49 protein-coding genes, 1 other RNA gene, 1 pseudogene and 1 riboswitch (1 of these 52 cut by a window edge) are annotated in these 57671 nt (G+C 52.4%); of the genes and pseudogenes, 32 read left to right on the top strand and 19 right to left on the bottom strand.

From position 1 onward, the window contains the following. Positions 1–259: 259 nt before the first annotated feature. Entirely contained in the window at positions 260–817 is a 558-nt protein-coding gene (locus tag G5168_RS17090; RefSeq protein WP_319908522.1) for a recombinase family protein, read from the bottom strand. 241 nt (positions 818–1058) lie between these two features. On the opposite strand from G5168_RS17090, the gene G5168_RS17085 reads away from it, so the two are divergent. Continuing rightward, positions 1059–1274, top strand: coding sequence for a hypothetical protein (locus G5168_RS17085; protein ID WP_421252498.1), 216 nt, complete (start codon positions 1059–1061; stop codon positions 1272–1274). A 62-nt stretch (positions 1275–1336) separates the two neighbouring features. On the opposite strand, the gene G5168_RS17080 is transcribed toward G5168_RS17085, so the two are convergent. The 7 genes from G5168_RS17080 to G5168_RS17050 form a co-directional block, all read right to left on the bottom strand. After that, on the bottom strand, positions 1337–3490 hold the full coding sequence (locus G5168_RS17080; protein WP_421252497.1) for a nuclease-related domain-containing protein: 2154 nt from the start codon (positions 3488–3490) through the stop codon (positions 1337–1339). A gap of 353 nt (positions 3491–3843) precedes the next feature. Next, entirely contained in the window at positions 3844–4359 is a 516-nt protein-coding gene (locus tag G5168_RS17075) for a terminase (protein WP_421252496.1), read from the bottom strand. A 764-nt stretch (positions 4360–5123) separates the two neighbouring features. Next, on the bottom strand, positions 5124–6644 hold the full coding sequence (locus G5168_RS17070) for a helicase RepA family protein (protein ID WP_421252495.1): 1521 nt from the start codon (positions 6642–6644) through the stop codon (positions 5124–5126). 63 nt (positions 6645–6707) lie between these two features. Then, positions 6708–6980, bottom strand: coding sequence for a helix-turn-helix domain-containing protein (locus G5168_RS17065; RefSeq protein WP_270656090.1), 273 nt, complete (start codon positions 6978–6980; stop codon positions 6708–6710). 499 nt (positions 6981–7479) lie between these two features. Then, positions 7480–7734 carry a hypothetical protein gene (locus G5168_RS17060; RefSeq protein WP_421252494.1) on the bottom strand — a complete coding sequence of 85 codons (255 nt, stop codon included), beginning with the start codon at positions 7732–7734 and terminating at the stop codon, positions 7480–7482. Positions 7735–7768: 34 nt separating this feature from the next. Beyond that, positions 7769–8296, bottom strand: a complete 528-nt coding sequence (locus tag G5168_RS17055) for a hypothetical protein (RefSeq protein ID WP_421252493.1) — start codon at positions 8294–8296, stop codon at positions 7769–7771. Positions 8297–8302: 6 nt separating this feature from the next. Further along, on the bottom strand, positions 8303–9676 hold the full coding sequence (locus G5168_RS17050) for a tyrosine-type recombinase/integrase (RefSeq protein WP_421252492.1): 1374 nt from the start codon (positions 9674–9676) through the stop codon (positions 8303–8305). A 730-nt stretch (positions 9677–10406) separates the two neighbouring features. On the opposite strand from G5168_RS17050, the pseudogene G5168_RS17045 reads away from it, so the two are divergent. Next, positions 10407–11558 (top strand): annotated as a pseudogene (locus tag G5168_RS17045) (IS3 family transposase). Between the two features lie 191 nt (positions 11559–11749). Here G5168_RS17045 and G5168_RS17040 read toward each other — a convergent pair. Beyond that, entirely contained in the window at positions 11750–12556 is an 807-nt protein-coding gene (locus G5168_RS17040; protein ID WP_421230738.1) for a DeoR family transcriptional regulator, read from the bottom strand. A gap of 284 nt (positions 12557–12840) precedes the next feature. Between G5168_RS17040 and kbaZ the strand changes: the two genes are divergently transcribed. The 19 genes from kbaZ (at position 12841) to G5168_RS16945 (ending at position 34046) form a co-directional block, all read left to right on the top strand. Next, on the top strand, positions 12841–14136 hold the full coding sequence (gene kbaZ, locus G5168_RS17035) for a tagatose-bisphosphate aldolase subunit KbaZ (RefSeq protein WP_421230737.1): 1296 nt from the start codon (positions 12841–12843) through the stop codon (positions 14134–14136). Between the two features lie 12 nt (positions 14137–14148). Next, positions 14149–15342, top strand: coding sequence for an SIS domain-containing protein (locus tag G5168_RS17030; RefSeq protein ID WP_216951767.1), 1194 nt, complete (start codon positions 14149–14151; stop codon positions 15340–15342). Between the two features lie 136 nt (positions 15343–15478). Continuing rightward, positions 15479–16678, top strand: coding sequence for an N-acetylglucosamine-6-phosphate deacetylase (gene nagA / locus G5168_RS17025; RefSeq protein ID WP_421230735.1), 1200 nt, complete (start codon positions 15479–15481; stop codon positions 16676–16678). Next, entirely contained in the window at positions 16669–17523 is an 855-nt protein-coding gene (locus tag G5168_RS17020; protein WP_421230734.1) for a tagatose bisphosphate family class II aldolase, read from the top strand. Before nagA ends, G5168_RS17020 begins: the two co-directional genes overlap by 10 nt. Positions 17524–17914: 391 nt before the next feature. After that, positions 17915–18415 carry a PTS N-acetylgalactosamine transporter subunit IIB gene (gene agaV, locus G5168_RS17015; RefSeq protein WP_216951764.1) on the top strand — a complete coding sequence of 167 codons (501 nt, stop codon included), beginning with the start codon at positions 17915–17917 and terminating at the stop codon, positions 18413–18415. A 49-nt stretch (positions 18416–18464) separates the two neighbouring features. Beyond that, positions 18465–19229 (top strand): PTS N-acetylgalactosamine transporter subunit IIC, encoded by a 765-nt coding sequence (gene agaW, locus G5168_RS17010; protein ID WP_421230733.1) that lies wholly within the window; start codon positions 18465–18467, stop codon positions 19227–19229. Further along, complete coding sequence (locus G5168_RS17005; protein ID WP_216951762.1) at positions 19219–20121, top strand: PTS system mannose/fructose/sorbose family transporter subunit IID; 903 nt, start codon at positions 19219–19221, stop codon at positions 20119–20121. Before agaW ends, G5168_RS17005 begins: the two co-directional genes overlap by 11 nt. A gap of 61 nt (positions 20122–20182) precedes the next feature. Continuing rightward, on the top strand, positions 20183–20623 hold the full coding sequence (agaF, locus tag G5168_RS17000) for a PTS galactosamine/N-acetylgalactosamine transporter subunit IIA (RefSeq protein WP_421252491.1): 441 nt from the start codon (positions 20183–20185) through the stop codon (positions 20621–20623). 169 nt (positions 20624–20792) lie between these two features. After that, positions 20793–21623: a 5-dehydro-4-deoxy-D-glucuronate isomerase gene (gene kduI, locus G5168_RS16995; RefSeq protein ID WP_421230732.1), complete on the top strand. Its 831-nt coding sequence runs from the start codon at positions 20793–20795 to the stop codon at positions 21621–21623. Between the two features lie 65 nt (positions 21624–21688). Next, positions 21689–22444: a 2-dehydro-3-deoxy-D-gluconate 5-dehydrogenase KduD gene (gene kduD, locus G5168_RS16990; RefSeq protein ID WP_213393752.1), complete on the top strand. Its 756-nt coding sequence runs from the start codon at positions 21689–21691 to the stop codon at positions 22442–22444. Between the two features lie 15 nt (positions 22445–22459). Beyond that, positions 22460–23506 carry a glycoside hydrolase family 88/105 protein gene (locus G5168_RS16985; RefSeq protein WP_421230731.1) on the top strand — a complete coding sequence of 349 codons (1047 nt, stop codon included), beginning with the start codon at positions 22460–22462 and terminating at the stop codon, positions 23504–23506. 180 nt (positions 23507–23686) lie between these two features. After that, positions 23687–24922 carry an anaerobic sulfatase maturase gene (locus G5168_RS16980; protein WP_421252490.1) on the top strand — a complete coding sequence of 412 codons (1236 nt, stop codon included), beginning with the start codon at positions 23687–23689 and terminating at the stop codon, positions 24920–24922. Positions 24923–25019: 97 nt separating this feature from the next. Next, complete coding sequence (locus tag G5168_RS16975; RefSeq protein WP_421230729.1) at positions 25020–26492, top strand: DUF2264 domain-containing protein; 1473 nt, start codon at positions 25020–25022, stop codon at positions 26490–26492. 254 nt (positions 26493–26746) lie between these two features. After that, complete coding sequence (locus G5168_RS16970) at positions 26747–27700, top strand: sugar kinase (protein ID WP_421252489.1); 954 nt, start codon at positions 26747–26749, stop codon at positions 27698–27700. Next, complete coding sequence (locus G5168_RS16965; RefSeq protein ID WP_421252488.1) at positions 27697–28338, top strand: bifunctional 4-hydroxy-2-oxoglutarate aldolase/2-dehydro-3-deoxy-phosphogluconate aldolase; 642 nt, start codon at positions 27697–27699, stop codon at positions 28336–28338. The genes G5168_RS16970 and G5168_RS16965 overlap by 4 nt, the downstream gene beginning before the upstream one ends. Continuing rightward, on the top strand, positions 28335–28931 hold the full coding sequence (locus G5168_RS16960; protein ID WP_216951756.1) for a DJ-1/PfpI family protein: 597 nt from the start codon (positions 28335–28337) through the stop codon (positions 28929–28931). The genes G5168_RS16965 and G5168_RS16960 overlap by 4 nt, the downstream gene beginning before the upstream one ends. Positions 28932–29205: 274 nt before the next feature. Further along, on the top strand, positions 29206–30759 hold the full coding sequence (locus G5168_RS16955; protein ID WP_216954427.1) for a sulfatase-like hydrolase/transferase: 1554 nt from the start codon (positions 29206–29208) through the stop codon (positions 30757–30759). Between the two features lie 40 nt (positions 30760–30799). Next, positions 30800–31519 carry an oligogalacturonate-specific porin KdgM family protein gene (locus G5168_RS16950; RefSeq protein WP_101150273.1) on the top strand — a complete coding sequence of 240 codons (720 nt, stop codon included), beginning with the start codon at positions 30800–30802 and terminating at the stop codon, positions 31517–31519. A 70-nt stretch (positions 31520–31589) separates the two neighbouring features. After that, on the top strand, positions 31590–34046 hold the full coding sequence (locus tag G5168_RS16945) for a polysaccharide lyase 8 family protein (RefSeq protein ID WP_421252487.1): 2457 nt from the start codon (positions 31590–31592) through the stop codon (positions 34044–34046). A 145-nt stretch (positions 34047–34191) separates the two neighbouring features. Here G5168_RS16945 and fdhF read toward each other — a convergent pair whose 3' ends face one another. After that, complete coding sequence (fdhF, locus tag G5168_RS16940) at positions 34192–38358, bottom strand: formate dehydrogenase subunit alpha (protein WP_421252486.1); 4167 nt, start codon at positions 38356–38358, stop codon at positions 34192–34194. 481 nt (positions 38359–38839) lie between these two features. Further along, positions 38840–39274: a hypothetical protein gene (locus G5168_RS16935; protein WP_227341017.1), complete on the bottom strand. Its 435-nt coding sequence runs from the start codon at positions 39272–39274 to the stop codon at positions 38840–38842. 361 nt (positions 39275–39635) lie between these two features. On the opposite strand from G5168_RS16935, the gene G5168_RS16930 reads away from it, so the two are divergent. The 3 genes from G5168_RS16930 to G5168_RS16920 all read left to right on the top strand — a co-directional run bounded on the left by G5168_RS16930 (position 39636) and on the right by G5168_RS16920 (position 41271). Continuing rightward, a complete protein-coding gene (locus G5168_RS16930; protein ID WP_421252485.1) occupies positions 39636–40226 on the top strand; it encodes a class I SAM-dependent methyltransferase in 591 nt (196 codons plus the stop codon). Continuing rightward, positions 40210–40653: a hypothetical protein gene (locus G5168_RS16925; protein WP_227341015.1), complete on the top strand. Its 444-nt coding sequence runs from the start codon at positions 40210–40212 to the stop codon at positions 40651–40653. The genes G5168_RS16930 and G5168_RS16925 overlap by 17 nt, the downstream gene beginning before the upstream one ends. A gap of 225 nt (positions 40654–40878) precedes the next feature. After that, positions 40879–41271: an HNH endonuclease gene (locus G5168_RS16920; protein WP_227341014.1), complete on the top strand. Its 393-nt coding sequence runs from the start codon at positions 40879–40881 to the stop codon at positions 41269–41271. A 75-nt stretch (positions 41272–41346) separates the two neighbouring features. On the opposite strand, the gene ssrA is transcribed toward G5168_RS16920, so the two are convergent. Continuing rightward, positions 41347–41706, bottom strand: a transfer-messenger RNA (tmRNA) gene (gene ssrA, locus G5168_RS16915). A 166-nt stretch (positions 41707–41872) separates the two neighbouring features. Beyond that, positions 41873–42361, bottom strand: a complete 489-nt coding sequence (gene smpB, locus G5168_RS16910) for an SsrA-binding protein SmpB (protein WP_005334498.1) — start codon at positions 42359–42361, stop codon at positions 41873–41875. A gap of 169 nt (positions 42362–42530) precedes the next feature. Between smpB and G5168_RS16905 the strand changes: the two genes are divergently transcribed. Together G5168_RS16905 and G5168_RS16900 are read left to right on the top strand one after the other, a co-directional pair. Next, positions 42531–42965, top strand: a complete 435-nt coding sequence (locus G5168_RS16905; RefSeq protein ID WP_005334496.1) for an SRPBCC family protein — start codon at positions 42531–42533, stop codon at positions 42963–42965. After that, positions 42958–43305: an RnfH family protein gene (locus G5168_RS16900; RefSeq protein WP_058059898.1), complete on the top strand. Its 348-nt coding sequence runs from the start codon at positions 42958–42960 to the stop codon at positions 43303–43305. The genes G5168_RS16905 and G5168_RS16900 overlap by 8 nt, the downstream gene beginning before the upstream one ends. An 80-nt stretch (positions 43306–43385) precedes the next feature. On the opposite strand, the gene G5168_RS16895 is transcribed toward G5168_RS16900, so the two are convergent. Both G5168_RS16895 and fadE read right to left on the bottom strand, forming a co-directional pair. Further along, on the bottom strand, positions 43386–44660 hold the full coding sequence (locus G5168_RS16895) for an amidohydrolase (protein ID WP_227340993.1): 1275 nt from the start codon (positions 44658–44660) through the stop codon (positions 43386–43388). A gap of 179 nt (positions 44661–44839) precedes the next feature. After that, positions 44840–47296 carry an acyl-CoA dehydrogenase FadE gene (fadE, locus tag G5168_RS16890; RefSeq protein ID WP_421252484.1) on the bottom strand — a complete coding sequence of 819 codons (2457 nt, stop codon included), beginning with the start codon at positions 47294–47296 and terminating at the stop codon, positions 44840–44842. 254 nt (positions 47297–47550) lie between these two features. On the opposite strand from fadE, the gene lpcA reads away from it, so the two are divergent. The 3 genes from lpcA to G5168_RS16875 all read left to right on the top strand — a co-directional run bounded on the left by lpcA (position 47551) and on the right by G5168_RS16875 (position 49724). Next, positions 47551–48129: a D-sedoheptulose 7-phosphate isomerase gene (gene lpcA, locus G5168_RS16885; protein WP_005334485.1), complete on the top strand. Its 579-nt coding sequence runs from the start codon at positions 47551–47553 to the stop codon at positions 48127–48129. Positions 48130–48287: 158 nt separating this feature from the next. Next, complete coding sequence (locus G5168_RS16880) at positions 48288–49097, top strand: class II glutamine amidotransferase (RefSeq protein ID WP_421252483.1); 810 nt, start codon at positions 48288–48290, stop codon at positions 49095–49097. 291 nt (positions 49098–49388) lie between these two features. Next, positions 49389–49724 (top strand): Hpt domain-containing protein, encoded by a 336-nt coding sequence (locus G5168_RS16875; protein ID WP_005353511.1) that lies wholly within the window; start codon positions 49389–49391, stop codon positions 49722–49724. Between the two features lie 39 nt (positions 49725–49763). Here G5168_RS16875 and G5168_RS16870 read toward each other — a convergent pair whose 3' ends face one another. After that, positions 49764–50678, bottom strand: coding sequence for a gluconeogenesis factor YvcK family protein (locus tag G5168_RS16870; protein ID WP_216951738.1), 915 nt, complete (start codon positions 50676–50678; stop codon positions 49764–49766). A gap of 113 nt (positions 50679–50791) precedes the next feature. On the opposite strand from G5168_RS16870, the gene G5168_RS16865 reads away from it, so the two are divergent. Both G5168_RS16865 and G5168_RS16860 read left to right on the top strand, forming a co-directional pair. Continuing rightward, the gene (locus tag G5168_RS16865) at positions 50792–51976 is read left to right on the top strand and encodes an FIST signal transduction protein (RefSeq protein ID WP_421172030.1); all 1185 of its coding nucleotides are present in this window, start codon (positions 50792–50794) and stop codon (positions 51974–51976) included. A gap of 17 nt (positions 51977–51993) precedes the next feature. After that, entirely contained in the window at positions 51994–54090 is a 2097-nt protein-coding gene (locus tag G5168_RS16860; RefSeq protein WP_201937093.1) for an ATP-binding protein, read from the top strand. Positions 54091–54339: 249 nt separating this feature from the next. Here the strand turns inward: G5168_RS16860 and G5168_RS16855 are convergent, their stop codons facing one another. The 3 genes from G5168_RS16855 to narQ all read right to left on the bottom strand — a co-directional run bounded on the left by G5168_RS16855 (position 54340) and on the right by narQ (position 57369). After that, positions 54340–54915 carry an LON peptidase substrate-binding domain-containing protein gene (locus G5168_RS16855; RefSeq protein WP_005334473.1) on the bottom strand — a complete coding sequence of 192 codons (576 nt, stop codon included), beginning with the start codon at positions 54913–54915 and terminating at the stop codon, positions 54340–54342. A gap of 103 nt (positions 54916–55018) precedes the next feature. Then, positions 55019–55657, bottom strand: a complete 639-nt coding sequence (gene narL, locus G5168_RS16850) for a two-component system response regulator NarL (RefSeq protein WP_204420481.1) — start codon at positions 55655–55657, stop codon at positions 55019–55021. Continuing rightward, the gene (gene narQ / locus G5168_RS16845) at positions 55657–57369 is read right to left on the bottom strand and encodes a nitrate/nitrite two-component system sensor histidine kinase NarQ (protein ID WP_201937096.1); all 1713 of its coding nucleotides are present in this window, start codon (positions 57367–57369) and stop codon (positions 55657–55659) included. The genes narL and narQ overlap by 1 nt, the downstream gene beginning before the upstream one ends. Before the next feature lie 78 nt (positions 57370–57447). Continuing rightward, a riboswitch (molybdenum cofactor riboswitch) is annotated at positions 57448–57588 on the top strand. Here narQ and moaA point away from each other — a divergent pair. Next, positions 57576–57671, top strand: partial view of a GTP 3',8-cyclase MoaA gene (gene moaA, locus G5168_RS16840; RefSeq protein ID WP_421230720.1) — the 5' end (the start) only. Its footprint extends 900 nt past the window's final position; 96 of the gene's 996 nt are visible here — the first part of the coding sequence; it begins with the start codon at positions 57576–57578; its stop codon lies off the right edge, out of view. Its footprint overlaps the riboswitch before it by 13 nt.

Here is a 57671-nt window from a genome sequence, read left to right as displayed (position 1 = left end):
AGAGTCACCGCCCCAAAATACGATTGACCGCCAGCAGAACGAGCGCTAAATCAGAACCGTACCATCGCTGTCCTCGACAGCACCCAGCCAGAACCGTTGGTGTACAGCGCGTCGTGGGCCGAGGCTGCTCAATTCGGGTGAGCGCATCAGCGAGGCGCTCTAAGGCGCCGCTGAGCTAGTTTAAGTTGATGGTCGCCTTGCCCTGCCGGAGTTGTTCAAGCGTCTTGAGGTTCACCTTCGTGGGCATAGTGGTTGCCTCCTACGCTGCACGACAGGCGCGTTTCACGCTGGCGGGAGAGATCCCGAAGTGAGTTGCGGTTTCTTGGATGCTCGCTGCGTTTTCCTTTCGCCAGACTGCAACGGCGGTATCGTCGATGGTCTTCTCGCGGCCTAAGGCCTTGCCCTCTGCCTTCGCCTTGGCGATCCCGGCCATCTGACGGGTTTTGATGTTCGAGCGCTCCAGCTCTGCAACAGCCGCCAACATGGTGAGCATGGCTTTGCCAATGGGCGTGGATAGATCGAACCCCTCCCGCAGACTGATGATTGAAACGCCCTTGCCTTGCAGTGCCTCAACCGTGTTCAGCACATCGATGGTATTGCGCCCAAGGCGGTCGACAGCGGGCACGATCAGCGTATCTCCCTTGCGTATGAACTTGAACAACTCGGCAAAGCCAGGGCGCTGTAGTGCCTTCACTCCTCCCGATACCCCCTCGTCCGTAAACCAAGTTTCGACATTGTGCGTTTGTTCAATGCTGTGCCGTTGAGCACCAACGCTCTGTTCGCCCGTGCTAACCCTGAGATACCCGATGACTGCCACGATATGCCCCTATGCTTGGCTCATTATCTATGGCTCTAAATGTAGGTGTGGCTCACAATAAAAACAACAGCTTTGAGCCATATATTTGAAGAGCTGATTATATGGCTCAAAAGGTACACGCTGTGAGCCACCATAAAGATAGTTAGTCTGAGTCCCGTGCTTCCTCAACACACTAAAATATTCAATGTTAGCTGTAGTATTATGAATGCACTCTGCATTGTACCTACTGGGAGAGAACACAATGGGCAATGACAATGATGACCTTATCGACGATTTCGGCGACGAGGACGAGATAGAAGAAACTCTTGAGGAAGAGGCCGAGCGGGAGTATTGGGAAAACCACGATAGTCTCGACAGTGAGTACGACCGCCCAGACCCAAAAGAGGAGCAGTGCAGAGAAGAATATCGCCGCGAACATGGTGGCGGCTTTATGAATGAACGCTGGAACCCATACTAGTTCCGATCAACATATGGTGACGTCGCCAATGACTGGCAAGCATATTTGAGTGATCTTGATATCTAAAGCAAGTCACTCCAGACCCCATCGGACTCAATCAACCTAACAAGAGCTTGCGCACTGAATCCCTCGGCATACAGAGTCTCTACCTCATTCCCAGCCTCAGCCTCATCCATCTCTTCAAACTCCCGCAGATAATGCGGTTCATCGCGCAAAGCGATCTCCATGATCTCGCGGGAGACGACGTGGAACCCATCGACAACCTCACCATCAAATTCAATCGACGTATCCACAACCCAGGCATGCAGGGCTGGCAGAGGATTAACATCACTCAGCAATAGAGCTGAACGCAACCCTTGGTCATTTTGCAGTGCTTGAAGCACAACCGGTTGCTTGCGCTTTAACTGCCTCGCCGCCTTGCGCAGGGTATTGGTTCGATGCAGCCAGACTTCATGGCGAGTTGAACGAATGAAGCCAGACTTGACCTCCAGCAGCAACGCAACCCCATCCAAGTGACAGATCAGGTCCACTTCGCCCGCATCACGCTCATTATCTAATGGGGGTTGATAACCCACGACAACGCGGAACCCCCTCTGCCTTAGCGCTTCGGCAAGAGTATGTTCAATACGCTCCGTTTCGCTGCGCAAAGCTGGCCTGCGTTGCTCAACACGTCGCAGGTTATTCACCGCAGCGGTCAGATTGTTCTGTTGACCTGCAACCCAGGGGAACTGAAAACTGTAGCGGCCAATCTTGTAAAACGGCCGCTCGTACAGTCGTGGTGACGGTATGCTTGGCGCTTGCCTTATCTGCGCGGATAGAGCCTGCAGGTCACTGGTCCAGAACTTCAGGATGGCCTCGGCCGCCTCGGGGTCGCCCTTGGGATGCTCAGGGCTGACGGTCCAACCACAGATACGACGGATCTTATCTTTCGGTTCCGACCAGGTGATGGGAAAGCGGTTCTCGCCATGCACAAGTCCTTCCAAAGCTAATTGACCAAGTGCTTTCGCTGCTACACCGGAGTCACCCATATAGCGAAGAAAAGGCTGAAGAAACGCCTGCTCAAAAAACACTGTCGTCAGCTCACTGGCTAATATCGCGTGGTGCAGGGCTACCTCAGCTCCATCGTTCAGTCTGACCCGCTCACCCAGGCCGAAAATCGTCTGCAGGTAGAGCTGACTGCGGATGGCTTTTATGTAAGCAAGCTGATTCGCTTCGTGGTTTTCCGGCCTCCCTATGATTTTGCCAGCCATATCCGAAGCTGCGAATTGGTCAATCGCGCGGTACATCCAGTAGTGCCAAAGCAACTTGCTTTTGCGCCCGGTACGCTGCCAGCGCTGTGAGCCCAAATCTGTTTTATTGAAGATGACCGGTTGTCCCGGCTTGAGCTGGTAACCGCAATCGCTGTCAAAACAGAACCAATTGATAGAATTCTCGTAATCGATTCGCTCGCGCATGGCGGCAATAAGCAGGGAAACCGATTCGAGGTTGGCAACACACTCTCGCCCCACACCTGACTGTGGAAAAAGGAGTGGCGACAAATGACTCTTGAGAGATCGACCGAGAACCTCCTCTGTCAGTTGAAAATCACGCTCGGAACAATTCAACAGTTTGCGCGCGATAATCCGATCATAGACATCCCAATCTTCCGCACTGCTGTCTCTATCCTTAGCGGCACCAAGTTGCCCATAAGCGGTCACGCTCAAATAGGAAAGCAGCTCTAATAGCGAAAGCGACTTCAGGTGGAACTCAGCCAGTGCGATGGCTTCATCGAATGGTTCGAGTTGCTCAAGCAAGCGATCACAGACGCCGAAAAATTCGCACCAATCCTTGCTGACGAGATTGTCCCGAAGATGCCGCCAGAGCGGTGAATCGCTGCGTGTAAACAGCGTCGAGTAACGAATCGCCCAACGCAATACATCTGGATGACGAGCGGCCAGATGATCCAGCAGCGCAGTGCTAATAGCATCCTCAAAATGCAAAATACGTCCCAGTGCCAAGCTTGCCAGTTGAGCACCGTCCAAGTTAGCTGGCCCCCACCAGAAGGTCGCGGCAGCCAGTCCGGCAGCACGATTGCGAGTTGTGTATTTGCCGCTCGGACGTTGATCCAGAAAGTCGTGAAGGCACTCATCAAGTGCGGCGAATGGGGCAAGCTGCTGTGCATATCCAGCAAAACGAGTCTGGTAAAACTCCTGGCATTGCCGCTCCTGGCCTTGCATATCTGGTCATCCTTTTCCTGCCGTCGAACCTTGATAATCAAAGAGATTGAAATCAGCCGCTCATTTGAGGCCCGCAACGAGTCGGGCAATCTGTATGGAAGGAAATAGTTAACACGTTTCCAAGAAGGGGGAAACAACGGATGAGGAGTCAATAGGTATAGATTGCAGATGTGGTAAACAGGACAGAAAATCAAAATGCCCCACAGAACTGGAGGGCCGGAAATGCACAAGGGCCTAGCCGAAGCTAAGCCCTTGTTGAATTTGGTCGGTGTGAGAGGATTCGAACCTCCGACCCCTTCGTCCCGAACGAGATTGCCACGATGGCTTTGGGACTTTCATTCAATGTTACAAAATCAGTCATCCTTATAAACCTCGCTATTTTCGTCCCAGTTCGATGGATGCACAAACGTGACTGTCGATTTCACCTGCATGCTCCCGTGGCTAACGCCCGAATTTTCTCGCTGACCCCTATCGCCGTACTTCTTGGGAGCTAGCTTCGAGGCCAGCCATTTACGAGCATCGATCTGCAGGCGGGCACGAGCAATCACATCATGGTTAACTTTTACGTTCCCGTTGGCGTCGAGGAAGGTGTCATTACTGCCATCATCGGCAATCTGGAGGATCTCGTCGGCCAGTTTGTCGGCCAGATCCTCGCGCGCACACGCGTACTGGTCCCTAAATTCTATATAGCGTTCATCAGCCAACCAGCGCATCACCATGGATTTGGACGGCATGCCTGGACGCGCAAGCACTGCGCGTAGACTCACTCCATCAGCAATGGCGCTGCATATAGCCTCACCCAACTCGTTTGTGAATGCACTTCGACGACCTCTTGTTACCGTCTTGGGATTCGACGTATTGGTTTCCACAGTGGAAACCTGAGGAGTAAAAACTGGGATCATAACTTGAGTTGTAGAATCCACGTGTTCAGAGCCCCTGATAGGGGCCGTAGGCATGCCTGAAGATGAGGTAGCGTTAACGGGTGTTATGACTCTTGACCATTTGTGCGTCTTGGCCCGCTTGTTAATGGCGGTATGTGAAATGCCGTGCTCTATCGCTATTTGGCGCACACTTTGGCGGCCAGCACAGTATGCGAGTTCGATACTGTGCCAGTTTGGGGAATCTGTTGTATGCATAGAGGAAGAGGTCATAGGCGACCAGTATTTACGATGGGGAGAGACCGGTTCCAGCCCTACAGGGGGAGGACGATCATCGTTGCCAGGATGTGCGGAAATAAATCAGCCAGTCCTCCTTTGCTAGAACAGTGGATTACGCATCTGGTGCGAGGCTACTCAGAGCAAGGCATTGCGGCCAGCAGCGGGGAAAACCGTGTGCAAAGACGAAAAGGGCCTTATACCTTGAACCGCTTTGCCAGCTTCCGACTCTCCTTCTTGATTTTTTCCTGGGACAGCGCCTTGTCGCGCAGTAGCGGCCACTTCGCCATCACTAGGCCATCACTTTTACTCGCCATCACTACCCCCTGAAAAAACAGACCAAGTGATGGCCACCATATCCCAGTAACCGTGCGGGTTTCAGGTCAATTTATCCCCTTCACCATCACTTTTTTCGTATAAGCAAGAAAAGTGATGGTGTCCGGTTGTTTTCGGTGATGGCCATCACCTCACCATCACTTTTAGTCCTCGGCGCCCCTCATCACCCAGACTGTCTTTTCATCGGAGTCGAAACCGATAACCCCATCATCGACCAGCTTCTTGAACCAGCGCCAGCCGTTACCTTCGTGCCAAGTGCCCGCCGCCCTCATCTGCTTGATGATGGTTAACCGCTTGACTGGCTCCCCCTGCTTTTCGCAAGCCTCACGGATGACTTGAAACAGCGCCTTGTGGTTCACGGTTACGTTGCCAGCGTCCTCCAGTTCGTCAGGGTTTGCCGGGTCGCGACTATCGGCGATAACCACCAAGCTCGTTACCTCGTCGTTGTCATCGTCATAACAAACAACACGGGTACGCAGGTCGTATGCGCGGCGGCCGGGCTCGTCGCCATCCTTCATTTTGGTGCAGAGCAAGGTGAACGCCTGGGCGTCTGTCACTTCGCGCTTGAGAAGAAATTCAGCATCCAGGGCAGCACGAAACGCGCTGGATCCGCGAGCACCGTTGTCCTCGTTCTTACCTGTGTGGTGAACCAGAAGAATAACGGCCTTGGTCAGCGCCTTGATTGTGTCGCAACCGTTGATGAAGGCCCCCATATCCGCAGCCCTGTTCTCGTCGGCGCCACCAAAGCAGCGAGCCACTGTATCAACCACAATGAGCCGCACGGGCTGACCAGTAGCCTCCTTCACCTGATTAACGGCAGCATTCAGGCGGGCGATCTGGGCGCCATCAGCCATGAATACCGGCATATCAATGCGGTAGAAATTGAACACATCCTGACCACGGTTGTACTGGTCGCACCAAGCACGGATGCGCCGTGACACCCCAGGGCCACCCTCGCCAGCGATATAGAGCACAGCGCCTTCCTCCACACGGCGGCCATCCCACTCCTTGCCGGTCGCAACATGGCAAGCCAGCGATACGGCCGCAAACGACTTGTACGAGCCGGACGGGCCGTAGATGGAACACATGCTCTCGGCAGGCAGCAGCCCTTTGATCAGATACGCCGATTGCCGATCAAACCCGGCATAACCAGCAACCAACGGGAATGACTCGGGTTGGTGGACCTCGTCATTGGCAGCCAGCACGGCATTCACCATGTTGTCCCAAGGGGTGGCGGTGTCACCATCGTTCCCACGATAGATGGCTGCATGGGGTGCCTGCTTACGCAACTCGGAGGCCAGCCGTTGCAGCTTCTGGACTGGGAGGAAGCCGCGAACATGAATGATTACCTTGGTAGTCATGTCGCCATCGGCCATCAGAAACAGCTTGCCGCCTTCCTCCAGTTGCTTGTTGCTCACGTAGAGGCTCTGGACTGGCTCCAGCTCTCCGGTGATAGGGTCGGCGGCATGAATAGATACGTTGTTGGTGCGCTGCCAGATTTCGCGGCGCTCGGTGTTGGGGTCTGCTTGGTGCCCGGTATGGATAACGATTGTGCCTAGATTCTCTAGGTCTGAAAATTTGGTGAAGGGTGCCATTTGCACGAGGTTTTGCACGTCATTAGCACGGGGGCCGCATTGTGCTTGGGTTTCAGTGGGATTGTTCATACGCCATTACCCCTTCTGCTGCTCGGGCAGGACTCCATTTCGCCACAGTAGTTGACCAGCATTTTAGATTCCTTCACCGGTGTGGAGTGCCGTGCGGCGCGCCAGGAACTCAGCGAGATCGCTGATGCGGTACTTCACCAAGCGCCCGACCTTGATATAGGGCAAGTTGTAGCGACCCGTAGAGCGCCAGACGGCCAGCGTCGTCGGCTTCACTTCCAGGACCTCTGCGGCCAGTTTGTCGCCAACGTTAACGGGAGGGTTTTTGGGATCAAAACCGAGCTGCGCGGCAATCTCAGCCTTGAGCGCGGAAATATCGGTGGAATACTTGGTAGGCATACAGCTTGTTCCTTCGTGTGTGGTTTAACAAGGTGCCTAGTCTCGGAGAAAGCTAGTGCGCTGTAATTGTGCAAACCGCAGCGGATTACATATTTACAAGTATTTGATTTAATGCATCGAGGGGTAGGCGATAGTTAAGTATTGTTCTAACTGACAGCAAACTAACCAGCTGAAAGGCTAAACCAGAAATCCCTGAGCATTAGGAATACGCCGGTGAGCATGGCACTCACCCGTCCCTATGCTTCACTGAGGGCCCCTAGTTGAAATTCAGTCCGAAGTGCTGGTTGAGCTGCAGTTGGATATGACTGATACGCTGTTGGAATTGGCCACTCAGTAACACGATGTCGCTCAGCAGATTGGGGCCCATCTGGCCGGAGCTAACTGTATCGGGCTGTTCAGGGATGATGCAATACGGGCAGGTCTAGTGATACAGTCGGTGGTCGATGAAGAGATAGTTTACCTCGAGCAACTCAAACATCTGATGAATCAGGTAGGTTGATCATGGGTAAGCATGGCCCCCGGCAGCTAGGAGAATCGGCGGCAGGATTATGTGGGACCTTAGTCGGCCTGGCGTTGTGTGGGTGCAGCTCGCGGCGCAGCCCTTTTGACTGTGCTGTACGCCTTGCGGCCTGTCGGAAGCTGGCCGCTTGCAGGCTCTGGGGCCATCGCTAGAGGACGGCTTGGAGGAGTTGCCACTGTGTAGATTGAGGCAATCCTGCTGTTCGGCGATATGGTCGAGAAGGAGTGCGCACATTGCTAACACAATACTGCCCGTAGGCAGCCATATTTCATACCGTCTCAACATCCCTGCCAGGGCGCCGACCATAATCAGGTACCCAGTGTGCAATCCACCGCTTTACTGTCCCTACCGTAGGTGCCACTTTTCCTCGTTCATTTGCCCTGAAATACCCCTCTCGGCACATAATTTCATGGACTAACTTGGCCACTTCCCCGACCCTGAATTCCCGGTCTGAATCCGCATCCCAGAACTTTTGTGCCTTGGCACGGGCGACATCTGCGTACAGTCCCGATACCGTATTGGCGATTCGGCGATCCTCTCCTGCCTTCTCCTTCCGGTTGAGCATAATTGTCGTGTAATAGCTACTCACACAGGTAACTAAACTAGCAAACGAAAGTGCTAGGGATTCCACTTGCTCATACGCTTGGGGATGTTCATTCTGCAGCTCAGATAACTCGCGCCTAGCCTTAGAAAAAAAATGCTCGCACAGCTCTTTAGCCGACTCATTGTCAGGCATTGATTCAATTGTACTTTGCAGACCTCTAATCTGATCGAGAAGCAGATTGGCATTAGTCATCACTTTTTATTCTCCAGTCCTTATCTCTGAGTGCTTCGCGGGCAACTTCTCTACTTCGGGTGCAAGTTTGACGCCAGCCGCCTCCATCATGGCGTTTGTTGCCGTCTCAACAGACTGGCGCACAGGGTCAAGATCTAGGCGGGCATAGATGGCCGTAGCCTGATGTGTTTTGTGGTTTAGCGACTTGCCGATGATCGCCAGCGAAGCGCCGCTCTTGGCCTGCCAGCTCCCCAGGGTACGGCGTAGATCATGTATACGCAGGTCAGTCATGTCATAGGTTGCAGGGTCTATTCCCACCTCATCGGCCAACGCGCGATAACGCTTCTCCGTAACAACTGGCGCTTGGGCAATTTGCATTTCGGCCTGTTGGCGCTCCTCACTGGTGAGCTTGCCCAACTCCTCCAAATGGTCAAGTAGACGACTTAGGCTGGCGCGAATCAAAATTGTCTTCCATGACTTTTTCGGTTCGACCAAATGCCCTGTTTTGCCCTCGCCGGGAAACACGAAAGAGGCATGATCAGTTGTATGCTTGCGGTCAGCGAGAACAGCCACTGCCTCTGGTGATAGAGTGACGTTTTGTGGGGTGCCGTTCTTGGTCATACCGATCCGCCAGATGCGGGCATCAAGGTCGATATCGCGCCAAGCCATCTCTTGTACGTTGGAGCGTCTGGCGCCTGTCAGTAGCGACAACCAAAAGAAGTCGGCAAGACTCGACTTGTCGATGGCTGCAAACAGATATGGTAGTTCTGACGCTTGAACAAAACGATCGCGTGAAGGTGACGGATTTTTTTGAATGCGGCTCGCTGGATTGGTACCGCTGAATATCTCCAGGTCGGCGGCGAAGTTGAACACCGATGAAACGATGGCGAGCGCCCGGTCGGCTTGGGCTGCACTTTTCTTCGTGGTTTTGGTGTGGATAGATTTGATATCTGCGCGAGTAATCTGTGACAACTTTTTAGACTTAATCGGCTCCAGATACATGCGCAAGTTGTCGCGATAGTCACGCTTAGTACGCTCCCCGATGGGAGTACCATCGCGCTTGCGCTTCTCGACCAAGAACTGCTCGAACAATTCAGTAAAACTGGGCTCTTCTCTGATTGCCCGACGAGCAGCGGCGGGGTTAGCGCCGGCTGCAAACTCGCCAAGAATCTTCTGCGCCTCGTTACGGGCTTGCTCGATAGTCATTTCAGGGAAAGAACCGAGCTTGATCCAAGCAATCGATGCACCAGAACGCTTTACAACGTAGAAGGAACGAGCGCCTGCTGCGGTGATCCGCATAGCCAGCTTTGGCACTTCGGTATCGTATACCGCTAAGCGCTTTCCCTGCTCAGGTGGCGTGATTGACGATAGTTCCGTTTTGGTGAATCTGAACCTTTCCATAATTCTGCCAATCTCCTTCAGGCTAACGCTGGGCTAACATGGGATAACAAATTTGGTCGATTTTCATGTTAGCCCGTAAAGGCAAGGTTAGACTTAAGGCATTGTTTTGTATAGTGTGAAATGGGTTAATAAATGTGAGGGTATCCACGCGCCCTCTCATTCGTAATGCGAAGGTCAGGAGTTCGATTCCCCTTATCGGCACCATATAAAACAAAGGGTTGGCTTCTTGGTAAAGCTAGCTCTTTAGCGCATTTGCCCAACACCATGCCCAACACTTCACAGTGTATAGGCTGCCCATGACGGGCGGCTAACTTGTCTTGTACGCAAGAGAGAACACCAGAGGAAAATAAAAGAATCGAGGGGGGATAGGATAGGTCTGTTCGATTATGGGGGAAAATTGCATGGAGGGGAGCAGGGGGTAATGGAGGTCTTCTTATATATGCAATGAGGCTTGAAAAAATCTCACAGAAAATATGACAAATGGCCCCCTCTGCAAGAGTCAATACAACCCCATGAGCATACTGGCTATAGGGGATAGTAATCAGATGGGGGCTGCATGTCTTGAGAGGCGTGAGGGGTAAAGTACCTCTTCTCTATCACCGGATTACTTCATCTTTCACGGCTTCATAGTAGGAATAGTGGGAGTATCGAGCGCATAAGGGTGTAGTGGTCTAATCATCCCGGACACCATTTTAGGTGGTACAGTCGCCACCATGACCTGAGGTGTTCAATGACAAGATTACGTCGCTCATTTACTGCCGCATTCAAACTCGAAGCCGCATCCCTGGTGCTCGACCAGGGATATTCAGTCCCCGAAGCCAGCCGTTCACTGGACGTCGGTGAAACCGTGCTCCGTCGCTGGGTTCAGCAGCTTCAATCCGAACGCAGTGGCACAACCCCAATCAGCAAAGCGCTAACTCCTGAGCAGCAGAAAATCCAGGAGCTGGAAGCCCGTATCAACCGACTCGAACGTGAAAAGGTCATTCTAAAAAAGGCTACTGCTCTCTTGATGTCGGACGACTTCACACGTACGCGCTGATAGACCGATTAAGGGAGCAAGCCCCCATCACCCTGGTCTGCTGCGCTTTCGATGTTCCAACATCCTGTTTTTACGACTATCTGGCTCGCAGGCGGACGATTAACCGTGAGCGCATGCAGCATCGCTGTGAGTTGCGCCGTTTGTTCAAAGTGAGCCGGAACTCGGCAGGCAGCCGTGCCTTGATGTCGATGATGCGGGAGTTGGGGTATCAGATTGGTCGATTCAAAGTACGTAACCTGATGAAGGAAGCCGGTCTGGTATCCAAGCAACCGGGCACTCATCGCTATCAGGTCGCTCGGTCTGAACGACCGGACATTCCCAATCTGCTGGCCCGCGAATTTGAGGTCCATCAACCCAATCAGGTGTGTCACCTACGTCTTGGCAGGTGGCCGTTGGTATTACCTGGCAGCGGTTCTTGATCTGCATACCCGGCGAGTCGTGGGATGGGCGATGTCTGATAAACCTGATGCAGAATTGGCAATAAAAGCACTGGAGATGGCCTATCAGTAGCGGGGTTGCCCATCTGGCGTGCTGTTTCACTCCGACCAGGGCAGCCAATATGGCAGTCGGTCATTTCGGCAACGACTGTGGCGCTATCGCATGACCCAGAGCATGAGTCGGCGTGGAAACTGCTGGGATAACGCCCCGATGGAGCGATTGTTCAGAAGCCTGAAGTCAGAGTGGCTCCCGGCTATGGGATACATGAGCGTGCGGGAGGCAAAGCGGGATATCAGTTATTACCTGATGGATTACTACAACTGGCGGCGTCCACATCACCACAATAATGGGATACCGCCAGCAAAAGCCGAAGAACGGCCTAACCAAGTGTCCGGATTTAGTTGACCACTACATCCTGATGCTTTACCAGCCCGATGAGGGGAGTTGCTTCGTCTGTCTGAAGCCCCAGAGCCAAGTCGCAAATGGCCATCACCTAGCCGGCTATCCCGGTTTACGGTTACTCGCCAGAGGTGACCGTATGAGTATCGGTATGACCCTGACCGTGGTGTTTGGAGGCTAAAGTAATGCTGCTTTGATCAGTGGGGATCCGCCGGTACCAGCAGAACCTCGATCCCGGCATCATGCAAACCTGTTAGTAGTTCTGGTGGCAGGGCATCATCGGTGATTAGAGTATGAATTCGCTGAATATTAATGATCCTGTGTAGGCTGGAGCGGAAAAATTTGCTGGAGTCGGTGACTACAATGATTTTTTTTGCAACCTGGCACATGCAACGGTTAAGGCGCGCCTCATCCTCGTGATGGGTACTAACACCGCGTTCTAGGTCGATGCCATCCACCCCGAGAAACAGCAGGTCAAAATGATAGTTTTGCAGGGATTGCTCGGCCTGTGCCCCATAGAACGAGAGTGATTTGCGGCGCAGGTGGCCGCCGGTCATCAGCAGCTCGATCCCATCCGCCTCTAGCAGTTCATTGGCCACGTTCATGCCGTTGGTCATCACCAGGATCTCCTGATGTTCGCGCAGATGACGAGCTACCTCCAGTGTCGTAGTGCCTGAGTCGAGTATAAGGCGACTCCCGGGTTGCACCAGTGTGGCTGCCAGCGCGCCGATCCGCTGTTTGACTGGCGTATTGAGCACACTTTTGTCGGCAATGGTTCGCTCGGGTGCGGCCTGATTGGGTTCACACAACAGAGCGCCCCCATAGGCGCGTACAGCTATCCCTTGTTTTTCCAAGAATGCCAGATCGTTGCGAATGGTGACAGTAGACACCTGAAACTGTGCTGATAAGTCATTGACTTGTACGCTGCCATGGCTACGCAGTTGTTGGATGATACGCTCACGGCGTTCACTGGTGCCGATAGTACTTTTCTCGGTAATTTGCATTATTCCGCTCTGTCCGCATTGTTTGTCCGGTTTGCACATGGACTTTCACTTTATTGCATTTTGTGTATTAACGCTTAGAGGAGAATGCAAATCAAGCCTTCACCTTATGCTTTGTGACAGAAAAGTCACTTTAGCCAAATGCCTTTCCTTTCCTTTCCTTTTGTTTTTCGTGATCTATCTCATAAAACACATGGTCTTTCGTTTCGTTTTGCATTCAATGGGTTTACCTTTCTGAAAAGAAATGAAATTTAGCTGCGGTTTTATTTGGTGGTATTGGAGGGTAAGTGAAAGGTATCGCTCAGATAATAGAAAGAAACAAGAATGGGGAAACAGCTGGCATCACCTCTGTGTGTTCTGCTCACCCGTTAGTGTTAGAAGCGGCACTAATGCTGGCCAAGAAAGAAGGAAGTGTCCTGCTTGTGGAGGCAACCTCTAATCAAGTGGATCAATTTGGTGGCTATACCGGCATGACGCCAGCTGATTTTTGCGAGCGTTTATATCTGCTGGCAGATCGCTGTGGTGTTGCTCGTGAGATGGTGGTCCTGGGTGGAGATCACTTGGGCCCAAACCGATGGCAAGAGCTTTCTGCTTCCGAAGCAATGGTACATGCAGAAACACTTATTGCCACGTATGTGGCAGCAGGGTTCAAAAAAATCCATTTGGACTGCAGTATGGCTTGCTCCGATGACCCTTTATCACTCAGTGATGAAGTAGTTGCCGAGCGTGCAGCCAGGCTTGCGGTAGTTGCTGAGCGTACTTGTTACGAGAAGTTTGGGCACTGCGACCTGGTTTATGTGATTGGCACCGAAGTTCCCATTCCTGGTGGGGCGCATGAAGATCTCTTTGAACTTGCGGTAACAACACCTCAGGCTGCGCGTTATACATTGGAAGCACATAGAGCGGCCTTTACTCGTCAAGGTTTGGGGGATGTATGGTCACGGGTCATTGCGTTGGTAGTACAGCCGGGCGTTGAATTTGATCATACGAGAGTGGTTGATTACCAAAGTGGCAAGGCTATTGGCTTGAGTCTGATGATCAAGGAATACCCCCACATGGTGTTTGAAGCCCACTCGACGGATTATCAAACACCGCAGGCTTACCAGCAGTTAGTACGTGATCACTTTGCGATTCTTAAAGTCGGCCCTGCGCTCACGTTTGCCCTGCGTGAAGCATTGTTCTCATTGGCTGCTATTGAATCCGAGTTGGTGACTGCCAGTGCCTGTTCCGGACTGCGCAATGTGCTCGAACAGACCATGTTGGAGCGGCCTGGATATTGGCAAAGCCACTACCAGGGGAGTCCTAATGACAGACGTTTGGCTCGAGGTTACAGCTATTCGGATCGGATCCGTTACTACTGGCCTGAGCAGCGGGTAGATGAAGCGTATGCATGTCTGTTGGCCAATCTGGAACAAGAGCAAATTCCGTTGCCACTGCTGAGCCAGTATCTACCAATCCAATATCAAAAAGTGCGTGAGGGGCTGCTTTCTGCAGATCCCCACAGTCTGATTCTTGATCAGGTTCAGGAAGTGCTGCGGCACTATTCTCGGGCTTGCTGTCCCCAGCCTGAAATGGCTATGTGAGGTATTACAGTCATGATTCTTGGTTATGAAAAAGAAACATTAATCGCAGCCAAAGGAATTGCTACTGCGAGTGAAATTCAACAACAGCCTGCGACATGGTTAGAAACATTAGGCATGGTCGATAAGGAAAGAAACGCCATAGATCAGTTTATTACTCCCTTACTAATGCAAGGTAATCTGCGAATTATTCTGACCGGCGCAGGGACATCTGCTTTTGCGGGGCGTGCGTTGGCCCCTTATTTATCGGCACGTCTTAACGGTAGAGTGGAGTCGATCCCCAGCACAGATATTGTTACTGATCCAAAAGAGTATCTGGACCAAGATACCCCGACGTTACTTGTTTCGTTTGCCCGTTCGGGAAACAGTCCTGAAAGTGTGGCAGCTGTTGATTTGGCTAGCAGTTTGGTAAGCAAATGTTACCACTTGGTTCTCACTTGCAATGCTGAAGGGAAACTATATCAGCGTTGTCAGAAGGAGGGTCGATCACTGGCACTGTTGATGCCGCCTCAGACCAATGATCGTAGTTTTGCCATGACAAGTAGTCTCACCAGCATGATGTTGACCTGCTTGACTGTATTTTTGCCGAAACGGTTCAACCAGCATGCTTGCACTTCACTGGCAGGCGTCAGTGAGGCCATCCTGAAACAGGTCGTTCAAACGGTGCCTGCATGGAATGAACCACTCCCACAACGAGTTATCTATCTTGGTAGTGGCAGTCTGCAGGGTGTTGCACAAGAAGCAGCGCTTAAGTTGCTGGAGCTGACCAGTGGGCGGTTGATTGCCATGTTCGATTCTCCTACCGGATTTCGTCACGGACCAAAATCAGTGGTCGATAGCAATACTTTAATCGTGCAGATGATCTCCAATGATCCCTATACACGACAATATGACCTTGATTTGTTAAATGAGCTGCGTCGTGATGGTGTTGCTGCACGAGTTGTTGCCCTGGCCGATATTCCTGACAATCGGATTGAGGCTGGTGAATATATTTACCTTCCACAGACTCAGCGCGGCGATGATGCAGAGCTGGCATTTTGTTACCTGCTTTATGCCCAGTTCTACGCATTCCATACATCCATGATGCTTGGTATCAATCCGGATAATCCATGTCCGAGCGGTCGTGTTAATCGAGTCGTGCAGGGGGTCACAATCTATCCGTATCCCGAGCAGAACTTGAGTAAACCGTCATGTGCAACAGTTTACTGAAGCAAAGTTATCCATCTGTGAACTGGTTCCAATTCACAGGAGCATGGACCCACTCTATGCGTTCAGAGCTGGGAAAGCTTTATTCAGGCGGTGTCAGGAATGATGGCATTAATTACCCGACAGGGGAGGATCTTTAATGGTCGAGCGGATCAGGGCGCGCCATCTGTTAACCGAAACAGGTTGGCGAGAGGCCTGCTGGCTAGAGCATGAGAATGGCTGGATAACGGCGATAGGCTCTCTCTCTCAAGAAAATATGGGGTTTGATGTCGAGCTGCTGGTGCCCGCGCTGATCGATGGTCATGTCCACGGCGGTGCCGGTGTCGATGTCATGGATAGCGATAGCAATGCCTTGGCTACCTTGTCGATGGCCAAGGCGGCAGAAGGGGTTGGCGCTTTTCTTGCCACCACGGTCACCGCACCACTCCCCGAGATAGAGCAAGCCCTTGATCGGATTGCCGATGGCGTTGCCCGCGGCATGCCGGGCGCCGAGCTGCTCGGCTGCTATCTGGAAGGCCCCTACTTCACGCCGGACAACAAGGGCGCCCACGATCAGGCGCTGTTTCGGGAGCTGGATATTGCCGAACTGACCCACCTGCAACAGCTGGCGCGCGGCAGCCTGAAGGTGGTCGCGCTGGCACCGGAAAAGCCCAACGCCATCGCGGCCATTCACCATCTTGCCGCAAACGGCGTGCGGGTGATGCTGGGCCACTCGGCGGCGGATCACGACACCACCATGGCGGCGCTGGCAGCGGGTGCCTCCGGGCTGGTGCACTGCTTCAACGGCATGCGCGGCCTGCACCACCGCGAACCCGGCATGGTCGGTGCAGGTCTTGTCCATCCCGCTGCCTGGCTGGAGCTGATCGCCGATGGCCATCATCTCCACCCGAGCGTGCTCAAGCTCTGTCACTGCTGCGCTGGCCAGCGCCTGCTCCTGATCACGGATGCGATGCGTGCCGCAGGTATGCCCGACGGTCACTACCTGCTCGGCAACTATCGGGTCGAGATGAAAAATGGCGTGGTACGCACCGAAACCGGCGGTCTGGCGGGCAGCACCCTCACCCTGCTTGGCGCAGTACGCAACATGGTGCAGCTGGCGAACGTACCGCTCGATGAAGCCATCGCAATGGCCTCGCTGGCACCAGCAAAGATGCTCGGCATTGCCGATCGCCTCGGTTCACTGGCAGTTGGCAAACAGGCCAACCTGCTCGCTCTCACCACTGAACTCAATCAACAACACATCTGGGTGGCTGGCCGGGAGATAAATCCGACCGAGCTCTCCTCCCTTTTCTCAGGATCTCGCGTCAATCAGGACGCTCAGGAGTCACTATGTATCTGATCTCTTCCCATGAAATGCTCAAAGATGCCCAGCGCCGCGGCTACGCCGTACCGGCTTTCAACATCCACAACCTGGAAACTGTGCAGGTGGTGGCTCGCACCGCCGCTCGCATGCGCTCTCCGGTGATTTTGGCTGGCACCCCGGGCACCTATCGCCATGCCGGGGTCGAGTATCTGGTCTCCATCTGTCAGGCCGCGGCCCATGAGTACCGTATCCCGCTGGTGCTGCATCTGGATCACCACGAAGACGAGCAGGACATCCACAACAAGGTCGAAGCGGGTATTCGCTCCGCCATGATCGATGCCTCGCACTTTCCGTTTGAAGAGAACATCGAGAAGGTGCGCAGCGTGGTGACCTTCTGCCACCGCATGGGCGCCAGCGTCGAAGCGGAGCTTGGTCAGCTGGGCGGTCAGGAGGATGACCTCATCGTCGATGCCGCTCACGCCAAATTTACCGACCCGCTCAAGGCGGCAGAGTTTGTCCGCCGCACCGATATCGACTCGCTGGCCGTGGCCATCGGTACCGCCCACGGCCTCTACAAGGAGGAGCCCCGCCTCGACTTCGCCCGCCTCGCCGCCATTCGCGAGCAGGTGGATATTCCGCTGGTGCTGCACGGCGCCTCCGGCGTACCGGAGGCCGATGTGCGCCGCTGCATCGAACTCGGGATCTGCAAGGTCAACGTTGCGACCGAACTGAAGATCGCCTTCGCCGATGCGATGAAAGCCTTCCTTGGCTCTCATCCGGATGCCAGCGACCCGCGCCAGTATCTGGTGCCCGCCATGGCCGCCATGGAGGAAGTTGTCGAGGCGAAAATCCGTATGTGTATGAGTGAGAACCGTATTTGATTTGGATAGGTTATCTATTGCCTGCGATGTATATCCGTTTGTTGACGTCTATTAACGTGCTGCAATGAGCTGGATTCATCTGTTTACTAGCCGCAAGTGAGATGCATTCTTATAGAAGAAATTAACCAGTTAGAAAAAGCATTGGGGAGGCTTCCTTCTTTCGATGTCTTTTTATTAACTTCGTGAAAGCGATCTCATTTTCGTTTTCTTTCAATTTATTAATGTCTGGACTGGCGTTAAGCTAAGTAAAACACAGTTAGTGCGGCGGGGACGAATAACGACATCAGGTATGTGCCTGCAAGCATAATGATGTTGCTAGTTAATTTAATCAGATGGCTTAGTGTGTTGCCTGCATATATGCCGGTATGCCTATAACATAGGAATGAAATATATGACAACTCCAAATATTGTATGGACTAGGATTGATGAACGTTTGTTACACGGACAAATTCGTATCACATGGGGTAAACACACAGAGGCGAATCTGATTCTTGTTGCTAATGATGATGCAGCAGAAGGCCCCAATGCTGCCTTTATGCAAGCTGGTATGAAAGCTTCCGCAGGTGGAGAATATGCAGTTAGATTTTTTACTATTAAAAAGACAATTGATGTGATTCATAATGCATCAGATAAACAGCGAATATTTATTCTTTGTAATAACCCGACAGATGTTGCTCGTTTGGTAGAGGGAGGGGTTCCGATCACCCACTGCAATATCGGGAATATGCATTATCATGAAGGCAAGAAGCAAATCGCAAAAACAGTGTCTGTTGATGATAATGATATTAAAGCATTTGAGAGCATGACCCAAAAGGGGGTATGTTGCACGGTTCAAAATACACCTGATCAAAACGCATTGGATATCTTTGAACTGGTTAACGGCGCCGCCTGACATTAAAAAATAAGATATATTTACATTTACTTTCAAAAAGGAATTAAGCATGTTTTTCGAAGCTATGCTTGTCGCAATATGGGCATTTTTTTGTGGTATCGATAAATATGATGTCGCACTAAATATCCACCGCCCGATTATAACCGGTCCGGTAGTTGGATTGATTATGGGGGATATGCAAATTGGCTTGGTTGCGGGGGCTACTCTGGAGTTAGCTTGGTTAGGATTGGTACCTAACGCAGGTGCTCAGCCACCTGATGTCACAATGGGCACCATCGCAGCAGTCGCATTTGCTGTGATGACTGGTCAATCCGCAGAAGTGGCTATGGGTGTCGGGATGCCCATCGCGGTCCTGATGCAGATGTTAGTGATTGGTTTCTTTGCATTGACTTCTTTCACTATGGGTAAGGCGGATCGTTACGCTGAACAAGGTGATGCATCTGGTATCGATCGATTACTGATAGCGACTATTTCACTTCGCTCAATGCTATACGCTGTTGTCGCATTTGCTACAGTCTATTTTGGTGAACATGGTGCAACCTGGATTGATGAAAATGCACCAACGGTATTGTTAGAAGGGCTAGGGATTGGTGCCAAGATGGTACCAGCGATTGGTTTCGCCATGCTGCTAAAAATCATGTGGTCCAAAGAAGTTGCAGGGGTGTTTTTTATCGGTTTTGTAATGACAACCTACTTGAAGTTGCCAATCATGGCTGTTGCAATCTTGGGCGCATCTGCCGCAGCACTTTATTACTTCTTTAGTGGAAATACCAACTCAAACAAGCAAGCAGAGGAATTTGAAGATGGCATCTGATATTACAATGTCTCCACTGAGGAACAATGTCGAGGCATCTCAAGTAAAAAATCATTCATTGGTAGATAATATCGATGCTTATGAAGATACCGCTGTACGTAAAGTCATCACCAAGAAAGATTTGTGGATCTGTTCTTTACGTGGCTTGTTTATGGAGGGCAACTTCAACTTTGAACGAATGCAGGGTGGTGGTTTTGCGTACTCCATTATTCCTGCTTTAAAAAAGATTCATGGTAATAATAGAAATGATCTAGCCAAAGCATTGAAAAATCATCTGCAGTTCTTCAATGCAAGTCCGAAATTATTTACCTTCCTGCTAGGTACAGCTATCGCAATGGAAGAGAATAAAGAAAAACCGTCTACTGTCAACGTAATGAAAGTGGCTGGTATGGGCCCTACCGGTGGTATTGGCGATGCGATCGACCACATGACGTTGATGCCATTGACATTAGCACTGGGGGCGTCGATTGCCATTGAAGGATCGATTGCTGGTCCGTTTGTTTTCTTCCTGCTGTATCAGATTGTGCACTTTTTTGTTTATTTTGGTTTGATGTTCATGGGATACCGTGCTGGTACTGCAGCGATGGTAAACATGAGTGATGCAACAGAAAAGTTGGCAAAAGCTGCCAATATCATGGGTATTTTCGTAATCGGCGCACTATCGGCAACATTTATCAAGTTACAGACGACAGCATCCTTAGAGCTCGGTGGTAAAACGGTAGAGCTTCAAGCTTCGTTGTTTGACAAAATCATGCCTAATCTATTGCCGTTAGCATTGGTATTTTTTATGTTCAAGATGGTTAAGGGGACCGGGTTCTGGGCGAAGCCACCAGTGCTTATTTTCTCAACATTGGCCGCTGGGGTAGTCGGGCATTACCTTGGGATTATTTAAATACGCTGATAAATACTAATGGGGTGGGATATCCCCCACCTATTTAAGAGGGATAAATTACATGATCGGTATTGTAGTGTCTGGACATATCAACTTTGCATCCGGAATGCAGTCTGCAATGAAAGCGATTGTGGGGGAGCCGGAGCAGATGCGCTTCGTCGACTTTGTCGAGTCCATGTCGACGGATGATTTGGAGACTGCTCTGAGAAATGCAGCTCAGGAAGTTAACTCTGACGATGGCGTACTGTTTTTAACAGATATTCCTGGCGGTTCACCAGCAAATCGAGCATCCGTCATTTTAATGGATTCTGATCAGGTAGAGGTATTGTCTGGGGTTAACTTACCAATGATTGCAAATGCCGCATTTGAACGTGACGGTGCATCATTGCATGAGCTGGTCGATATTCTTCAAGATATTGGTAAAAGTACAATTCAGGATATGAGAAAGGCACTGGAGGCTGCCTTTGTTGAGGAGTGCATTAGTGAGGAAGAGGGTCTTTAATAATGCTCTTCATTCATTATTACGTGGGAGTCTTATAAGGTGTTTGCCCCTGCATTATAAGGAATTAGTTTTCACGACTTCTTTGTCATGAATGAACAGTCAGTAATGCACTGATGGCTAGTTATTTTCATCGATGTCAGTGGCTGTGGTTATAACTTGAGGTTTTAAAATGGAAATTCGTCAACCCATACACAGTGAACATGCGAAACACTTAGATACAAGTGGCCTGCGTCGCCATTTTCTGATCGAAGAGATGTTCCAGCAGAATAAAATCAATCTTACCTATAGTCACATAGACCGTATCATCGTTGGTGCCGCTGTACCGCTTGGTGAGCCTCTTTCCCTGGAAGGTGGGAAGGAGATCGGGGTTGAGTTCTTTCTACAACGTCGTGAGTTGGGTGTGATCAACATCGGTGAGCCAGGTTTGGTGACTGTTGATGGTAAGACTTTTGAGATTGGTGCTCGTGAGGCTCTCTATGTTGGCATGGGGGCGCGTGAAATTGTATTTTCTAGCGTAAAACCGGAGCATCCTGCACGTTTTTATCTTAATTGTGCTCCGGCTCATCATGCTTATCCGACACGCAAAATTTCTCGTGAAGAGGCTGCTCCGGAATCTTTGGGAAGTCAGGGAAATTGTAACGTTCGCACCATCTATAAATACTTGCATCCTTCGGTACTGCCGACTTGCCAGTTGCTGATGGGAATGACAGAACTCGCTCCAGGCAATCTGTGGAATACCATGCCTTGTCATACCCACGAACGCCGCATGGAGGTTTATCTCTATTTTGATATGAGTGAGAACAACCTGGTTTTCCACTACATGGGGGAACCTCAGGAGACTCGGCATCTGGTGGTACGTAATGAACAGGCGGTAATCAGTCCGAGTTGGTCTATCCACTCTGGTGTCGGTACTTCGGCTTACACCTTCATTTGGGGCATGGTCGGTGAAAACCAGACTTTCCACGATATGGATCATGTTGCCATGAGTGATTTGAAGTAAACCCTACCAATTAATTTATGCGGGTTGCTTGACGCAAGCCAATCCGCCTTGTCGCAGGAAGAAATATGAACATGTTTGATCTCATGGGTAAAGTCGCTATGGTGACCGGCTGTAATACCGGTCTTGGACAGGGCATGGCATTGGGTCTTGCGCAGGCTGGGGCTGATATCGTTGGTGTCGGTTACGAACCTGCTGCTGAGACACAGGCAGCCATTGAAGCAATGGGCCGGAAATTTCACTACATCACAGCAAATTTGATGCAACAGGACTTGCTGGGTGCAATTGTCTCAGAAGCTGTCGAAGTAATGGGTGGTGTAGATATTCTAGTGAATAATGCTGGTATTATTCGCCGTCAGGATATTCTCGAGTTTACAAATAAGGATTGGGATGACGTGATTAATATCAACCAAAAGACGGTATTTTTCTTGTCACAGGCGGTAGCCAAGCAATTTGTTAAACAAGGTCGGGGTGGCAAGATCATCAATATTGCCTCAATGCTCTCGTTCCAGGGCGGTGTGAGAGTTCCTTCCTATACAGCCAGTAAGTCTGCGGTAATGGGTCTGACGAGAGCTCTGGCCACTGAACTTGCTCATCACGGCATTAATGTTAATGCCATTGCGCCAGGCTATATGGCAACAGATAACACAGCTGCTTTACGTGCAGACGAGGCTCGTAACAACGCAATATTGGAACGGATCCCAGCGAATCGTTGGGGTGCACCATCTGATCTGGCTGGCCCTGCGGTATTCTTGGCATCTGCTGCCAGTGACTATGTGAACGGCTACACATTGGCCGTTGATGGCGGCTGGCTGGCTCGTTGATAAGGAGAGCTGACTATGTCATCAGTAGCTAGAGCTGAGGTGCTGGCAGCGATGAAGCGTGTATATCGCTATCAAGCGGCCCATCAGACCCGTAGTGTGATTCGTCGTAGTGGCAAGGTTCGATTTATTAAAGATACAGATTGGGAGCGGGGGGTATTTTGGTCTTGTGTTGCGAATGCATGGCAAGCAACGGATGACACTGAGTACCTGGACGGGGTGATGAACTACACCCTGCATACCGGCTTTCGGGCCGGCCCCAACCCACGATTTGCTGATGATCACGTGTGCTGCCAGGCCTACCTGGATGTCTATCCATTGGTCAACCAGATTGAAGCGCTGGAGCCGACCATCAAGGCCCTCGATTTGATGCTGGAGTCACCTGCTCCTGGCCGTCAGGATTGGTGGTGGTGTGACTCTTTATTTATGGCCCCCCCCGTGTTTGCTGGGCTCTCCCAACTGACAGGTGATCACAAGTATCTGGATTATATGGAGCCTGCATTTTGGGATGCGGTGGATCATTTATTTGATCCACAAACCGGCCTTTTCTTTCGTGATCATCGCTATATCCCTGATGGAAAAGGGGGGGAGTTGCGTGAAGCAAATGGAGAGCTGGTTTTCTGGAGTCGAGGGGTGGGTTGGGTACTGGCCAGTATCCCTCGCTTGCTAGCACGAATGCCTGATGACCATCCCTCACGGGAACGTTACTTGACACTGTTTTGCGGCTTGGCCAAGACAATATGTCGTTATCAACAGCCGGATGGATTTTGGCGTACCAGTTTGCTTGATCCGGAGCATTTCCCCGCTCCAGAAAGCAGTGCAACGTCATTGTTTTGTTATGGTTTGGCCTGGGGGATCAATCAGGGGATTCTGGCTCGTGATGAGTACCTCCCATCTGTACTTTCATCCTGGCAAGCATTACTCGGTTGCATTCATGAAAATGGCATGATGGGTTGGGTGCAGTTGCCTGCATTTAATCCCCGTGATGTTCAGCGAGACCATAATATTGACTATGGTGCTGGCGTATTTTTGCTTGCTGCCACAGAGGTGATGCAACTCATATAGTGTCGTGGCGTACATAAGTTGCAATGATATGAAAACCCAGTTCAGTTGGCTGGGTTTTTTCTTTTATGTGTTTTCATTTTCTTTTTGCCCGTTGTGTTAATTGTGAGTCGACACAACAAATACTTTCATATGGTTTCGTATACTACGGTTACAGCTTCAATTTTTAAAGTATCGGTATCAATGAGCATTATTCAAAAGAGTCAAACAGCATTTCATATGATGGCGAAGCCAACAGGCTATCGCTGTAATCTCAAGTGTGAGTACTGTTTTTATCTGGAGAAAGAACACACCATTCATCAGGATAGTCCCACTGCATCACAGACTATGTCAGATGCGACCCTGAAGCGTTACATCCGGGAATATATCCGCTCTCAACATAGCCAGCAGATAGACTTCTCATGGCAGGGGGGAGAACCGACTCTCGCAGGCTTGGATTTTTATCGCAATGTGGTTGCGTATCAACAGCAATATGCGGATGGAAAGCATATTACCAACAGCTTTCAAACCAATGCGATCGGGATTAATCGCCAATGGGCCGATTTTTTTGCCAAGCATAATTTCTTGGTTGGTGTGTCAGTAGATGGACTACAAAGTGTGCACGACGCATATCGTGTTTCAGTGAATTGTAACCCAACATTTGAGCGGGTACAGCATGCGATAGAATTACTGACGGAGTTTGGCGTAGAGTTTAATACCCTGACTGTAATTAATGATAAAAATTGGGATAAGGGGCGTGACACCTATCTTGCGCTGAAAAAACTGGGGGCAAATTTCATGCAATTTATTCCTTTGGTTGAGTTGTCACCTGCTAGTCAGGCTGATAATAATGGCCATTATACACCTATGCCAAATCCAAAATTAATGGATTTCTCTGTGCCTGCACATGGATATGGTCGCTTTATGAATGATGTATTTGATGAGTGGTGTAGGGCTGATATTGGTAAAGTTTTTATTCGCATATTTGACAGTATATTAGCTGTATGGATGGGATATCCCGCTTCTCTATGCATTCACTCAAAAGAGTGTGGGCAGGCAATCGTCATTGAGGCCAATGGTGATCTTTATTCTTGTGATCATTATGTATATCCGGCCAACAAACTGGGCAATATCCATCTACATTCACTTGTCAGTATGGCTACGGGCAAGATGCAAAAAAGATTTGGTACCGCAAAGTCACAGAAATTGACCGAGCAATGCAAGCGATGTGAGGTCTATTCACTTTGTTATGGTGGATGTCCAAAACATCGAGTGTTATCGATATCCGGAGAGCGGTATCGTCATAATTATCTCTGCACATCATATCGCCAAATATTTTATCATACTGCTCCCAAAATGCAGATGATGGCTGAGGAGATACAACGTGGTGGAATTGCAGCGAATGTTATGCATAGGCATTGGGTAATGCTAGAGACATAATTAAAGCATTGCTTTACCTCAGCATTGATAATATGAGTATACATAATATTTTATCTGTTAGATAGCCATGTAATTATTTGAATATGAGAGGGTTTAAATGAGTGACATTAAAATAACTAAACGACCAATTGTCCCGTATGAAAATCCGGACTGGGCCATGTATTTTCATCTTTTTCAAGAAAACTTACTAAGATTTTTTCACAAAAAACGTTCATATACACACAATGATAATCATATAGCAAAGGTTTTCTCGATACCTCAGGCTGGATTAAAATATCAGTGTAATGAGTTAGTAAAATATGTGGCTGAGGCGTTTGATCATTATGCTGTTTGGGATTATACCCATGCTTATTATCCCGGACGACCAAGCCAGCAGAGTGCTCGAACTGATGCCATGGAGGGGGCTAGCCGGTTGTTACCTACTTTGGCTGCCTGGTTATATTCAAAGGGGCCAAATGAAAGCAATTTAGCCTTGGCAGATGGTCGGCAGTTATCGCCGGCAGATATCATTCATGCAGCTTTTCTTGCTGGAACAGACCCAAATCACCCAGGCTTTTGGGGAGTGATGCATGACTGCGATCAACGTATCTGTGAAAGTGCGGATTTAGCATTGACTCTATGGTTGAGCAGGGAACATGTTTGGATAAGATTTAATCATGATGAACAAGCTAGAATAGTAGCTTGGTTTAGTCAGGTAAATACATTAATTACTGTTGATAATAATTGGCATTTATTTCCACTGACCGTTCAGTTTGTCCTGAAATCGTTAGCTGGTGTGGATCATGTAGACCATGATAAATACGAAAGGATTAAAGAGTTTCATGTTGGCGCTGGGTGGTTTCGCGATGGTGCATTAGGTAACTATGACTATTATAATGCGTGGGGTTTTCATTACTCATTTTATTGGCTAGACCAAATCCTTCCTGATTTTGACCCTGAGTTTATTCGTGGCACTCTAGCTGAATTTGTTGCTTCCTATCGTTATTTTTTCACTACGCAGGGATTACCCTTTTTTGGCCGTAGTGCTTGCTATCGACTAGCTGCAGCAGCCCCTCTGATTGCAGCTGCAGATCACGGCATCTTGCCACCAGGTGAAGTGAAGCATGCTTTTAGTTCTTCGCTTTCTTATTTTATTTCGAATGGGGCATTGGAAGCAGGCCTTCCAACCCAAGGAGTATTTGGGTGTGATGATAGGTTAATAGATAACTACAGTGGCCCAGCAAGTAGCCTCTGGTCTTTGCGGGCCTTGAATATGGCTCTCTATTGCGGGGATCGAAGTGGTCTCTGGGAGGCGAAACCATTACCACTACCGGTCGAGCAAGGTGATTTTACTCTTGCGATACCTGCTATTGGACTCCAGCTGCAGGGTGTAAGGGAAACAAATGAAGTGGTTGCGCTGTTTCGTTTTGATTATACCGCGCAGCAGAGTCCTTTGACGCGACGTTTGGAGCAGCAACGCTGGTGGAATCGTTGTAAAGAATGGGTCATAGGAAGGGCAGAAAGACCGAAAAACAATCTGCTTCGAAAGGGAGTTACCTGTTACACCTCAAAAATGTTTCATTTTTTCTAGTGTAACTTACGATTCTTTTTTATTTTATGTGATCAAGATCTTTGCGATTGTCATTTCGTTTCGTTATTCTTCCATTGTAGTTTAAATCGAAACTATTGGGGCATGATGTGTTCCAGTGCCAGTAAGATACTTGCAACATGGAACGTGTTTGCTCGTTGCAAACTTATGAACTGGGTATGCGGGAATGCGTCAACTCTTTCACTGATAGTAAATGGTGACTCATATGTACCTTACGATTAAGGTGAATAACTCAAATGGATAAACAACCTGATGGTATCGCGCTTCTCGGTGAGTGCATGGTTGAATTGAGCGGACCTGCATTCGGCATTCAGCAGCAAGCGTTTGGGGGCGATACCCTGAATACCGCTATTTATCTCTCTAGATTATTACCAGATCTATTTCCTCGTTATGTTACTGTACTGGGCCATGATCATTACAGCAATGGTATGTTGGAACGTTGGAAAGAAGAGCAGATAGATTGCTCTATGATATTGCGAGATCAGAAGCGGCTTCCTGGCCTGTATGCCATCGAGATAGATAAGCAGGGGGAGCGTTGTTTCCATTATTGGCGTAATGAATCCGCAGCACGTTTTCTCTGTCAGCATGAGAAATTTACATCATGTATGGATAAACTACATCGTTTAGAGTTGCTTTACCTCTCTGGGATCAGTATCGCTATTTTACCTGAAGAGGATAAGGAGATATTGATTTTGGCTTTACAGTCACTTAAAGCCGCTGGTGTCACGATTGTATTTGACTCAAATTATCGTCCTCGTCTCTGGAATAATCATGCTCATGCGGCAATGTGGATTAATCGGTTATATCAACTGTGTGATATTGCGTTGGTAACTGCAGATGATGAAAGTTTGCTGCTGGATGAACCTCAGAGTTCAGAGATGATTATTGAGCGTTTGCACCATCTTGGTGTTAGCCAAGTTATTATCAAATTGGGTAAAGAAGGTGCTATGTGGTCCGTACTGAATGTTGGCTGTGGATTGAGTCGAGGTGAACAGGTCCAGAATGTGATCGATACGACAGCTGCTGGTGATTCGTTTAACGCGGGGTTTTTGGCTGCTCGACATCATAAGCTATCGGTAGCGGAGTGTTGCCGATGGGGTAACAAGGTCGCTGCAGAAGTTATACAGCATCGAGGCGCCATCATTGGCCGCCACTATATTGAGACGTTAACGAAGGAGTTGAAATCATGATGAGCAGGTGGCAAGAGCGGTTGGGGAAATTAAAAGTAGCCCCGGTGATTCAGATCGACAATGCCATGGATGCAGCCATGTTGGGTTCAACTTTGGTTGAAAATGGTTTGCCTGCTGCCGAGATCACCTTTCGCACTCCAGCAGCAGCAGAAGCTATTCGTCAAATAAAGGCAACAATCCCTGATATTATTCTTTGCGCTGGAACAGTATTGACACGGGAGCAAGCGGATCAAGCTATTAGTGCCGGTGCTGACTTTGTGATCAGTCCCGGATTGAATCCAAATATTGTTAAATACTGTCAGGATGCAGAGATCGGGATTATTCCAGGTGTAAATAATCCTAGCCAAATAGAACAGGGGTTGGAGCTGGGACTTCAACTATTGAAATTCTTTCCCGCAGAAGCCTCTGGTGGTGTAGCTATGCTGAAGTCGCTGGCAGGACCATATCCCCAAGTTAGATTTATGCCTACTGGAGGAATTAACTTGAGTAATTTGCTGAGCTATCTGGCATTGCCGCAAGTATTAGCCTGCGGTGGTACTTGGATTGCCACTCCGTCAGCTATTAATGGTCATGATTGGGACTCTATTGGTCTTAATGTGAAAAATACTATCAGTTTGATTTCTATGGGTTCCGTATGAATGGTTTTAAACATGTGGCGGTGCTATTGGCTGATGGATTCGAAGAGGCTGAAGCGGTCGTATTTATCGATATAATGCGAAGGCTGGATATTAAAGTAGATGTACTCTCATGCATGGCAATAACAAAAATATCAACATATTTCGGTACCAGAATTGAGGCTGATGCTCTTCTGGATGAAAGGGTAGATTTTCTGTATGACGCCATTATGATGCCTGGTGGCCCCAAAGGAACCGACAATCTTTTTGGTTCTTTATATGTTCACAAGTTCATTACAAATCATATTGCTAACAATAAATTAATTTGTGCGCTTTGTTCTTCAGGTGCAAAGGTTCTTGCTGCACATAACTTGTTACAACATCATCAATATACCTGTGGCAGCGGATTGGAGAAGAAGTTTTCTGATGGTGCATATGTTGATAAAAAAGTTGTTGTGGATGGGCAGTTCATCACAGGCAAGGGCCTCGGTGTCAGTTTTGAATTTGCATTTACTGTTGCCCATCACTTATTAAGTGACAATCAAGCTAAGGTAGATTGGCAAGCACAACATATCTATTTTGAACATTGGCCGCTGTCTGAATTGGATAATGGTTAGTTTTGGCAAGGTGCTGATGGTTTATTGGGAATGTAAAAGTCATCTCTTCGGGGATGATTTTTTACATCTATTCTCACTTCACTTCACTTCACTTCACTTCACTTCACCTGATCTGCCACTGTCTTTTTTTGAAATAAAAAGCACACGCCAGCGCTTTCATTTTGTTTGTGTGATCTTGGGCACTATGCCTTTTCTTTCTTTTGGTTATCATTCAACTGTTGGCAAGAGTTGAAAACAAAGGTATCGAAATTCTCTATCATTTCTGGAGTGAAACATGTCCATCTCTCGGCGTGATTTGCTGAAGGGACTAGCGGCAACCGGCGCGGTCGCTATGACTTCATCAATTTCAGGGTGTCAAACATCACTAAGTGGAGGCGCATCCACTGGGCGTATCAATGGAAAAACAAATCTATTAGTTGTATTTCCAGATGAGATGAGAGCTCATGCTCTTGGATTTATGGGGCAAGACCCATCATATACCCCTAATATAAATAGATTTGCGAAAGAGAGTGTTGTTCTTCGGCAAGCTGTATCCAATTTTCCGCTTTGTACCCCATTTCGTGGTATGTTGATGACGGGGCAATATCCATATCGTAATGGTATACAAGGTAACAGCCATACTGGTATGCCTGGCCAGTTTGGCGGAAAAGACTTTGGTATTGAGTTGAAAAAAGGCTCGGTGACTTGGTCAGATATTCTGAGCCAGCAAGGCTACTCAATGGGGTATATTGGTAAATGGCACCTCGATGCCCCCAGTGCGCCTTTTATTCCAAGTTATAATAACCCAATGGAGGGACGTTATTGGAATGATTGGACGGCACCGGATCGTCGACATGGTTTTGATTTTTGGTATTCATATGGTACGTATGATAAGCATATGTCACCTATGTATTGGGCCAATAATACTCCTCGTGATAATCCGATAAAAGTAAATCAGTGGAGTCCTGAACATGAGGCCGATATTGCGATAAAATATCTCCGTAATGAAAATGGGTCTTATCGCGATAAAGATAAGCCATTTGCACTTGTAGTATCAATGAATCCCCCCCACTCCCCATACGATGAGATACCCAAAAAATATCTAGATAAGTTTGATGGGAAGACATCGAAAGAATTGAATAGTAGGCCAAATGTTCAATGGAATAAAGAGTATCTAGAAGGATATGGTCCCCAGTATTTCAAAGAATACATGGCTATGGTTCATGGTGTTGATGAACAATTCGGAAGAATATTGGATGAGTTGGATAGCCTAGGGTTGAAAAATGATACATTAGTTGTATTTTTTTCAGATCACGGTAGTTGTATGGGTTCAAATGGTGAACCGACAAAAAATGTTCATTATGAGGAATCGATGAGGATTCCAATGATTTTTAGGTTGCCAGGGAAACTAAAACCAAAACAAGATGACTTACTTTTTTCTGCTCCTGACATATATCCAACAATATTCGGGTTACTCGATTTTGAAGCATTAATACCCGATACGGTAGAAGGGAATAATTATGTTAAAACCCTGAGGGGGGAAGCTGGTGATGTTGTGCCGACATCACAGTTTTATACTTTCATGCCATATGGTGCGCAATCATATGGCCGACGTGGAATTAGAACTGAACGCTATACGATGGTTATCGATCGGAAGATAGGTAAGTCGTTGACATATATTTTGCATGATAATCATAACGATCCTTATCAATTGCATAATATTGCTAGTAATAACATGGATTTGATTAATCAATTAACAGAAAACGAACTAATCCCATGGTTAGAGCATACTGGTGATCCATGGCGTCCAACAGAGGTGCCTGTTGGCGTATTGAAAACATATTCATAACATATTGTAAAAATAATAATTGGAAACAGGAGTTATTTAAATGAAAGGCTATGTCAAATTTTTACCTATTGCTTTGCTTTCTCTTTCGATTAGTCAGGCATGGGCAAATGATTATAAGACAACGGTGGAATATCGTCATGGTTATGCTGATGGCTCGAAAAAACATGACGATAGGTTTAAGGTTTATGTTGATACGGGGAAAAATATAGGATTTGAGCTTGATGCTCGATATGGTAACAGTAATCCATCCCAAGTTTTTGATTCTACATATCTTGACGGCTCTGAGTTATGTGCATTTTATTATAAAGCCTTAAATAAAAATTTGACGGGCTTGGTTGGCTCTTCATTCGATGTATCATCAAATGGTGCTGTTCATATTCCATTTGTAAGGTTGAATTATAGCTTCGATAATGGTTTTAGAGTTCAAGGTCGTTATAAATGGAAGTTTTGGGATTATGAAACGATAAATCCAGTCACAAATTATGGGTATCGTTCTAAAATACAAGAATTTGATGCATGGGTTGGTTATAAATATAATGATTTTGACTTTGAATATCAGCTCGATTTGTTTAAGCAAATGGCGAGTGGTGCAATGCCAGAATTTAATGGGAAGGAGTATGATACTCAGCATAATATTAAAGTTAGTTATGCAATAGATAAAAATTGGAAACCATTTTTTGAGGTTGGCAATCTTAGAGAAGATCGTTATTCAGATAACCGGCAAACTCGCTATCGTATTGGTATAAAATATACATGGTAAGGTGATTAATATGCATAAATAAAGCTGGTGGTTAATTTCTTCAGCTTTATTTTTAATTGAAAGGAGTAAGATGATGGGTTCTATAAAAAAAATTGCACTGCTTACATTTTTTATGAGTAATCTAACCGCAGCTCATGAGTTGGCACCGGATTATAAGGTTTTGGCTGATAAATGGACTGAGGCCATTATTGGTGTGTCAGGTCAAGAGTATGATAGCTATCAACTTGGCATGATCAATAAAGTTAATCAGGATGCGGTAAAGTACCTCAGTTCCTTGATTGTAACTGATACTAGGAATTCGCTTTGGAGCGATCTTCCATTCGATTATGCTAATGGTGGCAAGGTTGTTGGCCCGAATATTAGAGCATCAATGCTCAGATTGCTCACTATGGCAAAGGCATATCACTTCCCAGGTGAATTACAAGGAAATAGTATTTTGCTATCAAGCATTATCAGTTCCTTGGATTATTTGGTTAAGGAACACTATAAAGTTGGAGCGTTGGAATATGGCAACTGGTGGGATTGGGAGATTGGTATACCAAAAACGACAAATGATATATTGACCTTGATTTATCCTGATCTTACATCTGAACAAATTAAAAATTATACAGAAGCCAGTAGATATTTTTCGCCATTGCCAGACCGGAATGGTGTTAGTGAAGGGGCTAGCGCTTCCAGCAATCCTGTTAATCGTGAAGCTACAGGTGGCAACCGTACTGATATGGTACAAATTGTACTTGTGCGTGGAATAATTTCGGAGAGAGAAGACGAGATTAAAAACGCACTAAATGTATTACCTCAAGTTCTGGATCCTGTAACAACGGATGATGGATTTTATCATGATGGATCCTTTATCCAGCATGGTGATATTCCATACACTGGTACTTATGGTAATGTTTTACTTGAAGGTGTTGGTAAGGTGATGAATCTAATGGCTAATTCAAAATGGCCTGCAGACGATCCAAAGCTATTAAGAGTGTATAATATTCTGTATAAAAGTTTTTTCCCTTTTATGTATTCTGGACAAATGCTGGATATGCAAAATGGTCGAGCTATTGCCAGAGGTGAGCGGCAAAATCATGTAGAAGGTCATGCAGTTTTGGCATCTATGTTTAGATTCATTGATGCAGCAACCATAAATGATAGAAATAAAATATCAGAATTTATAAAAGGGCAAATCATTTCAGATAATACAAAGGGTTTTTTGCAAGGGCAGCAAGATTTCGTTATTTATAATAAAGCAAAAAAATTAATTGAAGATACAAGCATACATCCTGTAGTTCAATCTCCTCAGGCATCTTATTTTCCAGACATGGACCGATTTGTTTATCAAGGAAACGGTTATACTTTTGCCCTGGCATTGCATTCTGCCAGAGTCGGAAATTTTGAGTGTATGAATAATGAGAATAGAAAAGGTTGGTTTACTGGTGATGGTGCGACCTATCTATATAATGCAGATCTTCTGCAATATACTGACTATTGGCCTTTGATTAACCCATACCGGGTTTCTGGTACTACCATTGATTTAACCGAATCGTTGGGTGATTGCACAAATAATAATAAAGTCGCATCGAGAGTTGGTAAAAACAAGCAGGTTAATATGCAGAGAGTTGGTGGTGCTGCACACAAAACATTAGCTGCTATTGGTGCTGACTTCCATAATCATAATGATAGTATCAGTGCATTGAAGTCTTGGTTTGTTCTTAATAACAAAATTATAGCTGTTGGCTCAGATATTCGCAGCAATGAGAATGTCGAGATGGGAACGATAATTGACAGTAGGAAATTAAATGCAAATGGAACTAATAAAGTAGAGGTAAATGGTGTTTCTATTTCGCCTGATGTAAAGGAAGAGTATAACAATGTAACTTCATTTCTTGTTGAAGGGAATGTTCATGGGGCTAATGTAGGTTATTGGTTCCCGAAAGGGACAGACATTGTAATGGAGAAAAAACGCGTCTCTGCTAATTGGTCGGATATAGGTACAACAAAAAAAGCGGTCAATGGGTATACGTTAGCGTCATTTATTCCACAGGACGAGCATGTGTCTGGCTACCAGTATGTTATTTTAAATGGAGTCAATAGCCATGAGTTAAATGAGTATGCCAATAATCCAGATATTAGAGTGACTCGCTCAGATAATAAAGCACATATTGCAGAGGATACCAATGGGGAAAACATATTAGCCAATTTGTGGGGTAATGATGAGGTTTCTGTTGGAGGTATTAAAATATCATCTCCAGTATCTATTATATTAAATAAAGACTTTGATACATTGACACTAAGCCTTAGTGATCCAACAAGAACATTAACACAAGTTGAATTAATCACAGATGCTAACTTTAATGTTAAAGTTGATCCGGAAGGACGAATTAGTGTTAAAGGTGATACTGTGACTGTTAATCTTGAGTCGTTAAGCGGAAGCACTTACCATTTTGCACTTGAGCGTGATAATAGTACCTATATTGACAGCTATCGAAGTGATGATAAGAGTGGTGGTGCAACCGTCGATGCTCTCACCAAGTAGTTCCTTGGCATATTTGGATTATGGAGTATGCACTAGGAACAATTAGTTATGTGAGTGTAAATGGATCTTGATTTTTGTAGAGAGCCACCCTTTGGGTGGCTCTTTTTATTGTGATTTATCCAGCTGATTGCGTAGTTTATTCCGGTCAGATGGTCTCCATCTCATGTTTGTCTGCTGAGGACAGGTGGCACTTTACCTTGTCGATGCGCACCGCCGCCACCTTGAATTCGGGGATCTTGGCGTGGGGGTCGGTGGCATTGATGGTAAGCCGGTTGGCCGGGGCTTCGGCGAAGTGGAACGGGATAAAGACCACGCCCGGCTGCATCCGTTTGGTGACGAAGGCGGGGAGTTCGATATGGCCGCGGCGGCTGGTGACTTTCACCCGCTCACTGTTGCTGATCCCCAACCGCTGGGCGTCCGCCACGCTCATCATCACCCGCGGGCCAGCCAGCTTGTCGAGCCCCCTGGTCTTGCGGGTCATGGTGCCGGTGTGGAACTGCTCCAGCAGGCGGCCGGTAGTGAGCACGATGGGATAGGTCTCGTCGGGCAGTTCGGCGGCATAGCGGAACGGGGTCGCGACCATCTCCCCCTTACCGCGGGTGAACTGCTTGCCGTGGAGCAGGCGAGTGCCTTCGGGCGCCACATCGTTGCAAGGCCACTGCAGCCCTTGCGCTCCCACCTTGTCCCACTGGATGCCGGCGTATTGCGGGGTAACCAGGCAGATCTCGGCGGTGATCTCCTGCGGGTTTTGATAGCGCCATTTGCAACCCATGGCGTTGGCGATCTGCTGGATGATCCACCAATCCTCCCGCGCGTCACCCGGCGCCTTGAGGGCGGGGGAGATGCGCTGCACCCGCCGCTCGGTGTTGGTGAAGTGGCCGCTCTTCTCGGCAAAGGAGCAGGAGGGGAGCACCACATCGGCGAGCTGGGCAGTTTCGGAGAGGAAGATATCCTGCACCACCAGAAACTCCAGCTGCTTGAGCCCTTCGATGACGTGATGTTGATCCGGATCGCTCAACACCGGGTTTTCACCCATCACATAGAGCCCCTTGATGCTGCCCGCACAGGCGGCATCTATGGTTTCGGTGAGGGTTAGGCCGGGCGTGCGCGGCAAGTCAGGCTGCTGCCAGGCGGCTGCGAAGCGGGCATGAACCTCGGGGTTGGCCACCTTCTGATAGCCGGGCAGGCAGTTGGGCAGTGCCCCCATGTCACAGGCTCCCTGCACGTTGGACTGGCCCCGCAGCGGATTGATGCCGCCCCCTTCGATGCCGATGTTGCCACACAGCAGTTGCAGGTTGGCGATGGCGCGCACGTTGTCATGGCCGGTAGTGTGCTGGGTGATCCCCATGGAGTAGTAGATGGCAGTGCGTTCGGCGGTGCCGATGAGGCGGGCGAGCTCGATCACCTGCTCGGCCGGCACGCCGGTGACAAGGGCTACCTTGTCTGGCGCATAGGCCGGGGAGAGTACCTCTGCTTGCAACTCCTCGAACCCTTCTACCCGTGCGGCGATATAGGTCTTGTCGTGCCAGTTGTTCTGGATGATCTGCTGCATCAGGCCGTTGAGCAGCATCACGTCGGTGCCGGGTCGGTGAGCCAGATAGAGGCTGGCATGGTCCGCCATCTCGATCCGCTTGGGATCGGCCACCACTAGCCGCGCCTTGCCCGTAGTGACTGCCCGCTTGATATGGGAGCCGATGATGGGGTGGGCCGCCGAGGTGTCGGAGCCGATGATGAAGATGAGATCCGAGTGATCAATGCTCGGGATGTCGTTGGTCATGGCGCCGCTGCCGAGTGACGCCTCCAGCCCGGTGACGGTGGAGGCGTGGCAGAGCCGCGCGCAGTGATCCACGTTGTTGGTGCCCAGCTCCCGGCGCATGAACTTCTGGAACAGGTAGTTCTCTTCGTTGGTGGTTTTGGCCGACGAAAAACCCGCCAGTGCATCGCTGCCATAGCGTTTGCGCAGGGCTGTGAAGCGCTCGGCCACCAGAGCGATGGCCTCCTGCCAGCTGGCGGGCACCAGCTTGCCATTTTTACGGACAAGCGGTGTGGTGAGGCGCTCCTCGCTCTGGATAAAGTCAAAGCCGAAGCGTCCCTTGACGCAGAGCAGCCCCTGGTTGACCGGCGAGTTGCGATTTCCCTCCACATAGCGGATGCGGTTGCGCGCCTCATCGACATAGAGGGTGACGCCGCAGCCGACCCCGCAGTAGGTGCAGATGGTATTGACCGGCGTGAGCAGTTCGGTGCGCCCCTGTGATTTGTCGCGGGCATCCACCAGGGCGCCGGTGGGGCAGACCTGTACGCAGGCGCCGCACTGCACGCAGTGGGAGTCGCCCATCGAGAGTCCCGTGTCGAACTGCGGCCGGTTCGAGAGGGTACCATCGCTGTTCTTGGCAAAGCGCAGCACACCCTGTACCGCCTGCTCACCACAGGTCTGCACGCACTGGCCGCAGCCGATGCAGCGGTTGGCATCAAAGACGATAAATTCGCTGCTGTTATCCACTGCAAACTTCTGGCATTGACTGGTATCGAGAGAGCTCTGATCGACCTTGTATTCGGTGGCGTAGTCGCGCAGTGCACACTTGGTGTTGGCCTGACAGCCACACTCGAGGCAGCGGCTGGCCTCGCTGCGGGCATGCTGGTCACTGAGGCCGCGCTCCACCTCGGCAAAGCTGCCCTCGCGATCCTTCTCTGCCAGATGGGGCATGATGGTGCGGGCGACTTTTTTCAGGTGAGCAAACTGGGCGGGATCGACCTGCTTGAGTGTGGGAGCCTTGCAGGCGTTGAAGGGCCGCACCGGGTCGATCATGTCACCGTGGAGGAACTGATCGATGGCCAGCGCGGCCTTGCGGCCATCGGCGACCGCCTCGATGGCGGTGGCGGGCCCGCGGCGCAGATCGCCGATGGCGAACAGGTTGCCGTGGCCGCTGTGCATGGTCTCGGGGTGGGACTCCAGCGTCTGCCAGCGAGTGAAGGGGAGGGTGAGGGGCTCCCCTTCCATAAAGCTCAGATCCGGCTGCTGCGACACTGCCGCAATCACGGTATCGAACTCTTCGATGAGGAATTCGCCGGTGGGCTCGGGGCGGCGGCGACCGGAGGCGTCCGGCTCGCCGAGGGCCATCTTCTCGAGACGCACCTGACAGACGCGACCACCCTCATCGGCCAGATTCTCCACCGGATTGGTGAGCATCATGAAGCGCACCCCTTCGTGCTCCGCCTCGTCGATCTCGTAGGCTTCGGCGGGCATCTCGGCGCGGGTGCGGCGATAGATAAGGGTGGTTTCTGCTCCCAGCCTGACAGCCGTACGGGCGCAGTCGATGGCCGTGTTGCCGCCGCCGATCACCGCAACCTTCTTGCCGGTGGTGAGCCGCTTGGCCAGCATCCGATCCTTGAGGTAATCGACCCCGAGATAGCAACCGGCCAGGGTGCTGCCCGGGTAATCCATCGGCACCGCCTTGGATGCGCCGACGGCCAGACAGACCGCATCGTAGTCGCGGCACAGTGCCGAGAGGGTGATCTGGTTGCCCAGTCGCTGTTGGGTGTGGATCCGCATGCCACTTTGGCACATCAGGCCGATCTCCTGATCGAGGATCGCCTTGGGCAGCCGGTATTCGGGGATACCGTAGCGCAGCCAGCCACCCGCTTCGGGCATCGCCTCGAACAGATCGACCTCGAACCCTTCGTAACCCAGATAATAACCGCAGGTGAGACCGCCCGGGCCGCTGCCGATAATGGCCACCCTCTTGCCCTTGGCGGGCTTCTTGGCTGGTTGATAGGGGACAATCTCGGCCAGATCGAGATCGGCGGCGTGGCGCTTGAGATGGCGAATGGCCAGTGGCTCATCCACCAACGCGCGGCGGCACTGTGCCTCACAAAAAGCGGGGCAAACCCGGCCGATGGAAAGGGGCATCGGCAGGGTCTGCTTGATGACTGCCATTGCCGCCTGGTGATCCCCCATGGCGATGTGGTGCAGATAGGATTGAATGTCCACCCCGGCCGGACAGGCGCGCTGGCAGGGGGCTTCGCAATCGGCGTAGTGATCCGAAAGGATGCGGCCGAGCGCCTGCTGGCGGTGGGCGCGCAGGGTATCGCTTTGGCTGGTGATCACCATCCCTGCCTCGGGGCGCGTCTCGCAGGCGCGGCGGATGCCGAGACCGGCAATCTCGACCACGCAGAGGTCGCAGGGGGTCTTGGGGCCGCTGGTGTTGTCACCGCACAGGGAGGGGATGTCGATCTGGTGCTGTTTGGCTATCTGGAGCAGGGTTCTGGTCGGGTCAACCGTCAACTGAGCCCCATCGAGGGTGATGGTGATCATGGCGTCATAAACTCGCTTTCAAGGCGCAGAAAATGCTGCATCTGGCGGAGCCAGCAGGGGAAGCGACAGGGAGGATCGCTTGGTATCTTCTCACCATACCAAAGACAGTATGCAACTTTATTTGATTTAACTCAGGTTCTTTGCCTAAAAAGAAAACGATTTCAATGGTGGTGATATCCGTGGAGGACGCTCTGGACTTTGACTACCTATGTTGAGTTAAAACATCGCATTTCCTGCACTTTTATGGCCATTAAAGCAACCGTAAGCTGTATGTGATATGGAGATTACTCATGATGGCACGATGAGGGATATCCTAAAATATGCAACTTTTGTTTCGGTTTGTGGCGCAGGGCAAGCGACATTGGAAATAGCCGAACTGGCTGCACCTTGCGATCGGAAAAATGAATACAGATATGGCTCTGGATGGGCCATCTGATGAAAATTGCCGCTGGTCACCGTTTTGCTGTACTGAGACCTGATGTTACAACTCCAACTCAATGATTGGGATCTCCCAGCGCTCGATGCATATCTGGGGTTGATACTCTTCTTTCTCCTGTTCTTTACGTCGTTCCACCAGAGCAATCACTCGGGCTTCACGGATGCTATTCATGTCGAATTTCCAGGTCTCTTCGCCGAGCAGGGAGAGGCGAGCTATTTCGTGATTCTGGTGATACACATGAAGCTTGTTGTTTTTATCGGGAGCGATACGCACGGCATCGCCAACCTTTATCTGACTGAGCAGGCGGTGGATACGATGAGTCTCGCTACTGCGTCCGGCATAGCCCAACACCAGTTGCGACATACCCATCATGGCGAAGCGGCGTAGTCTGTCCGGTCGGGTTGCGTTAGGTCTCTGCACGTAGCAGTGGGAGGCGATCAGTGGAATATGGGGGTTACGTTGATCGTGGCGAGCCATGAGAATCAGCCTTTCGATAGCACGAGTCATCCCCAAACAGGGCCACGACATCAGTCGAGTTCATTAATAGCCATCTCCATCTGGCGTTGACCTCTCATGGCGATAATAAGTGCCAAGAGATCAGTGAGTTGGACAAATATTACCCGAAATGTTGAGCGGTGGCATCATTCAGAGCCCTCTGGCCGAGCTTCTTTTGGCTGGCATCCCGTTTTTGTAAATGCCTCTGCCCCCTTAATCGTTCATGTGTGGAAAGTGTCGTCCTTGTCATGGTCAACCCACTGATCTTGTTGGACTATTTCTCTTACTTCTCCGATCGGAACGCATAGTGTCCCTCGATTACTAGCAGCGCCACGCCACCGAATTGGCGACCCGTTACCAGCAGGTATCTGCGCGCACTGTTCATTGCGACTGGCTCACTCTGCTGGAGCCTTGGCTTTTGGCTGCACCGCGCAGGGTGTTTGATGTGGGGGCTGGCAGTGGTCGGGATGCCGCGTTTTTAGCGGGGCTCCATCAGGGCAACACTGTGGTCGCTGCCGAGCCCTGTCAGGCACTCGCTCTACAAGGTCAATGTCATACCTGTGAGGCTGCAGTTGCGTGGGTCAATGACGCTATGCCGGCTCTCTCTCGCGTGACCGGTACTTTTGATCTGATTTTGCTCAGTGCTGTCTGGATGCATCTCCCCCCGGAGTTTCGTCCCTTGGCGCTGGCACGTCTTCATGAGCTGCTCTCACCAGATGGTTATCTGGTATTGAGTCTTCGTTTGGTTATCTCGGAGCAGGATATGCGGGAGCGAGCCATGTATCCGGTAGCTGTCGATGAGGTGGAGCGGCTTGCATTGGAGGAGGGGATGACACTGCTCCATGTGTCAGAACCACAGGAGGATGCCTTGGCGCGTAGCGGCTTGAGTTGGCAGAGTCTGATCCTTGGGGGTGAACATGCACGCCTCTCCTGAGCAACAACTCGCTTTTATTGCCTATCTGCAACGCATCTTTACCGAAGGCGATTTTGTGGCCACTTACAAGTGCGCCTTGCTTCACGGGATTGCAGATATCGCGATTGAACGCAGTACCGAGACCCATGATCTGACCGCGGCGCGCACTATTACGCTGGACGAACTGGCCACCAAGTTTGTGGAGCTTTATTGGCAGCACCGTCTGCCCTACTCGGCGACGGGAGAAACGGCTACCTTGCTCAAACAGAGCAGCGGTCGTCAGGCCATCATGCTGACGGAGTTGTCCCGGCTGCGTGCAGAGGGGGTCCGCTCGGTAACTGCACTGCGTCGTCACGACGCCTGGCGGCCTCTTCTTGCCCGAGTTCGGCGCATCCTTGTTGAGGGGCCCTTGTGGCGTCTGCAGATATTGGGTGGGCGAGAGGAGTGACACCTCTATCCTCATCAAAGGGGCGCGGATCATATCTGCCTGAACCCCGGCATTATCTACTGTCTCCACCGCTTTTACGATCTGGTGGTCTCCCTCTCCCGACAGCATTGGTTGCAGCTTATCTGCGACATCAAGGGGAATCAGCCACTGATTGGCCCAAGTGTAGGGCTGGAGAATTTTCTATTTGGTTCAAGCCGTCAGGCGCTGGGGCGAGTGGGGGAGGTTTTGAGGGACTTGCAGGCGGGAACCTGTTTTTACTGTAACAAGGCGATACACGGGAATGGCGAGGTAGACCATTTCATCCCCTGGCGTCGTTATCCAATCGATTTGGGCCACAACTTCGTACTGGCACACGCCAACTGTAACCGGAGCAAACGGGATTTTCTCGCCGCTCCCGAGCACAGGGATGCCTGGTACGAGCAGAATATCCTGACTCACGGGGCGTACCTCACTGACGAGCTGGCCCCTCTGGTGAGCGTCGACGCCGTGCGTTCTACCGCCATCGCCACTTGGGCCTATCAGCAAGCACTCCGTGAGCATGCTAGGTTGTGGCGTGGTATTGACCAGTTTGTTGACGTCACAGCCCCCAGTGTGAATATTCCCCTGCGCTTTCTGTGAGACGTTGAGGCTTTCACGCTAGATAAACTCGATAAAAAAGGGCCACCTCTTGCGAGATGGCCCTTTCCAAACGTTTGGTGGAGCTGGGGGGATTTGAACCCCCGTCCAAAATTACTACATCCTTGGCACTACATGCTTAGTCACTCTTTACATTCGCCAACCCGCTGCGGAGAGACACGCTACGAATTGACTAGCTCGATTGGTTTTAATGCTTCCGCCCCGAGCAGGACTTCCACACGATCCTGTGAAGGATGACCTTCCGATTCCCTAGGACACAGGCAAGCTAGGGTAGAAGGGCTCTATGCAGGTTATTAAGCTGCTAGTGCGTAGTTTTCGTCGTTTGCGACTATTTTTTTGCGGTTTATTAACGAGGCCTACCGCACCTCGGCATGCACCTTGGGTTTCGTGAATCTTGTCGAATCCAGAATCAGCCCCAAGTTGTTAATTGCGATTGTACGCAAAAATGCTGTCATAGCAAGGCGTTGATACCCATTCCCTCTGGCAGCAAGTCTGTTTGCCGATTTATTGTACGCAGCTGAGCCTGAAGAGCCAGCTGCGCCGGGGGAAGGTGAACTGGCGTCCAGATCCTGCCAGTAGCGGGTTAGCCGCGATGCTTGTTCTTCATGATGCGGGCTTTTTCCCGATCCCACTCGCGGGCCTTGGTATCTTCGCGCTTGTCGTGCTCTTTCTTGCCCTTCACCAGGCCGATCTCGACTTTGACCCAGCACTGTTTCCAGTAGAGGGCGAGGGGAACTATGGTGTAGCCCTGACGGGCGATCAGGCTTTCGAGCTTGTCGAGTTCACGACGGCTCAGCAGCAGTTTGCGGGTGCGGGTCGGGTCACATACCACGTGGCTGGAGGCCGCTTGCAGTGGCAGGAAGCTGGAGCCGAACAGATAGGCCTCGCCATCGCGGAAGATGACATAGGCTTCGCTGATGTTGGCCTTGCCCGCCCGCAGGGATTTGACTTCCCACCCTTGCAGGGACAGACCCGCTTCGATCTTCTCTTCGATGAAGTATTCGTGGCGCGCGGTTCTGTTGAGTGCAATGGTGCTGGACCCGGCTTTGTTTTTACTGTTTTTTTTGCTCATGACGGGCGATTTCCGGCAATGACTAGGAGGCTCGTATTATACGTAGGCAGGGGCGGCTGTAAAACGCGCAGCAGGTCAAGTGGTGGCTTTCTGAGCGGTTTGGCTGAGGTTTTACCTCCACAACCCCAAACATGGTGATAAAATCGCGCCGATTGGATGAGGAAAAGCCATGCCCCGAATTACGCGCAGTGCCCTGGTGATGTTCAGTGCAGAACAGATGTTCAAGTTGGTTAACGATGTGGATGCCTATCCGCAGTTTTTGCCCGGCTGTGTCGGCAGCCGTGTCCACGAGGCTGGCGATGACTACATGATGGCGTCGGTCGATGTGGCCAAGGCGGGGATTGCCAAGACCTTTACCACCCGCAATCAGCTGGATGTGAACCGTCAGATCAGGATGGAGCTGGTGGATGGCCCGTTCCGCAAGTTGGCGGGCTGGTGGACCTTTACCCCGCTCGATGTGGATGCCTGCAAGGTGGAGTTTGATCTCGATTTCGAGTTTACCTCCAAGCTCATCGAGGTGGCCTTTGGTCAGGTATTCCGCGATCTGGTGAGCTCCATGGTCTCCGCCTTCTCCAACCGGGCGAAGGAGGTATACGGTGTCTGACCAGCTCAACATCGAGGTTGTCTATGCCTTGCCGCAGCAGCAGACGGTGATTGCCCTGCGGGTGGCGCCCGAGACCTGCGTGCTGGCGGCCATCGAGCAGTCCGGCATCGTGCAAAAGCACCCCGAGATTGACTTGTCGGTCAACAAGTTCGGCATCTACAGCCGCCCAGTGAAAGGGAGCGAGCCGCTGCACGACGGCGATCGTATCGAGATCTACCGCCCGCTCATCGCCGATCCCCGCGAGATGCGCAAAAAGCGGGCCGAGAAGGCCAAAGAGGAGGGGAGAGCCGATAGCGTGACCGGTGGCCGCCCCGATGTGCATCGCAAGCTCCGCGAGTAGCGGTCAGGTTTTTCTTGCAGAAAAAGGCGCCGAGGCGCCTTTTTTTGATCCCGTTAACCGGTGAGCTGGCCGAGGGGATATCAAGAGAGGGCTGCTTCTACCAAACCCAGTCGGGCACGGGCCCAGGCGACCAGTAGCTCTACCCCGCTTTGCATCACCCGCTCATCGAAATCGAATTCGTTGTGATGGTGCGGCGCCGCCAGATCGGCCCCCAGGATGAGGTAAGCCGCTTCGCCTCCCTGCTTTTGCACCCGCTCCATCAGAAAACCGGCATCTTCGCTGGCACCAAAGCGGCGAGTCTGGATAGTGGCGAGCCCCTGCTTGCGGGCCAGCGCCGCCAGCTCGGCCTGCAGTGCCGGGCTGTTGTCGAGGGCAATGGCCTCACCCTGCTTGATGATGCGATAGGTGACTCCGTGGGCGAGGGCAGTCCCTTCGACGATGCGCTGTACCTGACTGAACATGTAGTCGTTGAGCGTGCTATCGGCGCCGCGGGTTTCACCGCGCAGCTCGGCATGATCGGGGATGACGTTGCGGCCGCTGCCAGCGTGAAGCTGGCCGACGTTGATGCGGGTCATGCCGTCGCGGTGGCGGGGAATGCCGAGCATGGCGGTGGTGGCCATGCAGGCGGCGGCCAGCGCATTGCTGCCGGCATTGGGTTCGAGCCCTGCATGGGCGGCGGTGCCCATAAAGTGGACGTCGAACTTGGTGGAGCAGAGAAACTCGGTGGGGTTGATCACCAGCTCGCCGCTACCAGCGTGAATGCCGATATGGAGCGAAAGCAGGGCATCCACGTCATCGAGTGCGCCACCGGCAGCCAGCGCCTTGCCACCGCGGCACCCCTCTTCGGCCGGCTGGAAGAAGAGCTTGATGCGACCACACAGCTGCTCTTTCATCGCCATCAACTGGCTGGCCAGCCCCATGCCGATGGCGGTGTGGCCATCGTGAGCGCAGGCGTGCATCCACCCCTTGTTGTGGGAGGCAAAACCCTCCTGCTGCGGTTGGTGTTGTTCAGCATCGGACTCTTCCACCTCCACCGCGTCGATATCGAAGCGAAAGGCCAGGGTCGGACCGGGACGGCCGGTATCCAGCTCTCCCATCAGGCCAGTGACATCGCCGATCCGCTCCAGCCAGTCGGGATGGGCTCCCTGACGGCGGGCACGGGCCTTCTCGGCCGCCACATCCACATCACGGCCCATCATCAGATTGCTGGCCAGCAGTTTGTCGCCAAGCACAATGCGATAACCGAGCTCGCTCAGGTGGTGGGCAATCAGGCTGGTGGTGCGAAACTCTTTCCAGGCGGCTTCCGGCAGGCGGTGCAGGTCGCGGCGCCACAGGATCAGGTGCTCAAGGGTCATCTTGGCTTCCTTGGTGATTCGATTTATCGGCTATTGTGCCTTTTTTCCCGGCTGACCACACGGGGCCAGCAGCTGGTCGGGGGAGCTGTGCGTGCGAGTGGTGACTGTTCGGGCCGTGAATAGTGGTGAGCGCCCATAAAAAACGCCTCCACAAGGGAGGCGTTGTCGATAGCTGGTTATCAGGCCGCGTGATGGTAAGCGGAGGCTTCAAACAGCTTCTTGTTGGCCACCAGATCGATGGGGTCAAAATCATCGACGTTGATGGTGCGCAGGCGACTTACTTCGGCGCGGCGCAGCAGCTCGGCTTCGCTCTGGGTCAGTACGCCAGCGGCCAGACCCATGTCGGCCACCTTGTCCAGTGCCATGAAGGGGCGCTTGATGCCATCGCTCTTGCAGACTTTCTCGAACAGCGGCTCGGCGGCCAGTACGTCATCGAGCGCCTGCTCCAGCAGACCGAAGGGGTTGCCCTCTTCGCGAGTCAGGTATTGCCCCTTGGCCAGGCGGCTGCGGGTCTCGCTCGGGGTTTGCAGCAGACGGGCAACCTGTTGGTCCAGCTTGTCGCACGGACGGTTCAGGTCACGACCCAGCGGCAATACCACGGCGCGCAGGGCAAGCCCAATCCAGCGGTTCGGGAAGTTGCGCAGCAGCTCGTCGATCGCCTCTTGCGCCTTGAACATGGCATCTTGCAGTGCCCAGTGCAGCAGCGGCAGGTCAGCCTGCTGGCGTCCCTCGTCCTGATAGCGCTTGAGGGCGCTGGAGGCCAGATAAAGCTGGCTCAATACGTCGCCAAGGCGGGCGGAGACCCGCTCCTTGCGCTTGAGCTCGCCACCCAGGGTGCCCATCGCCATGTCTGACAGGAACGCCAGGTTGGCCGAAAGGCGGGTGAGCTGCTGGTAGTAGCCCTTGGTCTGGTCGCCATAAGGTGCCGCGGCAAAGCGGGCGCCGGTGATACCGAGCCAGAAGCTGCGTACCAGGTTGCTGATGGCAAAGCCGACGTGGCTGAACACCGCCTTGTCGAAATCTTTCAGCGCCTGCTCCTTGTCGGGATGGCTGGCAGCCAGCATCTCCGGCAGTACATACGGGTGGCAGCGGATAGCGCCCTGACCATAGATGATCATGCTGCGGGTTAGGATGTTGGCCCCTTCCACCGTAACGGCGATGGGGGCACCCTGATAGCCACGGGCCAGATAGTTGTTGGGGCCCATACAGATGGCCTTGCCGCCGTGGATGTCCATGGCATCGATGATGCACTTCTGGGCACGGTCGGTGAGGTGGTATTTGACGATGGCGGAGATGACAGAGGGCTTCTCGCCAAGGTCGATACCGGTCACGGTCAGGTTGGCTGCGGCGCCCATGATGTAGGCGTTGCCGCCGATGCGGGCCAGCGGCTCTTCAATCCCTTCCATCTTGCCGATGGGCAGCTTGAACTGGCGACGGATGCGGCTGTAGGCACCGCTTGCCAGGGCCAGCATCTTGACGCCGCCGGTGCTGTTGGAGGGCAAGGTGATGCCGCGACCGACCGACAGACACTCGACCAGCATGCGCCAGCCCTGACCGGCCATGGCCGGGCCGCCGATGATGAAATCGAGCGGGACGAATACATCCTTACCCTGGGTCGGGCCGTTCTGGAACGGCACGTTGAGCGGAAAGTGGCGACGGCCAATGCCGACACCCTTGATGTGAGTCGGGATCAGCGCGCAGGTGATGCCGAGCTCTTCCTCTTCGCCCAGCAGGTGCTCGGGGTCACGCAGTTTGAAGGCCAGACCCAGCACGGTAGCAATGGGGGCGAGCGTGATGTAGCGCTTGTTCCAGGTGAGGCGCATACCGAGCACCTCTTTTCCTTCCCACTCGCCCTTGCAGACGACACCGAAGTCGGGGATGGAACCGGCATCAGAACCCGCTTCCGGGCTGGTCAGGGCGAAGCAGGGGATCTCTTTACCTACCGCCAGGCGGGGCAGGTAGTAATCCTTCTGCTCGTCGGTGCCATAGTGTTGCAGCAGTTCGCCCGGGCCCAGCGAGTTGGGTACGCCAACGGTGGAGGCGAGCACGGCGCTTGCGCCGCACAGCTTTTGCAGGACGCAGGACTGGGCGTAGGCCGAGAACTCCAGACCGCCATATTTCTTCTTGATGATCATGGCGAAGAACTTGTTGTCCTTCAGGTATTGCCACACCTCGGGGGAGAGATCCGCGCGCTCGTGGGTCACTTCCCAGTCGCTCACCATGCGGCACACTTCCTCGACTGGGCCATCCATAAAGGCCTGCTCTTCGGCAGAGAGGGCGCTGACCGGAATGGCGTGCAGCTTTTTCCAGTCCGGGTTGCCCGCGAACAGATCGGCTTCCCACCAGGTGGTGCCCGCTTCAATCGCCTCTTTTTCGGTGCGGGACATCTCCGGCATGATCGATTTGTAGATCTTGAACAGCGGCTTGGTTATTTGATTGCGGCGAAACTCCACCAGATTGAGCGGGATGGCGATCACCGCGAACAGCGCCCATACCAGCAAGGGCACATGACCATAGATGGCGCCAAGCGCCAGGGCGGCGCCGGTGACCAGGGTGGAGATGAACAGGGATGCCCGGCGATAGGCCAGGGCTCCGATAACCAAGATCACCCCGAGCAGAGTGAGGGTCGTCGTCATTGCTTGCTCCTTGCGTGAAAGATTGCCAACGTGGCGTAACTGATCCAGAGGTCTGACCTGTTGGATATGGCCCCTGTTGTAATTCATACGCACAAAGTTATCAAGCTGTTTACATCTTCATTACCTTCTCTCTGTGATCCCCATAACGCTCACGCGCCGCCAGCGCTGTGGCTCGCAGGGGGGCGACTGTGCGATTCGCTTGTGCGAGAATAGCCGCGATCTACACGCACACTAAAAACAGTGGAAGAGACATCATGTACCAAGAATTGATCCGCAATGAACTGACCGAAGCTGCCAGCGTGCTGCAGGCCTTCCTGGCTGATGAGCAGAACCTGAAAAACATCGAAGCGGCCGCCAAACTGCTGGCTGACTCTTTCAAAGAAGAGGGCAAGGTGCTCTCTTGTGGCAACGGTGGTTCCCACTGTGACGCCATGCACTTTGCCGAAGAGCTGACCGGTCGCTATCGCGAGAACCGCCCGGGTTACGCCGGTATCGCCATCTCCGATCCGAGCCACCTCTCCTGCGTCTCCAACGACTTTGGCTATGACTATGTCTTCTCCCGTTACGTAGAAGCGGTCGGCCGCCGTGGCGACGTGCTGCTTGGTATCTCCACCAGCGGCAACTCCGGCAATATCCTGAAAGCCATCGAGGCTGCCCGCGCCAAAGGGATGAAAGTGATCGCCCTGACCGGCAAGGATGGCGGCAAGATGGCAGGCCTGGCGGATGTCGAGATCCGGGTTCCGCACTTTGGCTATGCCGACCGTATTCAGGAAGTGCACATCAAGGTGATCCACATCCTGATCCAGCTGGTCGAAAAAGAGATGGCCAAGTAATCAGGCCACGCTACCGGACAAGGGCATCACAGGTTAATGGTTTGTCATCGACCGGTTGCTGCCACAGGGGAAGGAATTGCGCCTTCCCCTGCTGTCTGTCGAACCAGTGTGCTGGTCGAACATGACACAAGCCAAATCATGAAAGGAGTCTGCCGGATATGTGCGAACTGCTCGGCATGAGTGCCAATGTGCCGACCGATATCTGCTTCAGCTTTACCGGGTTGATGCTGCGCGGCGGCAAGACAGGGCCCCACAAGGATGGCTGGGGGATCACCTTCTACGAGGGGAAGGGCTTTCGCACCTTCAAGGATCCCGAGCCCAGTGCCCAATCTCCCATCGCCAGACTGGTACAGGCGCTGCCCATCAAGAGCTGCGCCGTGGTCAGCCACATTCGGCAGGCCAACCGTGGCTGCGTGTCGCTGGAAAATACCCACCCCTTTACCCGTGAGCTGTGGGGCCGTTACTGGACCTTCGCTCACAACGGTCAGCTGACCGGTTACAAGAAGCTGCCAACCGGTCGCCACCGTCCGGTAGGGGATACCGACAGCGAGCACGCCTTCTGCTGGCTGCTCGACCGGTTGGAGCAGAAGTACCCCAAGCGTCCTGCAAACTTTCTCGCCATGTTTCGCTATATGGCCACCTTGTGTGATGAGCTCAGAGCATTCGGGGTGTTCAACATGCTGCTCTCGGACGGGGAGTATGTGATGAGCTACTGCAGCAACAACCTGCACTGGCTGACTCGCTGCGCGCCATTTGGCGAGGCGAGTTTGCTGGATGAGGAGGTGGTGATCGATTTCCAGAGCGAGACCACACCCAACGATGTGGTGACGCTGGTCACGACGCGGCCGCTGACCGGCAATGAGAACTGGATCAAGATGGCCCCCGGCGAATTCAATCTGTTCCGGCTTGGGGAGCGGGTGGCGACCAATCGGGTTGCGCTTGGGCAAGATAAAAAAATACCAGGGTAGATACCTACCCTGGTTCTTCGCAGCAGCCATAAAAGGCAAAAGGGATGAGAGGTGTTGCTGAGCATCATCACTCTGACGGCATTGAGTGTTGATCAATTGTTAATTTGTGGCAATCAAGTTGTTGTCTTGACGGGCGTTTGAGCATCGCTATTTCGATACTGATCACATTTTTTGCCACTTTATTCCCTGAGCCATCCAATCGGGTGCTTCATCACTGCCTGGTCGTGAGCCACGACATCGAAAACTATCTATAGTATGGTCTGTTTGAATACCGTTCTGGAGGAGCCTCGCATGGAGTGGGTGGATCGCAAGGTGTTGCAGCAGCTGGCAGAGGATATCGGTCCGGATATGCTGCCCGTGGTCATCGCAGTCTTTATTGAAGAGGTGGGCGAGCAGCTGAGTCAGCTCAGACCCCTCTATGAACAGGGAGAGTGGGAGGCGCTGGCTCGGGTGGCGCACAGCATGAAATCATCCTGTGGCAGCTATGGCGCCATGCCGAGTTATCAGCAGGTGATGGCACTTGAGATGGCCAGCAAGCAGGCCGATGTGGCAGAGGCAGAGCGCCAGTTGCAACTGTTGGAGGCCTCCTTGCCCCAAGTGCTCGCGTTTCTTGCCGATTATCAGTAACGGCGCCATGCAGGGGTGCCGGGGCGCAGTGACCGTTGCCTAACGCTGGTTGAGCAGTTGCTGGATGATCCGGTCCAGCGCCAGTTTAAGCTTCAATCGATCGTGCCGATGGGGCAGCTCAAGCTCGCCCAGCTCGGCTTCGATCACACGCCCTTGCCAGCCCCCCGCATCACTCGAGCCCTGTGGGGCCAGGATGGCATCCAGCCGACCCTGACCGACCCGGGATTCCAGCCAGCGACACTGACTCATCAGATCCAGCTGGCTGGCAGGGCCGTTTTCCGCCACCAGATTACAGACGAAAACCAGCATGGCGCTGCTCTCGTTGATGGCCTGGGCGATCTCGGCCAGCAGCAATGGCGGCATGATGGAGGTGAGGAAACTGCCCGGCCCCAGAATGATCATGTCCGCCTGCTGCAATGCCAGCACCGCTTCGCGGGTCGCTTGCACCTCCGGCATCAGGCCGAGGGAGAGGGGTGGTGTTGCCAGTTGATCGATGGATACCTCTCCCAGGATCTGGGTGCCACACTCCATATGGGCGCAGAGATCGGTGGGAAATTCAGACATGGGTAGCAATTGTGACTCTATTTTGAGCATGTCACTGATCAGCTTGATAGCATCAAGAGGACGGACACAGAGATTATCGAGCGCCAGCAGCATCAGGTTGCCAAGGTTGTGGCCCGCCAGCTCACCTTTGCCGGCAAAGCGGTATTCGAACAACAGGCTGCCGATGCTGGGATCGGTGACCAGCTGGTTCAGGCAGTTGCGCAGATCGCCCCAGGCGATGCACTCCTGACTCTTGCGCAGGCGTCCGGTCGAGCCGCCATCATCTGTGGTGGTGACGATGCCGGTGAGCCGTTGACCGAGAAACGAGAGGGACGAAAGCACTCGTCCCATGCCATGGCCACCACCGATGGCAACGACCCGATCGAAGTCATTGATGTTTTTTTGCCACATATGGGCGTCCTGTCATTGGTCTCAGTTGACCGCTATGTTAGCAAGCGAAGCGAGATAATTGTTTGATAAAGGTATGATTTTTGCTTGAGGCTGCCATTCGATAAAACAAGGAGATGGTGTTGAAATTTCTGACCGTTCACTCCCTCGCCCAGAATTCATCGCTGGCGGCCCAAGATATCTGCGCGCAGCTGCGCCACCATGCCGATCAGGCCCCCTCCCTGCTGTTGCTCTATTTTACCCAAGCCCATGAGGGGGCGATACTGCGCGACGCGCTCAAATGCCAGTTCCCGACGACCCGCCTGCTTGGGTGCAGCTCTTGCGGTGGTGTCATGACCGATATGGGACACCACGCCCGAGACGGATATGGGCTGGCGGTTGCTGCTCTGTACGATGAGAAAGGGGCATTCGGGGTAGCCGGTGCCAGCGGTGACGGGGTGGATGTGCGGCAGTTGCTGCGCCGAGCCATGAGCGACTGTGGTCGACCGGGCGAGCTGCCCCAGCTGATCCTGTTTCATGCCAGTCCCGGCAAGGAGGAGGGGCTGCTGGCCGGAATCGAGGCAGAACTCGGTGCCTCGGTGCCGGTGGTCGGTGGATCCGCGGCTGATAGCAGCGTCAGCGGTGACTGGCAGCTCTGCTGGGATGAGGCGGTGGCTCAGGATGGCATCGGTCTGGCGGTGCTCTATCCCGATTGCCAGCTGGCTTTTCAGTTTCACTCCGGTTATGTGCCTGCCGAATTCAGTGGTGAGATCACCGCCTGCAACGGGCGGGAGGTACTCACCATCGATCACCAGCCTGCTGCCGAGGTCTATGCCCGCTGGTGCGGTCGCGAGCAGCCCTGGCCGGTGGGGGCGATTTTGCGGGAGACCACGCTCACCCCGCTGGCCCGTCAGGTGGGAGCGCTGGATGGTATTCCTTACTACAAACTTTCCCATCCTGAAGCTGTGACCGAACAGGGCGGGCTGCGGCTCTTTACCGATGTGGTGCAAGGGGAGCGTCTGCTGTTGATGTACAGCAGTCAGGAAGGGTTGTTGCAGCGCAGCCTCAATGCCATGCGCGTCGAGCCAGGGTATGGGGTCGATGTGGAATTGCAGCCTATCGGCGCTCTCATCATCTTTTGTGCTGGTTGTCGTTTGGCGCTAGGTGATATGTTGTGCCAATTTGTCGAACAGAGCCAGGCTCGCCTCGGCAAGATCCCTTTTATCACCCCCTTTACCTTCGGCGAGCAGGGGCGGCTGCCCAATGGCGAGCTGGCCCACGGCAACCTGATGGTATCGAGTGTGATCTTTCTGACCGCTTGAGCAGAGCAGGATACAAGATGATTGGCAACAGTGAATTGGAAGCCCTTGGCGACAAACTGCAGGCGACCCTGGTCGATCTCATGCGCTGTCGCGAGCGCGAGGCCAAGTATCGTCATGAATCCCATACCCTGCTGAAAGGGGTGGCCACACTGGCTGATGCCAAAACGCTGGAGCAGGTGCTGGAGAGCCTCATTCAAGTGCTCAAGCCCTTTATTGGATTTGAACATGCGGATGTGGTGGCCTGGAGTGGGGAACAGGGCATCACCCACCTCAGTACCGAGCCGGAACAGTGCGGTCGCAGCTGGTTGATGACCCCGGCCTTTGCTCGTGCCATTGCCGGAGAGACGTTGGTGATCTATGACCCGTTCCAGTTGCCTGAGCTGGCACCGCTGGCGAGCGAGCCGGGCTGGGCCAGCCTGATGCTGACCGGGCTGCAGGCCCCCGGCTTTACCGCCGTTATCCTCTGTCGGCACTCACTGGCCGGCTCCTTCGATCTGACCAGCAAGGCGGCTATGCAGCGCTGCCGTCCGTTGATTTCACAAGCGCTGGTCAACATTGCCTATCGGGCCCGCTTGCAGGAGCAGGTCGATTTAAAAACTCAGGCCCTGCAGGCCAGTGAACGCCGTTTTCGCAGTTTTGCCGCCATGGCCTCCGACTGGTTCTGGGAGACCGATGCCGAACACCGGCTCAGCTATGCTTCCGAGCCCGGTTACCTTGACGAGATGACCCCGCTGGCAACCCGGCCGACCCTCTATGACTATGTCTGCAACAAGCAGAGTACCGAGTCACAGGCATATCTCGACCTATTGGAGCAGCGTAAACCGGTTCGGGCTGTACGCATGCAGGTTGCGATGCTCGACGGCCCCCGCTGGATGGAGGTGAGTGCCGAACCCTGTTTTGATCATGGGGGGGCTTTTACGGGATATCGCGGTACCGCACGCGATATCAGCCACCAGATCCATCGTGAAGAGGAGCTGGCGCGGGCACGGGACGATGCGGAGGCGGCCAACCGTGCCAAATCCCAGTTTCTTGCCATGATGACCCACGAGATCCGCTCCCCCATGAATGCGGTGCTGGGGATGCTCGACCTGGTGCTACACGCCGAGCTGGCACCCGAGCAGAAGCAGTTGCTACGTCATGCCACCCACTCTGCCAGATTGCTGCAGACCATCATCGACGATGTGCTCGATTTCTCTAAAATCGAGTCCCAGACCCTGGTGTTCCATTGCGAGACCTTGCAACCGATCCAGTTGTGTCAATCCGTGATCGAACCGTTGCAGAACCGTGCCGACGGCAAGGGCATAACACTGAGCTATCGGGTAGATGAAGCTGTCCCTGCCGAGCTGCAGGGAGATCCGGTGCGTCTTACCCAGGTGATGGGCAATCTGCTGGACAACGCCCTCAAATTTACCGAACAGGGAGAGGTCACTCTCCATCTGGGTTGGCAGGATGAGAAGCTGTTGATCTCGGTCTCCGACACCGGGATCGGGATCGCTGATGCGGATCAGGCGCTGCTGTTTGAACCCTTCTCCCAGGTCGACAACTCGGCCACCCGGCGTTTTTCCGGTACCGGCCTCGGTCTTGCCATCAGCAAGCGTCTGGTGACGCTTATGGGGGGAGAGATCCACCTGAAGAGCGAGCCGGGCAAGGGAAGCTGTTTCTGGTTCGAACTGCCCGGCATGGCGCTACCCTGCCATAGCCAGCCGCAGCGGGAGGAGGGGGCTTCGGCACTGTTGCCACTGGATGTGCTGGTGGTGGAGGACAGCCCGGTGAATCAGCTGGTGGTGTCGCTGATGCTGCAAAAACTGGTGGGCAAGGTTCGGCTGGCTGCCAATGGTCTGGAAGCGCTGGCGCAGGTGGATGAGCAGCTCCCGGATCTGATCCTGATGGATATGCGGATGCCCCTGATGGACGGACTGGAAGCGACCCGACGCTTGCGTGAGTTGGGATGCACCATGCCTATCGTCGCCCTGACGGCCAATGCGATGGCGGAGGACAAGGCGTGCTGTCTGGCGCAGGGGATGGATGACTTTCTCGCCAAGCCTATCACCTTGTCACGGTTGAGAGAGTGTTTGCAGCGTCACTTTGGTCAGCGGTTGCCGACGCGCGGATAAAAAAAATGGTCAACTTTGTGGGTTGACCAGTTCTTCAGCAAATACTGAAGAGAGCACGGGATAAATCGGGTTGTATCAATCTATATGAAAAATCTGTGCCAACTTTTTCAGGACTCTTTTGTGTTCAATTTTGGCCGTTTAGCGCAGCGGCTCTCTCTTGTTATGGCGTTTTGCGTTCCTACTTACTCGCAAAATGCGAATTTCACATTTTCATTGTTGGAATAATTGCATTTTGCAACGCTGTTTTTGTCATTGTGAAATCAGGCGATGCAGAAATTTACGGGCCGCTTCGCTGTTTTGTTTGGCAATCAGCATCTGCTTTTCATAAATCGGCATCGGCAATATCTCGAGCCAGCGCTGGCAGAGCCAGGCGGCATCTTCAAAGCGCTTGTCCGGATAGAGCTCATCAAGCTCCGGATACTGCTCGAACACTTCCCGCAGGCGATTGACCAGCAGCTTGTCGTTGAAATCTGAGTGGGTGCTCGGCCAGTTGGGCAGCATCTCCACCTTGGCCCGGCGCAGGCCCATCTCGTCTGTTTCCATCTCGTGGATGCAGAAGCGCTCCAGTCCCAGCACCGTCACACCCAGCAGGCCATCATTGAGGGTGTAGAAGTCGGTCACCTTGACCCTGGTGCCCACCGGCAGAATGCGGCCGGATTGTCCCGAGGTGGTCGACTCTTCCATCACGATGCCAAAGCCCTGATCGTTGATGAATGACTCCTTGAGCATCTGCAGGTGGCGTGGCTCGAACAGACGCAGAGGAAGCTTGCCGCCCGGCAGTATGTGGGAAGGCAAGGGGAACAGTGCCAAAGGTTGTAGTTTCATGTTCCATCCTCCATTGAGTAGTTGCTGAATATGACAATGCAGCGACTGTGCCAGAGAATGAAAAAAGCCACCGGAGGGTGGCTTTTCGGGAGGTTGAGGGCGCTTAGTTGCGCTGCTCCAGATACATGACAGCCGCTTCCACGCGGCTTTGTGCCTCGAGTTTCTTCAGCAGGCTCTTCACGTGAACCTTGACCGTTCCCTCGGAGATATGGAGTACCGAGGCGACCTGTTTGTTGGAGAGGCCTTTTGCAATTTCGCGCAGGATTTGCATTTCGCGACGCGTTAAGCTTTCCAGCTTCTGCTGCAGGTGATCCAGCTCGTAGATGTTTTCGAGATAGGGGCGCAGCGGCTCGCTCAGGATCTGTTTACCCGTCATCACGTCGGCCAGCTGGGTCAGCAGCAGATCAGGTTCGGTATCCTTGAGCAGATAGCCATCGGCACCGGCCTTAAGCAAAGCCACCACATCCTGACGGGCATCGGAGACGGTGAGGATCACCACCCGGGAGGTGATCTCTTCGGCCCGCAGCGCCTTGAGGGTATCGAGGCCGGAGAGCCCCTTCATGTTGAGGTCGAGCAGGATCAGATCCGGCTCGGACTCTTTGGCCAGCGCCACGGCATCTGTGCCGTTGGAGGCTTCACCGGTCACCTCCATGTTCTCTTCCAGAGCCAGCAGCTGCACAATCCCTTTGCGCATGAGGGGATGGTCATCTACGACCAGAACTGTGTATTTCATCTCGTCCATCAGGCGTCTCTCGTTAGACTGGTGGGAAAGGTCAGATGCACGCAGGTGCCTTGTGGTTGCTGCTCGTTGATGGTCAGCAGACCGTGCAGTTTGCTGGCGCGCTCGTTCATGATGCTCAACCCGTAATGGTTGATCGCCGAGCTGGCGAGTCCGATCCCGACACCGTCATCTGAAATCTGAACCTCAATGTTACCACTGGCGAGGGTCTCACAGCTAACATCAATCACTTGCGCGTTGGCATGTTTGATGGCATTGAGCACTGCCTCACGGATCAACTGCAAAATGTGGATATGCTGGCCCGCCTCCAAGTCGTTGTCGGCCAGTCCGTAATGGAACCGGATTTCGGCCTGGGTCTGAGGCTGCAGTTGATCAAGCATGACGCGGATCGCTTCCCCCAGATTGGCATCGCCAATGGTGAGACGGAAGGTACCGAGCAGTTCGCGCAACTGGGTATAGGCATTGCTAAGCCCCTCGTCGATCTGCTGCATCGCCTCCTGCGCCTTGTCATGCTGCCCCTTGGCGTAAGAGCGCTTGAGCAGGGTGGACTGGATCTTGAGATAGGAGAGGGCTTGCGCCAGCGAGTCGTGCAGCTCGCGGGCGATCACCGCCCGCTCCTCCATCAGCAGCAGTCGCTGCTGTTGCAGCAGGGTCTGGTCTTTGTGCAGCACCTGAGCCAGCAGCATGGTGAAGTTTTTAATCAACCGCTCATCGATGGGGTGTTGGCTGATGATGTCGAGGCGGCCGAACTCCTGCTCATCCATCTGCAGATAAAAGCTGGCGACCGCATCGAGATCGCCGGGCCAGCCGGTGCGCCCAGAGATGTAGACCGGCATGGCGTTGTGCTCGAAGCGGGTCAGCCGGATATGGTCGATATGCTGGTGGGCGGCAGCGCGGTCCAGCAGTTTGATGAGGGTACGGGTACTGAGCGGGGCAGCATGCAGCTTCTGGGCGGTCGAGTAGAGAAACGAGAGGGTGTCGTTGGCCTGTTGCAGCTTGGCGGTTTTCTCTTCCACCTTGTTTTCCAGCTCCCGATAGAGCTTGCCCAGCTCGTCGGCCATGGTGACGAAGGCGCGCGACAGCTCCCCCAGCTCGTTTTCGCCGTGGGCGGGCAGCTTAAGATCGAAATCCTGCCGCTGGATCTGGCGGGCACAGTAGACCAGCTGGTTGAGGGGGGCGACCACCTGCTGACGGGTGAAGCGCACCGTGAACCAGGCGATGGTGATGATGGCCAGCAGGCCGAGCCCCTCCGCAAGCGCCAGCATCCGCACCTTGAATTCCACGTGGTACTGCATCTGATTGACGAAATTGTCGATGGCCGCCACAAACTGCTCGGTGTTATCGGTGTACCGTCTGGGGGTACGATCCTCGATGTGCTGGCGCATCACCTGCCACTGGCCGAGCACCTCGCCATAGGTGCGACGCAGGGAGGCAGGAGTGATCCAGCGCTGGGTCTCCTGCAGCTCTTCGGCGTGCAGGGTCTCTTCAAACTGGGAGAGGCGCCCCAGCACGCTGTCGCCCCGCTCGATTTCGTAGGCCATCCGGTAGGCCTGCATCCGCAGCGAACCGGAGAGGTTGATCGCCTTGGCATCGGGTACCGAGTAGAAGAGGGTGACCATGGCGACCAGCGCGATCAGGCTGGCCATGAAGAGGATCAACACCATGGCGCGCCCGATGGCACTGCTGACCGAATGGACCCTGAACCGTTTTCCCATACTGATGCGCACCTCTGAATAGTGATAAGGACCCCGCAAGATGCGTGGGAGTGTACTCCAACTTGTGTTAGCATCGAAAAACTAGATGAACTCCGAGCGGTTTTGCCTAAGTCCTAGCGATAGGGGGAAACCAGCCGTCAGCCGACGTTCGAGCTGTAAGGGTCAGGAAAGAAATGCCCTGGCCTCCCGTATTTGGAAAGGTGTTTATGTTGCCACTTGAAGATGGTTTTTCCCGTCGTTTTTACTATTTGCGTCTGTCAGTGACCGATGTGTGCAATTTCCGTTGCACCTATTGCCTGCCT

The sequence above is a fragment of the Aeromonas sp. 600724 genome, assembly GCF_049175135.1.
Lineage (GTDB): Bacteria > Pseudomonadota > Gammaproteobacteria > Enterobacterales > Aeromonadaceae > Aeromonas > Aeromonas veronii_A.
This window is presented reverse-complemented; position numbering and strand designations above follow the sequence as displayed.

Bases quoted from the DNA above. Each gene is read 5' to 3' on its own strand.
- G5168_RS17070 (WP_421252495.1), bottom strand. From the start codon at position 6,644: ATGAACAATCCCACTGAAACCCAAGCACAATGCGGCCCCCGTGCTAAT.
- G5168_RS16945 (WP_421252487.1), top strand. From the start codon at position 31,590: ATGATGGGTTCTATAAAAAAAATTGCACTGCTTACATTTTTTATGAGT.
- G5168_RS16970 (WP_421252489.1), top strand. From the start codon at position 26,747: ATGGATAAACAACCTGATGGTATCGCGCTTCTCGGTGAGTGCATGGTT.
- kduD (WP_213393752.1), top strand. From the start codon at position 21,689: ATGAACATGTTTGATCTCATGGGTAAAGTCGCTATGGTGACCGGCTGT.
- G5168_RS16980 (WP_421252490.1), top strand. From the start codon at position 23,687: ATGAGCATTATTCAAAAGAGTCAAACAGCATTTCATATGATGGCGAAG.
- G5168_RS16925 (WP_227341015.1), top strand. From the start codon at position 40,210: ATGCACGCCTCTCCTGAGCAACAACTCGCTTTTATTGCCTATCTGCAA.
- G5168_RS16905 (WP_005334496.1), top strand. From the start codon at position 42,531: ATGCCCCGAATTACGCGCAGTGCCCTGGTGATGTTCAGTGCAGAACAG.
- G5168_RS17050 (WP_421252492.1), bottom strand. From the start codon at position 9,676: ATGGAAAGGTTCAGATTCACCAAAACGGAACTATCGTCAATCACGCCA.
- G5168_RS17085 (WP_421252498.1), top strand. From the start codon at position 1,059: ATGGGCAATGACAATGATGACCTTATCGACGATTTCGGCGACGAGGAC.
- smpB (WP_005334498.1), bottom strand. From the start codon at position 42,361: ATGAGCAAAAAAAACAGTAAAAACAAAGCCGGGTCCAGCACCATTGCA.
- G5168_RS17005 (WP_216951762.1), top strand. From the start codon at position 19,219: ATGGCATCTGATATTACAATGTCTCCACTGAGGAACAATGTCGAGGCA.
- G5168_RS17040 (WP_421230738.1), bottom strand. From the start codon at position 12,556: ATGCAAATTACCGAGAAAAGTACTATCGGCACCAGTGAACGCCGTGAG.
- G5168_RS16870 (WP_216951738.1), bottom strand. From the start codon at position 50,678: ATGTGGCAAAAAAACATCAATGACTTCGATCGGGTCGTTGCCATCGGT.
- G5168_RS17060 (WP_421252494.1), bottom strand. From the start codon at position 7,734: ATGTGCGCACTCCTTCTCGACCATATCGCCGAACAGCAGGATTGCCTC.
- G5168_RS16935 (WP_227341017.1), bottom strand. From the start codon at position 39,274: ATGGCTCGCCACGATCAACGTAACCCCCATATTCCACTGATCGCCTCC.
- fadE (WP_421252484.1), bottom strand. From the start codon at position 47,296: ATGACGACGACCCTCACTCTGCTCGGGGTGATCTTGGTTATCGGAGCC.
- G5168_RS16895 (WP_227340993.1), bottom strand. From the start codon at position 44,660: ATGACCCTTGAGCACCTGATCCTGTGGCGCCGCGACCTGCACCGCCTG.
- agaF (WP_421252491.1), top strand. From the start codon at position 20,183: ATGATCGGTATTGTAGTGTCTGGACATATCAACTTTGCATCCGGAATG.
- G5168_RS16950 (WP_101150273.1), top strand. From the start codon at position 30,800: ATGAAAGGCTATGTCAAATTTTTACCTATTGCTTTGCTTTCTCTTTCG.
- G5168_RS16875 (WP_005353511.1), top strand. From the start codon at position 49,389: ATGGAGTGGGTGGATCGCAAGGTGTTGCAGCAGCTGGCAGAGGATATC.
- G5168_RS16880 (WP_421252483.1), top strand. From the start codon at position 48,288: ATGTGCGAACTGCTCGGCATGAGTGCCAATGTGCCGACCGATATCTGC.
- G5168_RS16855 (WP_005334473.1), bottom strand. From the start codon at position 54,915: ATGAAACTACAACCTTTGGCACTGTTCCCCTTGCCTTCCCACATACTG.
- G5168_RS16865 (WP_421172030.1), top strand. From the start codon at position 50,792: ATGGTGTTGAAATTTCTGACCGTTCACTCCCTCGCCCAGAATTCATCG.
- G5168_RS17020 (WP_421230734.1), top strand. From the start codon at position 16,669: ATGTATCTGATCTCTTCCCATGAAATGCTCAAAGATGCCCAGCGCCGC.
- G5168_RS16960 (WP_216951756.1), top strand. From the start codon at position 28,335: ATGAATGGTTTTAAACATGTGGCGGTGCTATTGGCTGATGGATTCGAA.
- kduI (WP_421230732.1), top strand. From the start codon at position 20,793: ATGGAAATTCGTCAACCCATACACAGTGAACATGCGAAACACTTAGAT.
- G5168_RS16860 (WP_201937093.1), top strand. From the start codon at position 51,994: ATGATTGGCAACAGTGAATTGGAAGCCCTTGGCGACAAACTGCAGGCG.
- G5168_RS16975 (WP_421230729.1), top strand. From the start codon at position 25,020: ATGAGTGACATTAAAATAACTAAACGACCAATTGTCCCGTATGAAAAT.
- G5168_RS16955 (WP_216954427.1), top strand. From the start codon at position 29,206: ATGTCCATCTCTCGGCGTGATTTGCTGAAGGGACTAGCGGCAACCGGC.
- nagA (WP_421230735.1), top strand. From the start codon at position 15,479: ATGGTCGAGCGGATCAGGGCGCGCCATCTGTTAACCGAAACAGGTTGG.
- G5168_RS17030 (WP_216951767.1), top strand. From the start codon at position 14,149: ATGATTCTTGGTTATGAAAAAGAAACATTAATCGCAGCCAAAGGAATT.
- G5168_RS16965 (WP_421252488.1), top strand. From the start codon at position 27,697: ATGATGAGCAGGTGGCAAGAGCGGTTGGGGAAATTAAAAGTAGCCCCG.
- G5168_RS17065 (WP_270656090.1), bottom strand. From the start codon at position 6,980: ATGCCTACCAAGTATTCCACCGATATTTCCGCGCTCAAGGCTGAGATT.
- agaV (WP_216951764.1), top strand. From the start codon at position 17,915: ATGACAACTCCAAATATTGTATGGACTAGGATTGATGAACGTTTGTTA.
- lpcA (WP_005334485.1), top strand. From the start codon at position 47,551: ATGTACCAAGAATTGATCCGCAATGAACTGACCGAAGCTGCCAGCGTG.
- agaW (WP_421230733.1), top strand. From the start codon at position 18,465: ATGTTTTTCGAAGCTATGCTTGTCGCAATATGGGCATTTTTTTGTGGT.
- G5168_RS17080 (WP_421252497.1), bottom strand. From the start codon at position 3,490: ATGCAAGGCCAGGAGCGGCAATGCCAGGAGTTTTACCAGACTCGTTTT.
- narQ (WP_201937096.1), bottom strand. From the start codon at position 57,369: ATGGGAAAACGGTTCAGGGTCCATTCGGTCAGCAGTGCCATCGGGCGC.
- narL (WP_204420481.1), bottom strand. From the start codon at position 55,657: ATGGACGAGATGAAATACACAGTTCTGGTCGTAGATGACCATCCCCTC.
- G5168_RS16985 (WP_421230731.1), top strand. From the start codon at position 22,460: ATGTCATCAGTAGCTAGAGCTGAGGTGCTGGCAGCGATGAAGCGTGTA.
- fdhF (WP_421252486.1), bottom strand. From the start codon at position 38,358: ATGATCACCATCACCCTCGATGGGGCTCAGTTGACGGTTGACCCGACC.
- G5168_RS17055 (WP_421252493.1), bottom strand. From the start codon at position 8,296: ATGACTAATGCCAATCTGCTTCTCGATCAGATTAGAGGTCTGCAAAGT.